We start from the raw sequence: 56730 nt of genomic DNA on the forward strand, positions 1-56730 counted from the left end.
AAGGCCGATGAGGTGTTGTCGGTGCTCGAGGAGCGTGGGGTGCCGTACGCGGTGGGGATCAACGAGTTCGACGGGGCGCGTAGTTACCCGCTGGAGGAGGTCCGCGACGCACTCGACCTCGCGCCGAACACCCCGCTGGTCCACCTCGACGCCCGGGATCGCGGCGCCTGCCTGCGCTCGCTGATCACCCTCGTCGAATTCCTGTTCCACCGTCTGGAGTTTCAGCAATGAGCCAACCCGCAGCGTGCCCGATCCCGCACGGATCGCCGTTCGACACCGAGGGTCCGCGGTATCCGCTCTGGTCCGATGAATTCGCCGCCGATCCGCACCGCGCCTACCAGGAGATGCGCGCGCGGTTCGGGCCGCTGGTACCGGTGGAGCTCTCGCCCGGTGTCGCCGCCACGCTGGTGATCGGGTACCGCACCGCGGTCCGGATCCTCAACGACCCCGAGCACTTCCCGGCCGACCCGCGGATCTGGCAGCGCGATGCCCCGAGCGACTGCCCGGTACTGCCCATGCTGGAGTGGCGGCCGAACGCGCTGCGCAGCGCGGGCGCCGAGCACGCCAGGTACCGGGCCGCCAGCGTCGCCGCGCTCGCCGACGTGGACATGCACGGCGCGCAGCGCGCCGTCGAGCGCATCGCCACCCCCCTCATCAACGGCTTCTGCGAGACCGGCTCCGCCGACCTGATCAGCCAGTACGCCTTCCCGCTGATCTTCCAGGTGGTGAACGAGCTGGTCGGCTGCCCGCCGGAGATCGGGCAGACCATCGCCGAGGGGATGGCGCTGGTCTTCGACGTGGAGCACGCCGACAAGGGTGCGGCCATGTTCACCGCGGGGTTGCACGAGCTCGTGCTGCTCAAGCGCCGGGAACCCGGCCCCGACATGGCGTCCCGGGTGGTGCAGCACCCGGCCGGGTTCGACGACAACGAGGCCATCCAGCAGCTGCTGACGCTCTACGGCGCCGGTATCGAGCCGATGATGAACCTGATCGTGAACACGGTGCGGCTCATGCTCACCGACGAGCGGTTCGGCGGCAAGATGCTCGGCGGCAGCCTCTCCACCAGGGACGCGCTGGACGAGGTGCTCTTCACCGACCCGCCGCTGGCCAACTTCTGCATGACCTACCCGCGGCAGCCGATCCTGATCGACGACGTCTGGCTGCCCGCCAACCAGCCGGTGCTGATCAGCATGGCCGGCTGCAACAACGACCCGGCCATCGACGCGGGCCGCTACACCGACAACCGCTCGCACCTGGCCTGGAGCGCGGGCCCGCACGCCTGCCCGGCCCGCTCGGTGGCGTACCTGATCGTGCAGGACGCCATCGACCTGCTGCTGGACGCGCTGCCCGAGCTCTCGCTCGGCGTGCGCCCCGAGGAACTGGCCTGGCGGCCGGGGCCGTTCCACCGGGCGCTGGCCGCGCTCCCGGTCACCTTCCCGCCCTCCCCACCGCTGCAGAGTTTCTGAGGAGCCCGACATGGCACAGCCACCCCTCGTTCTCGATCCGACCGGCGCCGATATCCAGGGTGAGGGCGCGCGGATCCGCGCGCTCGGCCCGGTGACCAGGGTGGAGCTGCCCGGTGGGATCGCCGCCTGGTCGGTCACCGACGCGGCGCTGCTGAAGAGCCTGCTCATCGATCCGCGGGTCTCCAAGGACGCGCGGCAGCACTGGCCGCCGTTCATCGCGGGCGAGATCCCGGCGGACTGGCCGCTGCTGCCGTGGGTCGCGGTGACCAACATGCTCAGCGCCTACGGCAAGGAGCACCACCGGCTGCGCAAGCTGGTGGCGCCCGCCTTCACGCACCGCCGCACCGCCGCGCTGCGGCCGCGGATCCAGGCCATCGCCGACGAGCTGCTGGACGAGCTGGCGGCGGCGGGCGGGGTGGTCGACCTGCGCGAAGGGTACGCCTACCCGCTCCCCATCCGGGTGATCAGCACCCTGATGGGGGTGCCGGAGCAGCTGCACGCCGGGCTGCGGGCCTGCGTCGACGGCTTCTTCGACACCTCGCTCCCGCCGGCGGCGGCGCAGGCCAACTACGCCGAGATGTACCGGCTGCTCGGCGAGCTGGTGGAGATCCGGCGCGCCGAGCCCGGCGACGACATGACCAGCCTCCTCATCACGTACCGGGACTCCGAGGACGGCGGCAGGCTGAACGAGCAGGAGCTGCTCGACACCCTGCTGCTGGTGATCGGCGCGGGGCACGAGACCACCGTCAACCTGCTCGACCAGGCCATGTACGCGCTGCTCACCCGCCCCGCCGAGCTGGAGCGGCTGCGCTCGGGTGCGGTGCCGTGGAGTGATCTCATCGAGGAGTCGCTGCGGTACGAGGCTCCGCTGGCGCATCTGCCGCTGCGGTTCGCGGTGGCGGAGCTCGAGGTCGGCGGGGTGCGGATCGCCGCGGGTGACGCGATTCTCGCCGGCTACGCGGCGGCGAATCGGGATCCCGGGTGGCACGGGGACAACGCGGACGAGTTCGACCTCGGCCGGGCGGGCAAGGAGCACCTGGCCTTCGGGTACGGGACGCACCACTGCCTCGGTGCGCCGCTGGCCCGGCTGGAGGCGGAGATCGCGCTGCCCGCTGTCTTCGCCCGGTTCCCTGCTCTGCGGCTCGCGGAGGGGGAGCTGGGGCGGGTGCCGAGCTTCATCTCCAACGGGCACAAGCGGTTGCCCGCGTTCCTGGGCTGATCGTCAGCCCACGTCCAGGTGGCGGAGGCGGGGCCAGAGTTCCGGCCAGGGGGTGCGGAGTCCGGTGCAGTGCCAGACGGCCAGGTCCTCCTGGACCGGGCGGAGTTCCCGGCATTCGGTGACGTGCGGGCGTAGCTCGTCCGGGGTCCTGCCCACGTAGAGCACGTCGCGGGCGGAGTCCGGGGGCGGGGGAAAGTAGCCGTAGCTGCGGTTCGTGCTGTACGCGGGGGCCAGGTGCGGAGCGTAGAGGTCGATGTACGCGGCGACTATGTACGACTCGCCGAATACCGCGGTCCGGTCCTGCTCCGGCAGGGTGTCGTAGGAGGTGACCAGCTCGCGCGCGATGGTCCGCGGTACATCGGGTTCGGCGGCGACCACCGAGACGGCGAGCATGCCGAGCGCCGCGGCGGTGGCGAGGACGTAGGCGGGCCAGGCCACCCAGCCGAAGCGGCCACCGGCGAGCCTGCGCTGCTGTAGTCCGAGCGCGCCCGCGGCGAAGAGGGCGCCGTACAGGCCGTTCAGGTAGTACGGGCGGCCGACGGTGACCACGAAGAAGAGGTAGAGCACCACCGCGGTGACGCCGAGGAAGCGCAGCTCCGGCGTGCGCAGCAGGCGCCAGGTTCCGTAGAGGGCGAGGACCGTTCCGGCGATTCCGGCCATGATGACGAGCGTGACCGCGACGCCGGGGCGGCCACCGTACAGGGCGTCCGCCTCGCTCGCCACGATCTCGCCCATGCGCAGCTGCGGCCAGCCGTTGCTCGCCTGCCACCGGAAAGTCGGCAGGGCGAGGAGCAGGGCGATGACGGCGCCCGCCCAGAGCAGGGGGCGGCGCAGCAGTTCGCGGGGGCCGCAGAGCAGGATGCTCGCCGCGAGGACCGCGCATAGCAGGACCACCTGGAACTTGGTCTGCACGGCGAGCCCGGCCACGACGCCGAGCGCGAGCAGCAGCCGGTCGTCTCTGAGGCGGAGCCAGCGGGTCAGCAGCCAGATGATCAGGAGCCACTGGACCGGTTCCAGCGTGTACGGGGTGAGCCAGTGCCCGGCCAGGGTGATCCACAGCGTGGTCGCCTGGGCCAGTGCGGTGAGGAGCTGGGTGCGGCGGTCACCGCCGAGTTCGCGGGCGATGAGCGCGGCGACCACCACGGCCGCCGCGGTCGCGAGGATCGCGGGGATGCGCAGGACCGGAATGACATCGGGGGCCAGCCGATCCAGCGCCGCGGCGAGTGCGGGGGCCATGGGTGGCTGGTCCGCGGAGCCCCAGTCCAGGTGCTCGCGGCCGATGGCAAGCATGTACGCCTCGTCGAACCAGTAGCCGCCGCCGATGCTCGCCGTCACCAGGTGCGCCACCCCGACGATGGCCGCCACCAGCAGTACCGGCCGAGTTGCGAATTCCGTTCCCCGTTCGGTCGCCCTCATGAATTCGATTCTGCGGACGGGGTGGGGGCGGGCGCATCGCTCCGAGGAGGGGGTGCGGTCATCCTCGAGGATGAGCGTGACAAACCGATCATTCCCGGCGAAAGTGAAGCGGGTGAACGACGACGAACTCGCCGCCGCCCTCGCCGCCGAGGCCGGCGAACTCCTGCTCGATATCCGGGATCAGGGCGGGGCCGCGGGCGACCGGCAATCCAACGCGCTGCTGCTGGAGCTGCTGCGCGCGGTCCGGCCGGACGACGCGGTGCTCTCCGAGGAGGCGCCGGACGACGCGGCCCGGCTGCGGCACGAGCGGGTCTGGATCGTGGATCCGCTCGACGGCACCAGGGAGTACAGCGAGCGGGGCCGGGACGACTGGGCGGTGCACGTCGCGCTCGCGGTGAACGGGGTGGCGGCGATCGGGGCGGTGGCGCTGCCCGCGGCGGGGATCGTGCTGCACACCGGGGAGCCGCCGGTGCTCGCGCCCGCGGTGCCGGGGCCGATCCGGGTCGCGGTCTCCCGGAGCAGGCCGTCGGCCCGGGTGACCGCGCTGATCGGCGCGGTCCGCGGGCGGGCGGTGCCGATGGGGTCGGCCGGAGCGAAGGCGATGGCGGTGGTGCGCGGCGCCGCCGACGTGTACGCCCACTCCGGCGGGCAGTACGAATGGGATTCCTGCGCCCCGGTCGCGGTGGCCGCGGCGGCGGGGTTGCACGTCTCCCGGCTCGACGGCAGCCCACTCCGCTACAACCGCCCCGACCCCTACCTCCCCGACCTGGTCATCTGCCGTCCGGAGCTGGCCGACCAGGTGCTCACCGCCCTCGGCGCCCGCCGGGCGGGGTGAGCGGGCCTCGGCCCAAGCAGCGCGGGCTGACGACGAGCCGGCCGCGCGGGCGGGCGAGGCGACCGGCACGTGGGCAGGCGCGTCTGCCGCGGGCGGATCCGGCGCTCACCCGGCCCGCGCCGGGCGACTAGGCACTCGCCTCGACCGGCAGAGCCACCGCGCTGAACGGCGCAACCGGACTGAGCCGCAACACATTCGGCATCCGCCGGGTCATCGCACTCGACCCGGCGAACCCCACCCGCCCGGTACGGACCGCATGCCCGATCGGCATCCGCCCCAACCACACCTGGTAGAGCCCGGCCACATCCGCGGTAATGGTCACATCCACCTCGAACCCGGGGTCGGTGGTGCACACCGACGGCGCCCCGCGATCGACCACGATCCAGAACCGCCGCGCGTCGTCGGTGAACCGCACCGCGAACACCTGCCGGAACCCGGGCAGCCCCGCGGTGTCCAGCCGGGTGTGCATCCACCAGACCAGCAGATCGGCATCGAGCTCGCCTTCCTCCGGCTCGCCGAAGGTGTGCTTGGCCCCCCACGCCCCGAGCCCGAAGAGCACCGGCTCCAGATCGGCCCCCGCCTCGGTGAGCAGGTACCGCACCCCGGCCTTCTCCACCAGCCCCGCCTTCTCGAACTGCCGCAGCCGCTTGGCCAGCAGGCTCCGGGAGAGCCCGGGCAGCCCGCGCGCCAGGTCGTTGAAGCGGGTGCTGCCGAGCAGCAGATCGCGCAGGATGAGCAGCGACCAGCGCTCGCCGAGCAGCTCCAGCGCACGGGAGATCGGGCAGTACTGGCCGTAGCCCGCGGTCGGGTCGGACATGGGTGGCACCTCGCGGAGGGGTCTGTTTCGTGTACCGGACGGGTCCATTTCCTGGACTATCCGGTTATCGCGAGGCTTTCTACCTTCATAAACATGACCACCATCGAAACCACCACCGTGAACTGGATCGACCGCGCGAAGGCGGTCGGCGAGACCCTGCTCCCCGGCGTCGCCGAGCGCGACCGCACCGGCGCGATCGTCCCCGCGGACACCCTGCGCGACCTGGTCGCCGCAGGCGTCCCCGCCGAGTTCGGCGGCGGCGGCGCCACGCACGCCGAGGTCGGCGCGCTGCTGCGCGAACTCGGCAGGCACGACCCGTCGACCGCGGTCGCCTTCGCCATGCACTGCCACCTCGTCGCCACCCAGGTGTGGCGGCACAACCACGGCGCCGACGCCTCCGGCGTGCTCACCAAGGTCGCGAACGGCGCGATCCTGGTGAGCACCGGCGCCTCGGACTGGGTGGAGTCGAGCGGTACCGCCGAGCGGGTCGACGGCGGCTACCTGGTCTCCGCGCGCAAGGCGCCCGCCAGCGGCTGCGAGATCGGCACCGTCCTGGTGACCAGCATCCGCTGGGACACCGGGCCGGAGGGGCCGCGCGTGCTGCACTGCGCGGTACCCCTGAGCGCGCCCGGCGTCCGGATCGAGCAGACCTGGGACACCATCGGGCTGCGCGCCACCGGCTCGCACACGGTGGTGCTGGAGGAGGTCTTCGTCCCGGACGCCGCGGTCTCGCTGATCCGCCCGGCCGGCGCCTGGCCGCCACTGCTGAACACCGTGATCGGCGCCGCCATGCCGCTGATCACCGCCGCCTACCTCGGCATCGCCGACGGCGCGGTGGAGACGGCGCTGCGGATGGTCGCGGGCCGCACCGACCAGCACATCCTGCAGCTCGCCGGTGAGCTGGTGAACGCCCACACCACCGCCGACGACCTGGTCACCGCCATGTTCGCGGGCTCGGACGACCTGCACTTCGACAATACCGACGCCTACGCCGCGCGCACGCTGAGCCGCAAGACGGTCGCGGCGGACCAGCTCATCGCCACGGTGCGGCTGGCCATGGAGACGGTCGGCGGGGCCGGGTACTCGCGCGGCTGCGATATCGAGCGGCGCTACCGCGATGTGCACGGCATCCTCTTCCACCCGCTGCCGAGGGCCAAGCAGCTGCTCTTCAGCGGCCGGGTGGCGCTCGGGTACGGCCCGCTCGGCTGAGGCCGCGGCGTTCACTCCCGATTGAGCCTGCGGGTCGGCTGTCTCGGCACCGCGCCCGGGTCGGGTGCGTTGTAGGCGGCGCCGAGCAGCAGCGCGAAATGGGTGATCCACACCCACACCAGCAGCATCACGGCCGCCGCCAGCGAACCGTACAGCCGGCTGTAGGAGCCGAAATGCTCCACGTAGAGGGTGAATGCGGCGGAGGCCGTGAGCCATACGGTGAGCGCGAGCAGGCTGCCGCGGGCCAGCCGCCGGTACCGGGTGCCGTGGCCGTGCAGCACCAGCCGGTACAGCAGCACCACCAGGAAGGTCATCACCGCGAGCAGCAGCGGCCACTTCAGGATCGGCCAGGCGGCCGCGACCTCCTCGCCGAGCCCGAACCGCCGCCCGATCCCGCTCGCCATCTCCCCGGTGGTCACCACCGCGACCAGGCAGCAGGCCGGCAGCGGGAACGCCACCGCCGCCAGCAGCGCGCGCAGCAGGATCGTGCGCGGGCCCGGGTGATCGCCGACGATCCCGTACATGGCCTGGATGGCCTGCACCAGCGCGCCCAGGTACCGGGTCAGGATCCACAGCGTCACCGGCAGCCCGACCAGGATGAGCGGCGCCGAGAGCGCCGAGCCGCGCAGCTCGCCGAGCGTGTCGACGAGCAGCTGGGCGCCGGGGCCGGGGCCGAGCGTACGGACCTCGTCCAGCAGCGGGTCGGTGATCGCCGGGTTCAGCGCGCCCACGATCGCCAGCATGGTGGTGAGCACCGGCAGCGCCGCCAGCACCGCGTAGAAGGTGAGCGTGGCGGCGTGGTCGGCGAGGGTGTCCTCGAAGACGAGGTCGAAGAGGTACCTGGCCAGCTGTCCGCGCGAGCGCCGCGCCGGCGTCGCGACGCCTTCGAGCGGTGGGGCGAGCGGTGCTCGCGGAGCGACGGTCACGGAATCCCCCTTGTCCGCCCCGGGATTACCCGGGAGGGCGCCGGTCAACCGGTCAGCGATGGGTCCATTCCGGCTGGGCGAAGTGCGCCACCCTGGACTCGGCGGGGGTGCGCCCGAGCAGCACCACCTCGCGGAATTGGAAAAGCAGTGCGCCGGTGGGGGCGTGGATGTTCATGCCGGGGCCGAACCGCATCTGCAGCAGCCGGATTCCGCCCGCCGGAGCGGGGACGGTGGGCGGACGGCCGCCGGGGACGGCTTCGGCGGGCGAGACCCAGTGCGGCACGTCGGGCTCGGCCAGCCTGCGCAGCCCGACCCGATGCACCGAGTGCACCTCGTCCGGGGCCGGGCGCAGCTCGGTGAGGTCGCGCAGCGCGACCACGAACGGGGTGATGGCGAAGCCGGAGGCGGCGGGGAAATCGTCGAGCGCGCCGATCACGTCGCTCTCCTCGGCGCGAATCCCGAGCTCCTCGTGCAGCTCGCGGAGCGCGGCGTCGCGCGCCGTCTCCGCCGGCTCCAGCCGCCCGCCCGGCAGGGCCCACTGCCCGGCATTGCGGCCCCGGTAGGCGCGCCGGATGAGCAGCACGGAGAGCGGCCCCTCCGGGTCGGCCGCGACGCAGAGCGCCACCGCGGCGCGGCGCAGCCCCGGCCCGTCCGGCACCGCCGCGCGCTCGAACCCGTCCAGGCGGGCGTGCGCGAGCGCGCGGAATTCGGTCGTGCTCGCCGGAACGGGTTCTGCGCTCATGCCCTCGATAGTGCCGTACCGGGCGCGGGGTCACTCGGTCGGTAGTCGACGAGGGGGCAGCCGCGCGACCGGGCGTCGGCCCGATCCCGCCACAGCCCGAGTATGTCCGAGCGGAACGGCCCGGCGGGCGCCGCGGGTCTACGCCCCGCCGCCACGTGCCCGGCCAGCGCGGCCAGCGTGCGCGCCGCACGCGGCGACCAGCCGTGCGCCAGGCTCCAGGCGTAGACCTGGTCCCCGGTCCCGCGGTGCCCGCCCTCGTGCGCGATGACCAGCAGTGCGACGGCATCGCGGCGCGCCTGCAACCCGGCCAGCGTGCCGTCCACCAGCCCGCGCAGCGTGGTGAGCGCCTCGGCGATCACCGGATCCAGCGGGGCAGGGCAGGCCGGCGCCGCCGCGCCGCCGAGCAGGTGCGGGTGCGCGGCCTCCGCCCACACCCCGGCCTCGGCGGTGTCGTCCGGCACCACCGAATCCTTTCCCGGCGCGGTGATGGCGACCGGATAGGAACACCGAATATCTTCATGCACCCGGGCATCCTCACACCGTTCGCGGCGTATGGCGCACCGCGTGGTCGGCATTGGCGAGAAACGCCACTCTCGATAGCGAGGCGAATGTGAAACACCTGCCGCCGGGGATTAGCTCGGCCATTCTGTCCGGGACAGTTCCAGGTAGGCGCGCGGAATCCGATATGCGGCTGGAATGTCCGTTCCGACGCTGCCGCCCAGCGGTGGGCCTGGGGCGCCGTGTGGCCGGTTACCACGGAGTAAGGCGGGATCGAGCGTGGATTTACGACTGGATGGAAGGTCTCGGAGGCGTTGCCTGATCGTGACTTTTCGTGACCTGTTCCTCTTTATCTCGATCGATCGCCGAGGCATTGCTACGCTGCTGTCGCGGAGACAAACCGTCTGGTCTCTTCCGCTCCAACTTGCTGCGCGACTACGAGTGGAAGGTATCGCTCCGCTCTTCGGATGGAATTACCTGAACGGCGGAGCGATTCAGGGTGCACGGTAGAAATGAGGCTCGAAGAATCTCTGCGTGACGGAATGGACGGTGTCATCGGCATCGCGCTTCCCGGTCAGCTCGACGCTGCTGCTCGTCGTCACCAGCACGCCGGGGGTGAGCCTCGGGCGCTGCAACGCGGCGGCCAAGCGGGTGCTCGGCATGCTGCTCGCTCCCACGCACTGAACGCGGGCGCGGATCCGCTCGCCCTCGGCGCCATTCGACTGAGCGCTACCCGAGCTCCCACAGCGCGCTGATCGGCATCGCGAGCAGCTTCGGCCCGAAGGGCAGCGTCTGCTGCCCGGTGTGCAGGACGATGCCGGTCCGGAAGTCGGCACCCAGCCGATCGGCCAGGTGGCGCAGGCCGCGGAAATCGTCGGCGCGGACGGTGGAGGCCGCCTTGACCTCGATCCCGACCGCCTCGCCACGCCGATTTTCCAGCACCGCGTCGACCTCGACCCGATCGCGGGTGCGGTAATGGAAGAGCTCGGCGTCCTCCGTCGCCCGGGTGAGCTGTCGGGCCAGCTCGGACAGCACGAAACCCGCCAGCAGTGGGCCGAACTGTCCGGTGGGGCGGAGCAGATTCCTGACGTCGGCGCCTATCTGGTGCGCCGCGATCCCGGAGTCCACGAACGCGAGCTTGGGCGTCGTGGTCGCGCGGCTGCTGACGTTCCGGGATCAGGCGGGAATCCGCTTGATCACGAAAACCTCCTCCAGCAGCGCGAGATACCGCTTGATAGTGGACACGCCCAAGCCGAGTTCATTGCTCAGCGTCGCGATCGACAGCAGTCCGCCGGAGCGCGCGACAAGCAGGCGGACGAGGGTACGCATCTCGGCGCTGCGCCAGATCTCGGCCAGCTGCTGGATGTCGCGGGCGATGAGATCGCCGAGGTAGGAGTCGAAGAAGGCGCGGCGACGCCGATCGTTCGTGCGCGCCACCGCCTCGGGGAACCCGCCACGCACCACCCGCTCCGCGTAGCCGGCGCGGGTGACCGACGAATGGTGCCGCACCCGGTCGCCCTCGGCGAAGACGGTGTCGATGAAACCCTCCGGAGTGCCGTCGATCTCGCCCTGCGAGAAGGGCCAGAGCTCGATCGTTTCCGTGCGCCCGACCAGCGTGTCCGGCAGCGTGCGCAGACCGAGCACGCGGGCGGAGCCGGACAGCAGATACCGGCCCGGCCGCGGGTCGGCGTCGACGCGTGCCTTGATGGACAGCAGCAACTCGGGGTTGCGCTGGATCTCGTCGATCACCATCAGCTCCGGAAAGTCGACGAAGCCGTCGGGGTCGGCCAGCGCGGCCTGCCGGGTGAGGGCCGTGTCGAGATCACGCCACTCGGCCGCGCTGTCCTTGACGAGCAGCCGCAGCAGGGTGCTCTTGCCACACTGCCGCGCGCCGTTCACCAGGACGACCCTGGTGTCGCCGAGTGCCGCGCGAACGACTGCCTCCGCGCGACGCGGAAGCGCAGGTCCGAGGCGGGTCTGCATCCGAATAGCTCCTCGGGAAGTCGGTCTGCTGGTCGATCTGCCGCTGAGTTACTGAACGATCTGACGCTACGTCGCCGACCGATTCGCCGCCCTTCCCTACCGCTTGCATCGCAGGCACGGAAAGCGGGCACGGGAGTTTCCCGGCGTGCGGCAGAATGCGGACGTGTTCGAACTCCTCGCCGAGCCGCGCCCGGTCGACGGGCATGATCGTCTGCTCGACGCCGCGCCCGGGTACGACGGAACGCTGGTGACCCTGTGGACGACGGACGCGGGGGCGGCGCTGCTCACCGCGCGCACGGAATCGCCGGGCGGGGCGTCGTTCCCGCTCACCAGGGCGGCGGAGCCGGTGTCGGCGCGGGTGGTGCGCTTCGGGCCGGAGCTGCGCGAGGTGGTGCCGATCCACGATCTGACGATCGCCTTTCCCTCGGTGCGGCTGCTGCCGGACGGCGCCGTGCTGGTGGTCGGCCACCGGTGCCGGTGGTCGGCGAGCGGGCCGGAGCACAATGCGATGGTCGTGCTCCCGGACGGAACGGTGGAGCGCACGGGGGTGCTCGGCGACGGCATCGAGGACGTGGCGGTCTCGCCATCGGGCGACATCTGGGTGAGCTTCTTCGACGAGGGCGTCTTCGGCAACTTCGGCTGGGGCGGCGCAGGGCCGGAGCCGATCGGGCACCCCGGCATCGTCCGCTTCGACCGCGCGCTGCGCCCCACCTGGACCTTCGACGGGCCGGGCATGGCCGACTGCTACGCCCTCACCCTGGCCGGCGACACCGCGTGGGCCTGCTACTACACCGACTTCCCGATCGCCAGGATCGCCGACGGCCACACCACGCTCTGGCGCAACGAGGAGATCGCGGGCGCCAAGGCGCTCGCCGTCGACGGCGAGCGGGTGGCGCTGTACGGCGGTTACTCGGGCGAGCGGGAGCGGCTCGCGATCGGGCGGCTGACCGCCGACCGGTACCTGGTCGAGCGGATCGAGCGGGTGCCGCTGCCCGGCTCCGGTCGGCTGGCGCTGTTCGGGCTGGGCGCGGAGCTGCACGTCGTCGTCGGCGGCTCCTGGTACGTGGCCAGGCCTTTCGGCTGACCGAGACGACCGCCGAGGTGTACGCTCGCCCGACCTCTGGACAACCGTCCAGCTGAACCCCGGGGGTCGTTCATGACGGGAAACCGCCACCTGCCGTCGGTGGCGGCCGCGTACGGTGCACAGGGCTTCGGCTATGCCGCCATCGTCACGGTCCTCCCGGAATTCAAGGACCGGCTGGGGATCTCGGACATCGTGGTCTCGCTGCTGCTGCTCGGCACCTGCCTCGCGGCGGCGCTCGGCTCGGTGGCGGCGGAGGCGATCGCGGTGCGCTGGGGGAGCGGCCGGGCGCTCACGGCGGCGCTCGGCGCGCAGGCGGTGGCGCTGGTCGGCGCTGCCACGCTCGGGAACCTGCCGCTCTTCGCGGTGGCGCTGACGCTGTACGGAATCGGTCTCGGCGGGGTCGACGCCGCCTCGAACATGCAGGGCGTGCTGGTGCAGCGGAAGGCGGGGCGGCAGTTGCTCGGCCGCTTCTACGCCGGGTACACGGCGGCCGCCATCGCGGGTGCGCTGCTGGTCGCCGGGTTGCTCGCGCTCGAGCTGCCCGCGGTCATCGCGCTGTTCGCCGCGGCGGCGGTGCACAGCGGGGTGGCGTTGCTCGGGTTCGACCCCGAGGGGACCGTGCGGCAGCGCGATACCGGCGGCTCGCTGCCGTGGCCAGCCATCCGCATCGTCGGCGCGCTCGTCTTCGCGGCCTTCGTCGTCGACTCGGCGGTCGCCACCTGGAGCACCGTGTACCTGGCCGACGGGCTCGGCGCGGTCGCGGCGGTGACCCCGCTCGGCTACGCCGCCTACCAGGCCGCGGTGCTCGGCGCCCGGCTCACGGTGGACGCGGCGGTCGCGCGGTCCGGCCGGACGCCGGTGGCGCTCGGCGCGGTGGCGGCCGGGCTGGCCGGGTGTGCGCTGGTGGCGGCGCTGCCGCTGGTGCCGGGGGCGATCGTGGGGTTCGCTGCGGCCGGGCTCTGCGCGGGCGCGCTGGTGCCGATCGCCTTCAGCGCGGCGGGTGCGGTGCGGCCGGAGCGCTCGGACGAGATCATCGCGACCGTCAACCTGTTCAACTACGCGGGGGCGCTGGCCGGGGCGGTGCTGCCCGGCCTGATCTCGGCCGGGCCCGCGCTGCGCGCGGCCTTCCTGCTGCCCGCGGTCTGCCTGCTGCTGGTCCTGCCGCTGGTGCGCCGGGTGGATCGGCTCACCGGGGCGCAGGGCCGCTGACGCCGCGACAGCGGTGCTCAGCTCCGCCGGATCTCCGCGGCAGGGTGCTCAGCTCCGCCGGATCTCCGCGACCCAGGCGGCCGCCTCCACCAGCCCCGCCGGTGAAACCGCGAGCCCGGCGACATTGTCCGCGACCATCGGCGTGATGCGGCCCAGGTAGCGGGCCGGTTCCAGGGAGACCAGCCGCCAGCCGTCGGCGAAGGCGCCGCGCACGATCTCCGCGCCGATCCGCGGCCCGAAGCCGGGCTCGGCATCGGAGAGCGCGAGCAGCCGCAGCACCCCGCCCGGCCGCAGCACACCGTGCAGGGAGCGCACGTAGCGCGCCCGCACCTCCGGCTCGGTCCCCCAGATGTGGAAGAGCGCGCTGTCGAGCACCGTGTCGTAGGCGCCGGTGAAGTGCGGGTCGGTGCCGAGCGCGAGCGCGTCCGCCACCGCGAACCGCGCCTCGGGCACCCCCTTCGACTCGGCATTCCCGCGGGCGACATCGATGGCGCGCGGCGAGAAGTCGACGCCGAGGACGTCGTGCCCGCGCTCGGTCAGCAGGATGGTGTGCTCGCCCGCGCCGCAGCCGATATCGAGCACGCGCCCGGTGAAGGCGCCCGCGCGCTCCAGTTCGGCAATGGCCGGTTGCGGGCGGCCGATCACCCACGGCGCGGTGTCGTCGTCGTATACGGAGTCCCAGCGTTCGGTGGTCTCAGGCATGGCTCCACCGTGCAACCCGAACCGCGCTCGAGGTCAAGGGGCTGTGCTATGACTAGAAGTGTCGCCGGTGAATCCGCCCGAACATCGGCGCTGCCGAAATGGCATTCTCGCCGTTTCACAATGCGAACCGCTGTTTACTTGTTGCCTTCGCGATGGCTAGTCTCGATGCCACGGCCGGTGTGCGGCCGGAGCAGAAAGGAACTCCCATGCAGATCGACAGCAACCTCGTCGCGCTGGTCACCGGCGGCGCTTCCGGCCTCGGGCTGGCGACCGTCAAGGAGCTGCACGCGCAGGGTGCGAAGGTCGTCATCGTCGACCTGCCCGCCTCGTCCGGCGAGACCGTCGCCAAGGAACTCGGCGACGGCGTCGTCTTCGCCGCGGCCGACGTGACCGACGAGGAGCAGGTGACCGCCGCGCTCGACGCCGCCGCCGAGCTCGGCCCGCTGCGGATCGCGGTGAACTGCGCCGGGATCGGCAATGCCGTCAAGACCGTCGGCAAGCAGGGCGCGTTCCCGCTCGCGGACTTCACGAAGGTGATCAATGTCAACCTGATCGGCACCTTCAATGTGATCCGGCTGGCCGCCGAGCGCATCGCCGCCACCGAGCCGGTGGGCGAGGAGCGCGGCGTCATCATCAACACCGCCTCGGTCGCGGCCTTCGACGGGCAGATCGGGCAGGCGGCGTACTCCGCCTCCAAGGGCGGCATCGTCGGGCTGACGCTGCCGGTCGCGCGCGACCTCGCGAGCCTGAAGATCCGGGTACTCACCATCGCGCCCGGCCTCTTCCGCACCCCGCTCTTCGCCACCCTGCCGGACGAGGCCATCGACTCGCTCGGCGCGCAGGTGCCGCACCCCTCGCGGCTCGGCGACCCGGTCGAGTACGGCGCGCTGGCCAGGCACATCGTGGAGAACCCGATGCTGAACGGCGAGACCATCCGGCTCGACGGCGCCATCCGCATGGCTCCGCGCTGATCCTTTCCATGACCGCGGCCGGTGCCTTCCGGCCGCGGTCGTCGGCCGTTCCCGGAATGCAACATTGCAATGTTTTATGTTGCGATGTACGTTCCCCGGTGTGACCCGAACTACCGATCACCCCCGCTTCGACACCCTGGTCGCCGCCTTCCAGCACACCGCGACCCGCGCGCCGGACGACATCGCGCTGCGCACCCCCGGCGACACCACGACGCTCACCTGGCGCGGCTACGCCGCCGAGGTGCGCGGCGTCGCCGCCGGGCTGGCCGCGCTCGGCGTGCGCAGGGGCGACACCGTCGCGCTCATGATGGGCAACCGGGTGGAGTTCTATCCGCTGGAGGTGGGGGCGCAGCACCTCGGCGCCACCTCGTTCTCCGTCTACAACACGCTCGCGCCCGAGCAGCTGGCGCACGTGCTCGGCAATTCCGGTGCGCGCGTGGTGATCTGCGAGCCGCAGTACGTGCCGCGGCTGCGTGCCAGCGGCGCCGCGCTCGACCACATCGTCTGCGTGGACGAGGCGCCGGAGGGCACTGTCGGGATGGCCGAGTTGATCGCGGGCGGCGACCCGGAGTTCGACTTCGCCGCCGCCTGGCACGCGGTCCGGCCGGACGACGTCGCCACCCTCATCTACACCTCGGGCACCACCGGCAACCCCAAGGGCGTGGAGACCACGCACGCCGCGCTGCTCTTCGAGGCCTACGCGGTCGAGGAGGTGCTCGGCATCCGGTTCGGCGACACCATCACCTCCTACATGCCGACCGCGCACATTGCCGACCGGCTCACCGCGCTCTACTTCCAGCAGGTCTTCGGCACCCAGGTCACCTGCGTCGCCGACCCGGCCTGCATCGCCCCCGCGCTCGCCGAGCTGCGCCCCACCATCTGGGGCGCGGTGCCGAGGGTCTGGGAAAAGCTGCGCGCCGCCGTCGAATTCGCGGTCGCGGCCGAGCCGGACGAGCGGAAGCGCACCGGGCTGCGCTGGGCGCTCGACGTCGCCGCGCGGCGCAGCGCCAGGCAGCTGGCGGGCGCGTCGGTGCCCGAGGAGCTGGCCGTCGAGTGGCAGCGCGCCGACGCGCTGGTACTCGGCCCGCTGCGCGCCGAGCTCGGGCTGGACCGGGTGCGCTGGGCCATGTCCGGCGCCGCACCCATCCCGCCGGAGACGCTCGGCTTCTTCGCCGGGCTGGGTATTCCCATCGCGGAGATCTGGGGCATGTCCGAGCTGGCCTGCATCTGCAGCGTCAGCCATCCCGAGGATGCCAAGCTCGGGAGCGTCGGCACGCTGCTGCCCGGGATGGAGGCTCGGGTCGCCGCCGACGGGGAGCTGCTGGTACGCGGGCCGCTGGTGATGAAGGGGTATCGCGGGGAGCCCGCCAAGACCGCCGAGGCGATCGATGCCGACGGGTGGTTGCACACCGGTGACGTGGTGACCATCGATGACGAGGGGTTCCTGCGGGTGGTCGTCCGGAAGAAGGAGCTGATCATCAATGCCTCCGGGAAGAACATGTCGCCCACCGCGATCGAGAGCGCGCTCCAGGCGGCGACGCCGCTGATCGGGGTGGTGGCGGCGATCGGGGACGGGCGGCCGTACAACACCGCTCTCGTGGTGCTCGATGCCGAGACGGCGCCGCGCTACGCCCAGCAGCACGGGCTCGCGGATGCCTCCGCTTCGGCGCTCGCGGCTGATCCCGGGGTGCGCGCGGCGATCGCGGCAGGGATTGCCGCGGGGAACGCAAAACTCGCTCGGGTGGAGCAGGTTCGGCGGTTCCGGGTGTTGCCGGTGTTCTGGGAGGGAGGTGGGGACGAGCTCACGCTCACCTTGAAGTTGAAGCGGCGGGTGATCGCGGAGAAGTACGCCGCGGAGATCGAAGGGTTGTACGCGGCGGCGCCGTCGGGTGAGGTGCTGGAGCCGGAGGGGGTTCCGGAGCCGGTGTGACGCTCAGTCGGAGCGGGTGCCGCGCAGGCGGTTGCCGAGGCGCTGACCGGCGGCTTTCGCCTGGCGGGCGCGTTCCGACGTCGCGAAGTCGGTCGCGATACGTTTGCCGGTCGCGGCGGCCTGCCTGGCGTGGTCGTTGTCCTCGACCCGGCGGGTCATGTCGGCGGCGATTCGCCGCGAGGTCGCCTTGGCCTGCTGGGCCGGTTGGGAGTCGGCGACCCGGCGGGCGGCGTCCCTCGCCTGATCGACGCGTTCGGACGAGGCGATGCGGCGGCCCGCGTCCTTCATCTGCTCGGCGCGTTCGGAGGCGAGGCGGCGCCCCGCTTCTTTCACCTGCTCAGCCTGCTCCGAGCCGGCGATGCGGCGTCCGGCTGCGACAGCCTGTTGCGTGCTCTCGACACCTGCGCGACGCAGGCGGGCGCTCTGCTCGAGGGCGCGGCGGTAGAGGCGGGCGCGGGTCGGGGCGGTGCCGCTGAGGCGGTCGCAGAGGCTGCGGCCGCCAGGGCGGAGCGCGGGCACCGCGTCGGCGATCAGGACCGCGACCGCGAGCACCCAGAGCAGCACCGAGAGCGCGAAGGCGCCCTGCACGAGGGCGATGCACGCGGCCGAGTACAACCCGACGTCCTTCAGCGTCGTGCTGATGGCGTGCCGAGCCGCCCGGCCGCGCGAGAGCCGCGGGTCGACCCCGTGCGCGGCGATCCGCACCTCGGCGAGCGCACCGCCCGCGCTGTGGCCGGTCCACGCGAGCATGGCGAAGCGCACTAGCGCGGTGAGCGCGATCAACGCCAGGAACCCCTGCGTGACCAGCGAGAGCAGCTCGCCCACCACACCGGAGCCGACCTCGGCCCCCGCCGCTTTGACGTCGCCCTCCGACCCCATGAGTTCCCACGCGCTGCTCGCACCGAGTGCGGGCCAGTCGGAGAGGTAGTCGCCGATCCGGTACTGGGTGACCCAGCCGAGCGCGGCGGTCAGCAGCACCACCACGCCGAAGTCCAGCGTCCAGGCGGCCATGCGCCTGCCCGGGGTGACGATCGCAGACTGCTCCATGCCGTCCGATGGTGCTGGTTGCGGCGGGTTCACGGTGTCGTTCGATCGGACGACAGTGTCCGTACCCTGGGGTTATGGGCGCAGACGGGAGCGCGGGCCGGTGACGGAGCGGAAACCGGCGCGGCAGAGCTTCGAATCCTGGGTGGACAAGCAGGTCAGGGCGGCGGAGGAGCGCGGGGAGTTCCGGAACCTGCGCGGTTTCGGGAAGCCGATTCCGGGTGCGGGGGCGCCGGTGCAGGAGGATGCCTGGCTGCGTAGCTACCTCCAGCGCGAGGGCGCCGATACCGGGCTCATGCTGCCCACCCCGCTGCTGCTGCGCCGGGATGCCGAGCGGATCGGGGTCACGGTGCGCGACTGTTCCACGGAGGAGCAGGTGCGCGCCGAGGTCGCGGCGCTGAACCGGCGGATCGTGGAGTATCTGCGGATTCCGTCCGGGCCGGTGGTGCCGGTGTCCACCGTGGAGGTCGAGGTGGTGGTCGCGGAGTGGCGGCGGGAGCGCGAGGAGCAGCGCCGCGCAGCGGCGAAACCGGTAGCGCCGGCGTTGCCGGAAGCGAGGCGCGGTCGGTGGTGGCGAAGGGGGTCAGCGCGGACTTCATAGGGGGGCAGCCATGGGCCGGATCGAGTACTACTGACCCGCAGGAGCCGGGCCGAATTCGCTCGTGGTGGCGTGCACTCGGACGCCTACGACTTCCACCCGCGCATGCGTCGGCAGATCGGCGACGACCTGTCTGGCACGTACCGTTCCTCGGCTGAGCCGACGCCGCCGAATCAGCGCCCTGGGGCGTCACCGTAGACGGTGAGCCAGATCCCGCGCCCGAGCGCCTCGGCCAGCGCTTCGTCCCCCACCCCGGTGGGCGCCCCGAACGTAACGGTGATCGACCGCTCGACCATCGAGGTCAGCACGATCGCCGTGGCCGCCGGATCAATCGCGGCACTGATCCGCCCCGCGGCCCGGTCCGCCTCCAACCGCGTCCGAACCATCTCCATGAACAGCGCCAGCCGTGTGTGCCAGTACTCCCGGACATCCCGGTCGTAAGCAGCGAGTTCGTTCAGCGCGAGCAGCAAATAACGATGTTGGCGAAAACCGGTAATCATCGCGCGCATGGCGCGGATAACGCCGGCCTGCTTATCGGTGTGCGCCGAACCCCACCACTGCTCGGCGGCGGCGAAGAGATCAGCGGTGGCCAACTCCGCCATCCGGATGAGCAGGCTGCTCTTGTCCGGGAAGTAGCGGTAGAACGTGGAGCGCGCCGAGCCGGAGGCGGTGGCGATCCGCTGCACCGCGATCTCGGTGAACGGCGTGCCATCGGCCAGTAGCTCCTCCACCGCGGCCAGGACCCGCTGTTCGAATTCCGCGCGGCGATCGTCGGTACCCTTCCTGGCGGTGCGGGGAACGCGGGTCAGCGAGGGCACGCCGGGCTCGTCATCCGTGGGTTCGATTCGCGCATGTGTTCCATTCTGCCTCGCCGCGCACGGGCGTTGACTTTTCCCGGCCGGGACCGCACTCTTGTCGGACACAGTGTCCGAGACTCGGTGACTGACTCCGAAAAGCGTCGTCGACCGGGCGATCTCAGCGTCGAGGCGGTCCCATGCCTGCACCATCCGTGACGACCATCGACCGCGCGGAGGTGGTGGTCGTCGGGGCCCGCTGCGCGGGCAGCGCCGCCGCGCTGGCGCTGGCGAAAGCGGGCCGCCGAGTGGTGGCCATCGATGCCGCCCGCCTCCCCTCCGACACGCTCTCCACGCACCTGCTCTGGCCCTCCGGGCTGGCCGAGATCGAGCGCCTCGGCGCGCTGGACGCCGTCGCCGCGATCGGCGCGCCCGAGCTCACGCACGCCATGGCGGCCATCGCCGGGTACAAGGTGGCCTCGCGCTTCCCCGCCGTCGGGGAGATCGACTACGCCATGTGCGTGCGGCGCACGGGGCTGGACGACGCGCTGCTCAGGACCGCCGTCGCCGCCGGGGTGCAGCTGCGCGCGCGCTGCCGGGTCACCGAGCTGCTCTGGGAGGGCGGGCGCTGCGCGGGGGTCAGGTACACCGACCCGGACGGCGCCGAGGTGGAGCTGCGCGCCGCGCTGGTGCTCGGCGCCGACGGCAGGCGCAGCACGGTGGCCCGGCTGGTCGGCGCCGAGGAGCCGTTCGCGCACAGACCGAGTGGACGCGACTGCTACTACGCCTACTGGAAGGACAGCAGGCCGGACTGGCGGCACATCGCCGCCCAGTGGCGCGCCGGCAGCGACCTCGGCACCGCCTTCCCGTGCGACGACGGCCTGCTGCTCTGCCTGGTGCAGCCCGCCGCCACCGGGGAGCGCGGCGGCGTCGGTGCGGCCGAGGCCCGCTACACCGCGGCCATCGAGAACATCCCGGAGCTGGTGGAGCGGCTGCGCGGCTGCACCCGGGTGGGCCGGGTGCGCTCGGCCACCGACATCGCCTCCTACTTCCGCCACTCCAGCGGCCCCGGCTGGGCGCTGCCGGGCGACGCCGGGCACTTCAAGGATCCCGTGACCGCCCAGGGCATCCGGGACGCGCTGCGCTACGGCAGGTTGCTCGGCGAGGCCGCCGCCCCGGTCCTCGACCACCCGGAGCGGCTGGACCGCGCGCTGCGCGACTGGGAGCAGACCCGGGTGCGCGACTGCGTCGACATCTACCAGTGGACCAACAGGCTCGCCCGCGGCGAGACCATCAGCCCGCTGGAGCACGCGCTCTACCGCGCCGCCGACACCGACCCGGCCATCTCCGAGGCCGTCATCGGGATCTTCTCCCGCACCGTCGACCCCAGCTCCTTCCACACCCCGATGCGTGCGGGAATGCTTGCCCTGCGGGCACTCTGGAACGCGCGCACCGACCCGCTCCCGGTCCTCGCCGATCTCGCCCGCACCGCGCGCGACACCGTCGCCGAGCGCGTCGAAGCCGTGGAAATCCGCCGCCGATCGCACCGCCGGGTGCCGCCGATGTCCCGTCCCGCCGAATCCTCGCTCACCACGTCCTCTCCAGGAGACGACCATGCCTGACCAGCCCGCGACAGCGCCGTTGCCGGAGCCACGCTGCACCACCGTCCCCCGCCGCGACGTCCTCCGCGGCGCGCTGGCCGCGAGCGCCGTGCTCGCCGCCGGCGCCGCCGCGGCCCCCGCCCAGGCGAGCCCGGCCCGCCGCAGCCCCGCGCTGCACACCGGTGGCCGCAGCGTCGCCGTCTTCGGCGGCGGCATGGCCGGGCTGTCGGCCGCGCACGAACTCGTCGAGCGCGGTTATCGGGTGACCGTGTACGAACCCGCTTACCTGGGCGGCAAGGCACGCAGCATGGGCGTCCCCGGCACCGGGCGGGGCGGGCGGATGGATCTGCCCGGCGAGCACGGATTCCGCTTCTTCCCCGGCTGCTACCAGAACGTGCCGGACACCATGGCGCGCATCCCGTTCCCCGGCAATCCGAACGGCGTGCGGGACAACCTGATCCGGGTCGAGGGCACGGTCGCCGGGTTCCGCGGCAGGCCGCCGCTCTTCGCCCCGATCGAGATCGGCTCGCTGGATCAGCTCACCCCGGAGTTGCTGGCCAACACCATGATCGGCGCGTTCAGCTTCCTGCCCGAGCTGCCGCCGCACGAACTCGCCTTCTTCGGCAAGCAGATGACCATGTGGTTCAGCTCCTGCGAGGAGCGCCGGTTCGGGCAGTGGGAATACGTCACCTGGGCGCAGATCATGCGGGCCGCGGGGAAATCGCACGCGTATCAGGAGTACCTGGTGAGCGCGCTGACCCGGATCACCGTCGCGGCCAAGCCGCACCTGAGTTCGGCGCGCACCATCGGCACCATCGGCGAGGCGCTGGTCCTGGCCGCCACCGGGTTGATTCCGCAGTTCTCCGGCGGGGTGGACCGGATTCTGAACCGGCCCACCAACGAGGCGTGGATCGATCCGTGGGTCGCCTACCTCATGTCGCGTGGGGTGCAATTCGTGCTGGGATCCGAATTGACCCGGTTGAACCTGGGCAATGGCGTGATCAGCTCGGCCACCGTCGGCGGCACGACGGTCGAAGCCGATTATTACGTGTGCGCGATTCCGGTGGAGCGCGCCGTTCCGCTGCTCACCGGGGACATTCTGGATGCCGACCCGCACCTGGGCGGGATGGGCCGGCTGCTCACCGACTGGATGGTCGGCATCCAGTACTTCCTGCTCCGCACCACCGGCATGCCGGAGGGGCACATTGCCGCGCTCGGCTCGCCGTGGGCACTCACCGCGCTGCGGCAGGCGCCCATGTGGGTGGGCGATTTCCCCGCCCGCTACGGCGACGGGACGGCCGTCGAGTGTCTCTCGGTGGATATCTCGGACTGGGATTCGCCCGGCATCATGTTCGGGCGCACCGCGAAACAGTGCTCGGCCGAGGAGATCTCGATCGAGGTGTGGGCGCAGTTGAAGGAGTGGCTGAATACCAATACCGGGTGGCTGCGGGACGAGGATATTCACTCGTGGCACCTCGATCCGGGGGTGCGCTGGTCCGGTGGGGTCGCGTACAACGAGACGCCGCTGCTGGTGAACACCATCGGCTCGTACGACAATCGACCCAACGCGCACTGCGCGATTCCGAATCTGTTCTTCGGCGGGGATCACGTGCGGAGCCATATCGATCTGGCGACCATGGAGGGGGCGAACGAGTCGGGGCGGATGGTGGCGAACGCCGTCATGGACGCGGCCGACGATCCGCAGCCGCGGGCCGCCGTTTTCCCCCTGGTCGCGCTGCCCGCTTTCGAGGGGGCGAAGGCGGTGGATCGCGATCGGTATCGAGCAGGGTTGCCGCACATTCTGGATTTCTGAAGAGTTCGGCGGGCAGCGCGAGGGGCTGCCCGCCGGGGCTCTCGGGAGAGGGCCTGGAACAACGCGACTGTTCGTGCTGAGACTACGGATGGAATCGTGACGACCGCGGTCAGACCAACAGGGGGCGGCGGTCCGCGTCGGCGCTGGACACGGGATGAGATCCAGTGGGCGCGGCCGGTCGGACCGGCAGGCTGGTCAAGCCGTGGATCAGGAGGCTTTTTCGCCAGGTCAGAGCGCTGAATTCCCCGTCGAGCGATATCTCCGGGAACTTGGCCAGCAGTCGCGCGATCGCGGTGGTGGCCTCGACGCGGGCCAGGGTGGCGCCGAGACAGTGATGGATGCCGTGTCCGAAGGCGATGTGCCGGCTTTCGGGCCTGTCGAGGTCGATCCGGTCCGGGTCGGCGAATCGCGCCGGGTCGCGATTGGCGGCGGCGAGCGAGATCAGGATGAATTCGCCCGCGTCGATATCCGTGCCGCCCAGTGTGATCGGGGCGGTGGTGTAGCGAGCTGTCGCGATGTGCAGCGACCCGTGACAGCGCAGGATCTCCTCGACATAGGCGGGGATCGCTTCGGGGTGGGTGCGCAAGCGCGCGGCCGTCGCCGGATCGCGCAGGAGCTCCAGTACCGAATTGCCGATGAGATTGACGGTGGTCTCGTGCCCGGCTATCAACAGCAGGAGCAGCATGGCGATGAGTTCGTGCTCGTCCAGGCGGTCTTCGTGGTCTTTCGCGATGATCAGCTGGGAGAGGATGTCGTCGCGGGGGTCGTCGGTGCGTTCGGCGATCAACTTCGTCAGGTAGGTCAGGTAGCTGATCCCGGCGGCGGTGCGTTCCTCGAGCGTGGCCGAGTCGTCGACGACGACGGCGGTCCACGCGCGGAACTCTTTCTTGTCGGCGTCGGGGACGCCGAGCAGTTCGCAGATCACCGCGGTCGGCAACTGGAATGCGTAGCTGTCGATGAGGTCGACGGTCGTTCGCGCGCTGATGTCGTCGAGCAGGGTGTCGGCGATCGCGGTGATTCTCGGCTGGAGATCGCGGATGGCGGGACCGGCGAAGGCCCTGGCCACGAGACGGCGCAGCCGGGTGTGCTGTGGCGGGTCGGCGAACAACATGTTGTCGCTGATGGCGGTGTTGAACAACTCGGCCGCGCCGTTCTTGGCCAGCACGGCCCGGCCCTCGGGCGACCCGATGCGTTTACTGATGGTCGGCTCCGCGAAGGCCTGTTTGGCTACCTCGTGATCGACGATCAACCAGCCGAGTACACCGTCCAATCGAATTCGGTGCAGGGGACCGCGCTCACGCAGCGCCCGGTAGGTCGCGTGCGGATCCTGGTAGAAGTCGTCGGTCAGTTCGAGGATCTCCCTCGCGCCGGTCACCACGGACCGCCGGGTGAGCAGGCGGCCGGGCTCGAGTCGATGTAGTGCACAGTCCCTCAGTCCTTTCGGCGAACTATCTGACGTGCGCGCGATGCCGCGAGAGGTCGAGCAGTGTCGATCAGGTGAACCAGGAAGCCCCGTGCAGGCTGGCCGTGGCCGCTGTTCACAAACCTTCGACCATGTGACGCGGTCGGATGCGAGAGGGAACGGAGCGCGACGAGCCGTCACGGATGCTAGGTGCCGTCGGTGTGGGGGTCAAGGTTCCCGGCAGTACGGGGGCGCGATTCTTCTCGACAGCTCAGGGCGCGACCAGACGCCGCACGGCGAGCACGACGGCCGAACGCTGACGCTCGACGGCGCCCTCCGCTCTCCGCGCCTGAACAGCGTGCGTGGCGGCGGTGCGAGTGAGATCGGTGAGCATGCGCAACAGCGCGACCGGCGTGAAATCAGCGGTGATCAACCCGTCCCGCTGCCCCCTCCGCACCTCCTCCACCTTGGGCGTGATAGCCCGCCGCAACACCGCGTCCACCCGCGGATCCAGTGCCTCCAGATCCGCCCACGCCTGCAACCGCGCGTCATCGGGGTGCGCGACGAAGTGATCGAACAACCGCCCCGCGTACCCCGGCAGATCCTCGGCGCGCAGCGCGGTGCTGGTGGTGGTCTCGGTGGCCCACTGCTCGGTGACCGCCGCATACAGCTCGGTCTTGCCGGGGAAGTAGGCGTAGAGCCGGTCCTTGCTGGCGTTCGCGTCGGCGGCGATCCGATTGATCCGCGCACCCGCGACGCCGTGCCGCGCAAATTCCGCGCGTGCGGCGGTGAGAATGCGTTCCCGGGTGGCGTGGCCTGCTGCGCGCATCCCGAGATCCTATCTTGCCGAACCATCCGGTTCGGCTTTACGCTGTTTCCCGAACCAATCGGTTCTGAACAGAGGAGCGGGCGCATGGGCGAAGCACGGTGGCAGCAGTTGCGGGCGGAGAGCGGCGGGGTCGCCCCGGCGGAGCTGGACGAGCTCTGGGCCCGGCTGAAACCCGCTCGCGCGGAGGAGATCCTCGGAGAGTGGAAGGGGGATGCCTTCCAGACCGGGCATCCGCTGTGCCGGGCACTGGCGAAGAGCCGCTGGTACGGGAAGACCTTCACCGCGCTGAACGATGCCAAGCCGCTCATCTGCCGGGCCGAGGACGGGTCGCTCTTCTCCAACGTGGAGCTCGGCGGCGGCGAGGCAACGCTGTGGAATATCGAGTTCCGCGGCGAGACGACGGCCACCATGGTCTACGACGGCCGCGCGGTCTTCGACCACCTCAAGTGGCTGGACGACACGACCCTCATGGGCATCATGAACGGCCGCCCGGAGCTGGTGCTCGCCGACGGGCAGTTCTTCTACTTCCTGCTGGAGCGGGTGTGAGGACGAGCGCGCTGCTCTCCCGCGACCCCGGCGCGCCGTTCGAGCCGGCCGAGGTAGAGGTCGATGAACCGCTGGGCACCGAGATCCTGGTGCGGATCACCGCCTCCGGCGTGTGCCACACCGACCTGATCTCGCGCGCGGCAGGCGCGGCCGACCGGCCGGTGCTGCTCGGCCACGAGGGCGCGGGCATCGTCGAGGCGGTGGGCCGAGGAGTGACCGACGTGCACCCGGGCGACCACGTGGTGCTCACCTTCCGGCACTGCGGCCGCTGCCCGAACTGCCTCGCCGACCGTCCGGCCTACTGCCGGAAGGCGACCGCGCTGAACAACTTCGGCCGCCGCGCCGAGGGCGGGCCGCGGGTGACGCTGGACGGCGCGCCGGTGCTGGACGGGTTCTTCGGACAGTCCAGCCTGGCGGGTTACGCGCTGGCCACGGAGGACAACACCGTCGTCGTCGAGCCGGATACCGACCTCGCGCTGGCCGCCCCGCTCGGCTGCGGCTTCCAGACCGGCGCGGGTGCGGTGCTGAACGTGCTGGCCCCCGCACCGGGCGCGCAGCTGGTGATCTACGGCGCGGGCGCGGTCGGCATGGCCGCGCTGCTGGCCGCGAAAGCGCTGGACGACGTCGCGATCACGGTCGTGGAGACCTCGGCGGCCCGGCGCGCGCTGGCGCTGCAGCTCGGCGCGCAGGCGGCGCTCGACCCCGCCGAGACCGAGATCCCGCCCGCGATCCGCGAGCTCACCGGCGGCGGCGCCACGCACGCGCTGGAGACCACCGGCGTCCCGGCCGTGCTCGGCGGTGCCGTGGCGGCGCTGGCGACCGGCGCCACGGTGGTCGCGGTCGGGCTCGGGCAGGGCGTGCCGCCGGTGGACCTGGGTGACCTGGTGCTGAACGGCAAGTCGATCCGCGGCTGCCTGGCGGGCGACTCCATTCCGCAGGTCTTCATTCCGCGGCTGCTGCGCCGGCACCGGGAGGGACGTTTGCCGCTGGAACGGCTGGTTACCACCTACCCGTACGCCGAGATCGAGGCGGCGCTGGCGGCGCAGCGCGCTGGTGACGTGGTGAAACCGGTGCTCCTCTGGTGAGCAAGTTGTTACGTTGCTTAACAGTTAATTTTCTGAAATAGTGGCGCCGTGCGTTTCTGGGACCGGTACGCGGCCGTGGTTTCCGCGAAGAAGTCATGGCTGCTGCTGGTGGCGCTGCTGCTGGCGGGCATTGCCGCCATCGGGCTGATCGGCTCGAACGACTCGGCGGGGCAGGCGCCGAACTCGCTGCCGGACAGCGCCGAGTCGGCACGGGCCGCCGCCGCGCTCGACGAGTTCCCCGGCGCCGATGTGGCCGCGGCCATCGCGGTGGTCACCCGGACCAATGACGGGGAGCTCACCGAAGCCGACCTGGCCGCGGCGGGCGCGGCGCTGGACCGGATGCGCGGGACGAGCGCGGCCCGTCCCGATGGCCCACCGACGCCGATCATCCCGGCCCCGGACGGGAGAGCGGCGCTCGGCCAGGTGCCGGTGGACGCCGCGCTCAACGGCTTCGCGCTCACCGACGCGGTCGCCGAGCTGCGCACCGCGGCCGGGGAGGGGCTACCCGCGGAGCTGATTGTGCAGGTCACCGGCGGTCCCGCCTTCGGCGCCGATATCGCCGACTCCTTCTCCGGCGCCAATGTCACGCTGCTCGCGGTGACCGCGCTCGTGGTCGCGGTCCTGCTCATCGTGACCTACCGCTCGCCGGTGCTCTGGCTGGTGCCGCTGCTGGTGGTCGGGCTGGCCGACCGGGTGGCGACCTCCGTCGGCACGGGGCTGGCGGAACTCACCGGGCTCAGCTTCGACGGCTCCACCTCCGGCATCACCAGCGTGCTGGTCTTCGGCGCGGGCACGAATTACGCGCTGCTGCTGGTCTCCCGCTACCGGGACGAGCTGCACCGGCACGCCGACCACAGGGAGGCGCTGCGCCGGGCCGTGCGCCGCGCGGGCCCGGCCATCCTGGCCAGCAATGCCACGGTGGTGCTCGCGCTGCTGGTGCTGCTGCTCGCGGTGCTGCCGAACACCCGCAGCCTCGGCGCGCTCGCCGCCGCCGGGCTGGTGGTGGCGGCGGTCTTCGTGCTCGGCGCGCTGCCCCCGGCGCTCGCGCTCTGCGGGCGGAAGGTGTTCTGGCCCTTCGTGCCGCAGGTCGACGAGCGGGACAGCGCTACCGAGGGGATCTGGCACCGGGTGGCCGCCGGGGTGGTGCGCAAGCCGGTGCTGGTGGCGGGGACCGCGATCACCGCGCTGGTGCTCTGCGCGCTGGCGCTGCTCGGCGCGCAGGTCGGGCTCTCGCAGACCGAGCAGTTCCGGGTCAGCGCGGAGTCGGTGGACGGGTTCGACGCGCTCGCCGAGCACTTCCCCTCCGGCGCGGCCGACCCGACCACCGTGGTCGCCAGGGCCGAGGCAGCCGATGCGGTGCAGCGTGCGCTGGAAGGTGTCGACGGGGTGGATCGGGTGACCGCCGCCGGGGACTCCGATACCGGGCTGCGGCGATGGAGCGTGGTGCTGGAAGCCGCGCCCGCCTCGGACGAGGCCTTCGCGACGGTGGAGCGGCTGCGGACAGCGGTCGCTGAAATCCCGGATGCCGAACCGCTCGTCGGCGGCAGCGACGCCGAGGCGCTCGACGTCCGCGATGCCGCGCAGCGCGATCAGAAGGTGGTCATCCCGCTGATCCTGGCGGTGGTCTTCCTGGTGCTGCTCGCGCTGCTGCGCGCGGTGCCCGCGGCGGTGCTGCTGGTGGCGGTGACGGTGCTCAGCGCGCTGGCCGCGCTCGGCGTGGGCAGCCTGCTCAGCATCCACGTCTTCGGCTTCCCGGCCTTCGACACCAATACCCCGCTCTTCGCCCTGCTCTTCCTGGTGGCGCTCGGCGTGGACTACACCATCTTCCTGGTGACCCGCGCGCAGGAGGAGACGCCGGAGCACGGCACCACCGACGGCATGGTGCGTGCGGTGGCCGCCACCGGCGCGGTGATCACCAGCGCGGGCGTGGTGCTCGCCGCGGTGTTCTGCGTGCTCGGGGTGCTGCCGCTGATCACGCTGACCCAGCTCGGGATCGTGGTCGGCATCGGCATCCTGCTCGACACCTTCCTGGTGCGCACGGTGGTGATCCCGGCGCTCTTCGCGATCACCGGGCGCCGCGTCTGGTGGCCGAACGCGCTGTCGCGCAGTACTGCCCGGCCGGAGCCGGTGGGCGGCTCCTGACCGCCGTGCGGTGGCGCGCAGCCGGGCAGCCGCGCTCAGCCCGGCGGCCGGCCGACCCCGTGCCAGCGCAGCAGCTCCAGCGCCACCGCCACGTGCACGGAGTTCGAGGCGAGCGGCCGGGGGAGCAGCTCGTCGGCGCGGGCGAGCCTGCGCAGCAGGGTGTTCCGGTGCGTGTAGAGCCGGGTCGCCGCGCGCGAGGCATTGCACTGCTCCTGCACGAAGGTGAGCACCGAATCGCGCAGCTCCCGGCTGGCGTCGGCGAAGCCACCGAGCGTCTGCTGCACGAACCGCGCCGCCTGGTCGGTGTTCTCCGCGAGTAAGGCGGTGAGCTGCACGGCGGCGAAATCGGCGAGCCTGCGGTCCGGCAGCCGGGCCAGCACCCGCTGGGTGGCGAGCGCGTCCTGGTGCCCGAGCCGGAACCCCGCCAGCCCGAAAGCCCGTGAGCCGATGGCGATCCGCACCCCGGGCAGCTCGTCCAGCGCCGCGCCGAGAATGGCGGGATCGGGCACCGAGGGGCCGGGCACCCAGAGCCACAGCGTGGCCGCGGAGTGCGGCACCGCGAGCACCTCCGGCGCGCCGACCGAGCGGGCGAAGGCCTGGGCCACGGCGGCGGCGGGCAGTTCGGCGCCGTCGGTCCAGGCGATGGCGGCGGTGTGGTGCCGGTCCAGTTGGTAGCCGAGCCGGCTGCCTGCGTCGGCGATATCGGCCTGGTCGCCGTTGAGCAGCCGGGTGACGAGCTCGCGGCGCGCGGGGTCGATGCCCTGGTCCAGCGCGGCGCGCTCGACGGTCACCACGGTCACCAGCGCCTCGATGATGCCGTCGATGTAGCGGGCGATGGAGGCCGCGGTCACCTCCAGCACCTCCTGGAGTTCCTGTGGGTTCGAGGTGATGTCGAAGACGATGGCCATCCAGCGCTGCCAGGCGACGGTCTGTCCGGCCCGGTACGCCTCCAGCGCCGATTCGTTCAGTCCGAGCCGGGCGGCGCCGCGGGCCAGGTCGAGCTGCTCCTGGTCCAGCGCCACCGGGACCGGGGCGCCGGGATCACGGATATTGGCGGTGGCCCAGTGCAGCATGTTCGCCCGGTTCACCCGGCGCACCGCGGCCATGAGCAGCGGATCCTCGGCGTAGGGGCGGATGCCGTCGGCGGCGAGGGTCGCGGAGTGCAGCTCCTCCAGCCACTCCGGCGGCACGGTGAGCGCGAGTTCCGCGCCCTGCCGGATCAACTCCCGCGCCCGTGCCGAAGGTTGCCGTACACCCGAGCCGACCGCCGATCCCACCGGTGCATTGTGCACCATCGTGCGCCCGATGCGGTGCGGAATCGATCTTGGCTGCACCGGATGATCACGGAATGATAAATGGTCTTCGCGGGCGCGCGGGATTCCCGCCGGAGAGGACGGTATGACCATCGAACAGCACGTCGTCGAGCGCGATCTGGTGGTCTCCGGCCGCCCCGCCTCCACCCATCTCGGCGATGTCCGCAGCATGTCGCGGCAGGTGGTCCGGCACTTCGTCAGCACCATGGTGACCTGCGGCACGCTGCCGGGCGAGGCGATCAGCGGCGACGTCACCGCCGTCACCCGGGTGTGCCTGGAACTCGCCGCGCAGATGCTGGACGGCGACTCCTCGCCGGAGAAGTCCGACCGGCTGCGCGCGGCCGCCACCGAGTGGGCGCGCGAGGGCATCCCGATCGACACCATCCACCACGCGGTGCACGAGGGGCTGAAGATGGCCTTCGACCGGATCAGCGCGCAGGCCACCGCCCGCGACTACCAGTCCATGGTGGATATCGCCCGCCGCTTCCTCGATATCGTGGACAGCATCACCTCCACCGTTTCGCTGGCCTACGTGCGGGAGCTGCGCAGCGTGGTGAACGAGCACCACACGGCGGTGCACACGCTCACCTCCGCGCTGCTCGGCGGGAACAGCACCTCGACCATGGCGCGCGAATGCGGGATCGCGGTGGCGGATTCGTACCACGTGCTCGCGCTCGCCGTGCCGCCGCACCGCGACGAGTCCGACCCGGCGCTGGACAGCGCCGTCGTGGCCCGCCGCAAGCTGCGCCGGGTACAGGCGGAGCTGGCGCGCCGCTGCGGCGACCACGCGCTCGCGCTGCTCAGCGTGGACGGCGGCACCGTGCTCATCCCGGAGGAGCACTTCGACCCGGAGCGCGGCGGCGAGTTCGTCGAGCAGCTCTCGGCCGCGGCCCAGGTGCCGATCCGGGCGACCCTGGTGCCGAGCGCCACCGACGACATTCCGCAGTCCGCGGACCGGGCGCACGAGCTGCTCGACATCGTGCAGCGGCTGGACCTGGTCGGCGGGCTCTACCGGTTCGGCGATCTGGCGCTCGAGTACCAGCTCACCCGGCCGGGCCCGGCCAGGGCCAGCCTCGGCGCGGTGCTCGACCCGCTGGACGACAGCCCCGAGCTGCTGGAGACGCTGCGCGTGCACATCAGCAACAACCTGAACCGGCAGCGCACCGCGCGGGTGCTCTACGTGCACGCCAACACCATCGACCACCGCTTCAAACGCATCGGCCAGCTCACCGGCTTCGATCCGGGAGAGGTGAAGGGCCTCTGGTACCTGCGGTCGGCGCTGGTGGCGCGGAGCTACCGGACGGGTGCGGGCGGCGAACCGGCCCGCACCCGCTGAAGCCGGGCGCTCGGAGACACCGCGCTCAGGGGCGCTGCTGCCCGGTCTCGATCGTCGGCAGCACCGCCGTCGCCTCCGGGTCCACGCCCGGCTCCTCGGCGTCGCCGCGGCCGCGGAAGCGCTTGACCATCTCCCAGATGATCGGCAGCACCGAGAGCAGCACGATGAGCAGGAAGATCAGGTCGACGTGCTCGCGGATGAAGGCGATCTGCCCGAGCAGGTAGCCGAGCAGCGTCACGCCGGAGCCCCAGAGCACGCCGCCGATCACGTTGTAGGTCAGGAAGACCGGGTAGTTCATCCGCGCGGCGCCCGCGACCAGCGGCGCGAAGGTGCGCACGAAGGGCACGAAGCGGGCGAGCACGATGGTGATCGGGCCGTGCTTGTCGAAGAACGCCGACGCCTCGACGATGTACTTCTTCTTGAAGATCCTGGCGTCGTCGCTCTTGAACAGCTTGAGGCCGCCGCCCCGGCCGATCGAGTACCCCACCTGATCGCCAAGGATGGCGGCGATCGGGATGAGGACCAGCAGCAGCCAGATCGGCGCGAACGGCTCGATATCGGCGGACTTGCCCGCGACGATCAGCCCCGCGGTGAAGAGCAGCGAGTCGCCCGGCAGCAGTGGGAAGAGCAGCCCGGACTCGATGAACACCACCACGAGCAGCCCGATCAGCATCCAGGTGCCGAACGAGTTGAGCAGGTTCACCGGGTCGAGGAACCCGGGCAGCAGCGCCAGATTCGTCACATCGGCGGCCAGAACGGTTTCGGGGATCGAAAGCACGAGGCCACCGTACCGAATACCGGAACGATCGATCCGCCCCGATCGGGCCCGAGGTTCGCCCCGAGGCTGCCCCTGGCCTGGCTGCGGACACTCCGCTCGGCGTCGCGCACCCGGGACGACTGGGCGATATGCCCTATTCTGGTGGCGTTGCCGCCTGGCGGCACTCCCCGCAGATTCTCGAGCGAAAGCAGGTCATGAAGCGCCGTACGCGCCGTCGAAAACCCGTTCCGCCCCGGCTCCGGCCCGAATCCGGAGCACGCCGATGCTGACCGCCGCGACCATCGCGCTCGGCATCGTGGTCGTGCTGGCCATCACCGCACTGACCGGCTACTTCGTCGCCCAGGAATTCGCCTACATGGCCGTGGATCGCTCCCGGCTGACGGCGCGGGCGGCAGGCGGGGACACCAGCGCGGAGCGCGCGCTCACCGTCACCCGCCGCACCTCCTTCATGCTCTCCGGCGCCCAGCTCGGCATCACCGTCACCGGCCTGCTGGTCGGTTACGTCGCGGAGCCGCTCATCGGCCGCGGGATCGGCGAGCTGTTCGGCGGGGCCGCGATCGCGGTCGGCGTCGGCGCGGTCGCCGCGGTGGCCTTCTCCACCGTCGTGCAGATGGTCTTCGGCGAGCTCTTCCCCAAGAACCTGGCCATCGCGAAGCCGGAGCCGGTGGCGCGCGCGCTGGCGCTCTCCACCACCTGGTACCTGCGGCTCTTCGGCTGGCTGATCACGCTCTTCGACGCCGCCTCCAACCTGCTGCTGCGGCTGCTCCGGATCGAGCCGGTGCACGACGTCGAGCACTCGGCCACCACCCGCGACCTGGCGCACATCGTCGCCGAGTCGCGGGACGCCGGGGAGCTGCCGCCGCGGCTCTCGGTGCTGCTCGACCGGATGCTCGACTTCCCGACCCGCACCGCCGAGCACGCCATGGTGCCGCGGCCACGGGTGGACACGGTGAACGCCGACGACCCGGTGCTGGAGGTGCGCGCGCTCATGGGCCGCGGCCACACCAGGTACCCGGTGATCGGGCCGACCAGCGACGACCTCATCGGCATCGTGCACCTGCCCGACCTGCTCGCCGACACCGTGGCGGGCACCGCGGGCGCCGTGGCGCGGCCCGCGGTGGTGGTCCCGGAGACGCTGCCGCTCACCGAGGTGCTCGACCGGCTGGTCGCCGCGGGCGAGCAGATGGCGCTGGTGGTGGACGAGTACGGCGGCTTCGCCGGGCTGGTCACCGTCGAGGACATGGCCGAGGAGCTGGTCGGCGAGCTCTCCGACGAGCACGACCCCGCGGTCGACCCGGCCACCGTGCGCCGGGTGGACGGCGGCTGGGCGCTGCCCGGTGACATCCACCTGGACGAGGCCGAGCGGGTGCTGGAGCGGCCGCTCCCGGCGGGCGACTACGAGACGCTGGCCGGGCTGGTCATCACCGCGCACGGCGGGCTGCCCGCGGTGGGCGAGACCATCGAGGTGCCGCTGCCCGCCGAACACGACCCGCTGCGCCCCGATCCCGAGCGGGCGCTGCTGCGGGCCGAGGTGGTCGCCATCGGCAAGCATGTGCCCTCGGCGCTCTTCGTGAAGGTGGTGGCCTCCGATGGATGACCCGCTGCTCGTCGCGCTCGTCACCACGGGGCTGATCGCCGCGAGCGCGTTCTTCGTGGCGGTGGAGTTCGCGCTGATCGCGGCGCGGCGCAACCGGCTGGAGGACGCCGCGGCGCACAGCCGCGCGGCCCGCGCCGCGCTGCGCAGCGCCACCGAGCTGTCGGTCCTGCTGGCCGGGTCGCAGCTCGGCATCACGGTCTGCACGCTGGCGCTCGGCGCCATCACCAAGCCGGCGGTGCACCACTGGATCACCCCGGGGCTGGAGGCGATCGGCGCGCCGTCGGGGCTCGCCGACGCGGGCGGCTTCGTGCTGGCGCTCTTCATCGTCACCTTCCTGCACCTGGTGATCGGCGAGATGGCGCCGAAGTCGTGGGCCATCGCGCACCCGGAGCGCTCGGCGATCCTGCTGGCGATTCCCATGCGCGGCTTCATGTGGTTCACCCGGCCGCTGATCGCGGCGCTGAACCGGCTGGCCAACCGCTGCCTGCGGCTGGTCGGGGTGCAGCCGGTGGACGAGGTCGCGGCCGGGCAGGACCCGGAGGCGCTGCGGCACCTGCTCGAGCACTCCGCCACGGTCGGCGCGCTCGACCCGCACGACCACCGCAGGCTCGCCGCCGCGCTGGAGCTGGAGGACCGGACCGTCGGTGACATGGTCGACGCCGGGGCCGAGCTGAGCTCGGTCCCCGCGGACGCCGAGCCGGCCCGGATCCGCGACCGGGCGCGCGCCGCCGGGCACCTGCGGCTGCTGGTCACCGAGGACGGCGCGATCACCGGCGTGGTCCACGCCAGGGACACGCTCTGTGCCCCGGACGGCGCCCGCGCCCGCGATCTCATGCGGCCGGTGCCGGTGCTCACCGCGCAGACCCCGGCCTACCAGGTGCTGCAGACGCTGCAGGATTCGCGCAACCACCTCGCCCTCGTCTACCGGGACGAGCGGCTGCTCGGCGTGATCACGCTGACCGACATCCTGCGCGAGCTCATGCCGACCAGGGCGGCCTGACAGCGAAAGCGGGCCGGGTTCTCTCGAACCCGGCCCGCTCCCTGTGTTCTCCGCGCGTCAGCAGGTCACCTGGGCGGCCGCACCGTCGAAGCGGGACTCGATGTAGTTCCACGCCTCGCCGAAGCCGGCCACCGCGGTGGTCATGTGCTCGGCGATGTCGTAGGGCGAGAACTTGAGCGGGGTACCCGCGGCGCACCAGCGGTTCGCCGTCCGCTCCAGCGGCTCGAAGGCGGTGAGCTGGTCGTACCGGCCCTGCCAGATCATGGTCGGCGCGGTCGGGGTGCCCGGGTAGTCCACCAGGCTGTTCTCGCGCAGCACCGCACGCGCCTCCGGCGAGTCCATGAGTGCCTTGCTCGCGGCCATCTGGTCGGCGCTCCGGTACGCGCCGTGGAAGAGCAGGAAGCGGCGGCAGGCGTCGTGCGTGAACTCGCGGAACCACAGGCCGTTCGGGTTCAGCTGGTCGCTGATCGGCAGCCGGTCCGGGTACTCGCGCTCCAGCCCCATGGCGGCGGCGAAGGCGAGGCCGAAGCCGATGTGCGGCTCGAAGCCGAGCGAGAGCGCCATCTGCTCCAGGTCGGCGGGGACACCGCCTGCGGCGACCGCGGCCAGCTCCAGCTCGGGGGCGTAGGTGGGCTGCATGGCGGCGGCCCACGCGGTGGCCATGCCGCCGCCGGAGTACCCGGCCAGCGCCACCTTGGAGTTGCCGAGCCCCAGCTCGGTGGCGCGCTGCACCGCGCGCACGCTGTCCAGCGTCATCTGCCCGCCCAGCTTGGCGGCGCCGTAGGCGACGTGCGGACCGAGGTAGTCCGGCATGTTGATGGCCCAGCCCCTGCCGATCGGCAGCATGGCACCCGGCGCGTCCTGCAGTTCACCGTTGAAGAGCGAGCGGGAGGGATTGCACTGCGTGCCGAGCGAGTTGATCAGCGCCTGGTAGGAGACGAGCGGCGGGTTCTGCACGCCGATCGGCAGCAGCACCGTCGTCATGCCCATGATCGGGTTCTCCGACGAGTCGGTGGAGCGGAACGCCACCTGGTGGATGTCGGTCCCGACGTACATGCCGGAGTCGACCTTCCTGGTGCGCACCACGTCGCCGGGGGCGTAGTCGGCCAGGTTCGCCGGGGCGGTGAAGAACGGATCGGGATCCGGGGTCGGAAACAGCGGCTGCGCCTGTGCGGGCGCCGCGATCGCACCGGCCGAGAACAGGCTCAGCAGGACGATCAGAACTCTGGTTCGAACTCTGGGCACGGTCTTCCTTCGATCTGCGGATGAAGCACGGTGAACGGGCGCACAGTATCGAACTTCGAGAATGATCTTCCACTCGCGGAAACGATGGCAGGAAGGTTCACAAACACGGTCGTTCGTGTCTTGTGTGTTCACACCGGGTGTCCGTCTTTCCGCCGGTCCGGCGCGGTCGGGTGCCCTCAGCTGCCCGTCGCGGTGATCCTCGGGAACGGCAGCTCGGCCTCCACGAGATAGGCCAGCTGCAGCAGCGTCCGCTCGGCGCCGCGCGCCCCGGCGAATTGGACGCCGAGCGGGACACCCGCCGGCGCGAGCCCGGCGGGGACCGAGATCGACGGGGTGCCGGTGATGTTGTTCAGCGGGGTGAACCCGACGTACACCCGCAGCCGGTCGAGCAGCTCGTCGAACGGGACGGTGGGGGCGAGGTGGCCGAGCGGCGGGGTGGTGTGCCCGAGGGTGGGGGTCAGCACCGCGTCGTAGCCGCCCAGCTCCGCCTCGTAGGCGCGGTGGGCGCGGGCCAGGGTGCGCAGCGCGCCGGGGGTGCGCCAGATCTCGCGGTAGAACTTGCCGCGCAGCCCCCTGGTCAGCCCGTCCAGCCGGGACCGGTCGAAGTGCCGGTCGGCCAGCTTGCCGGTATCCGAGACCACCGCCGCGAGCAGGGCCCAGTAGTGCAGGAACGCCGTCTCCACGGCCTCGGCGAAGGGCAGCGAGAGCTCATCGACGCGGTGGCCGTGCGCGCTCAGCAGCTCCGCGACCCGCCGCACCGACTCGCGCACCGCGGGGTCGGTGACCGGCCCGGCGGCCGACTCCAGCAGCACCCCGATCCGCAGCGGCCGCTCCGGCGGGCCGTCGACCGTGCCGACCGGCGGCAGCCCCCGGCTCGGGTGGCTGCGCTCGATGGCGGCGGTGAAGGCGGCGGTGTCCCGCACGGTCCTGGTGAGCACCCCCTCACTCACGATGTTCAGTGGGAGCAGCCGGGCCAGCTTGGAGTCGGCGTGCCTGCCCCGGCTCGGCTTGAGCCCGACCAGCCCGGTGCTCGCCGCCGGGATCCGGATCGAGCCGCCGCCGTCGTTGCCGTGCGCGAAGGGCACCACCCCCGCCGCCACCAGCGCGGCGGCGCCCCCGGAGGAGCCGCCCGCCGAGCGGTCCGGCTGCCACGGATTGCGGGTCGGCGCGGCGTGCTCCGGCTCGGCGCTGGCGTTGAAGCCGAACTCCGGCATCGCGCTCTTGCCGATGACCACGGCGCCGGTGCTCAGGAACTCGCGGACGTAGGCGTCGGTGCCGCGGGCGGGCCCGGCGGTGAAGGCCGTCGTCCCGTGGTTGCTCGGCATGCCGGTAATGTCGGAATTGTCCTTTATAAAGGTGGGCACGCCGGCGAAGACGCCGTCCGCCCGCACCGGGAGCACCGGATCGGCGAAGCTCGCGGTGGCCACCGCGTTGAGCTCCGCGACCGCCGCCGCGCGGCACGCGGCCGCCGCCGCGAGTTCGCCTGGGGATCGCTCGCCGCGGCGCACCAGCGCGGCGAGCGCGAGGGCATCGTGCTCGCCGAGCGCGTCGTCGGTGAAGGCGTGGAGGCGGGCGGCGGCGGGGGTGCGAGCGTCGGTGGTCACGTGACCAAATCTAGAAGACAGCGTCCCCCGGGAGGGAGAATCGGATTCGCGACCCGAGTCAGGAAAGGCTACCCTCTCCCGCGTTGTCCGACGGATCGAGGAAAAGCATGACTACCCGCCCGCAGGCGACGTTGCCGCTGTCATCGGCGCAACGCGAGGTGTGGTTCGCCCAGCAGCTGCTCGGCGACGTCCCCCTCACGATCACCCAGTACGTGGACGTGCGCGGCCCGCTCGATCGCGCGGCCTACGTGCGCGCGGCCAGGCACACCGCCCGGGAATTCGGCTCCTACCTGCGCTTCGGCCGCGATGCCGATGGCACGCCGTGGCAGCGCCTCGACTACGACCAGTACGACGAGGTCGATTTCCACGACTTCGCGGCCGAAGCCGACCCGTTCGCCGCCGCGCTCGCCTGGATGCGCGCCGATCAGCGCCGCCCGCTCGACATCACCGCCGCGGAGGCGTCCTGGTCGTCCATCCTGCGGCTCGGCCCGGAGCGGCACCTGGTCTACACCCGGGTGCACCACCTGGTGCTGGACGGCTTCGGCGCCATGACCGTCGCGCGCAGGCACGCCGAGCTCTACGGGCGGCTGGTGGCGGGGGAGACGCTGCCCGAGCCCGAGCTGGGCTCGCCGCAGGCGCTGCTCGACGCCGACCGGGCGTACCGGGAGTCCTCGCGGTTCCGGACCGATCGGGAGTATTGGACAGAACACGCCACCGGTTTGCCCGATCCGGTCAGTTTGTCGAATCGGCCCGGCGAGCTCGCGCCCTGGTCGGTGATCGCCGGCGCGGACCTCGGGCCGGACCGGGTCGCGGCGCTGGCGGCCGCGGGGGCGGGGGCGGGCTCGGCGGCCGTGCTGATCGGGGCGTTCGCCGGGTACCTGGGGCGGAACGCGGGCGCCGCGGAGGTGTCGCTGAGCTTGCCGGTCACCGCGCGCACCACGGCGGTGCTGCGCCGGGCGGCGGGGCTGGTGAGCAATGTGGTGCCGCTGCGCATCGCGGTGCCGGACACGGCGACCGCCGCCGACCTGGTGGCGGCGACCCGCGCCGAGGTGGGCGGGGCGCTGCGGCACCAGCGGTACCGCGGGGAGGACATCGAGCGGGATCGCGGCGGGGTCGGGGCCGGGTTCGGGCCCGCGGTCAACATCATGAACTTCCACTCCACGGTCGAGTTCGGCCCGGCGCGGGGCACGCTGCACCTGCTGACCACCGGGCCGGTGCCGGATCTCACGCTGAACATCTACCCGGGGTCGGAGTCCGGGCTGCGGGTGGAGTTCGAGGGGAATCCGAACCGGTACACCGAGGCCGAGCTGGCCGCGCACCACGCGCGGTTCCTGCGCTTGCTGGCGCACCTCACCGACGATGCAGCGGCCACACTGGGCGGGTTCGACCCGCTCGACCCGGCCGAGCGGCGCGCGCTGGTGCCTTGGCGCGGGCCGGACGCCGTGCAGGCGCGGCCGCTGGCGGAGATCATCGCGGCCGCGGTGGCGCGGGCGCCGGAGCACACCGCGGTGGTGCACGAGGAGCGGCGCTGGACCTACCGGGAGTTCGACGCGCGGACCGATCGGCTCGCCCGCGCGCTGATCGCGGCTGGGGTCGGGCCGGAGACCAGGGTGGTGACGCTGCTCGAGCGGTCCGCCGAGTCGGTGGCGGCGGTCTGGGCGGTGACCAAGGCGGGTGGCGCCTTCGTCCCGGTGGATCCGGGGTACCCGGAGGAGCGGATCGCCTACGTCCTGGACGACAGCCAGGCCGCGCTCGCGCTCACCACCGCGGAGTACGCGGACCGCCTGCCCGCGGAGATGCCGCGCATCCTGATCGACGACGCGCTGGCCGGGGCCGCGCCGGAGCAGCGGCCCGGCGCACTCGACGAGGAAAGCGCTCGCCCGGGGACGGACAAGCCGCGGGCGGTCGCCGCGACCGAACGGGATGCGCCCGGGCGAGGCCCGATCACCGACGCGGAGCGGGTCACGGCACTCCGCCCTGAGCACCCGGCGTACCTCATCTACACCTCGGGCTCGACCGGGCGCCCGAAGGGCGTCGTGGTCACCCACGGCGGGCTCGCCAACCTGGCCGCCGAACGCCACGACCGCTACGCCCTTCGCCCCGGCGCCATCACCCTGCACCACGCCTCGCCCGGCTTCGACATGGCGGTCGGCGAGCAGCTCTGCGCCCTGGCCGGCGGCGCCACCCTGGTGGTCGCCTCGCGCTTCACCGTGGCCGGCCCCGACCTGGCCGCGCTGCTGCGCCGCGAGCGGGTCAGCAACGCGATCATCACCCCGGCCGTCCTGGCCACCCTCGACCCCGCCGAGCTGCCCGACCTGAAGGTGCTCGGCGTCGGCGGCGAGGCCATCCGCGCCGACCTGGTGAACGCCTGGGCCCCCGGCCGCGCCATGCGCAATGGCTACGGCCCCACCGAGGCGACCGATATCGCCACCATCGGCGAGCTGCTCGCCGGCCGGCCGGTGACCATCGGCGCCCCGCTGCGCGGCTTCCACGCGCTGGTCCTCGACGCCGCGCTGCGCCCGGTGCCGCCCGGCGTGCTCGGCGAGCTGTACATCGGCGGCCCGGCGCTGGCCCGCGGCTACCACGGCCGCCCCGCGCTCACCGCCGGCCGCTTCGTGGCCGACCCGTACGGCCCGCCCGGCGGCCGCCTCTACCGCACGGGCGACCTGGTCACCGTCACCGACCTGGACGGCGAACCCGCACTCGACTACCGCGGCCGCAGCGATTTCCAGATCAAGGTGCGCGGGCACCGGATCGAGCCGGGCGAGGTGGAGACCGCGCTCACCGCGCTGCCCGGCATCGCCCGCGCCGCCGTCACCGCGCACACCGACCCGCGCACCGGCACCCACCTGGTGGCCTACCTGGTGCCGGGCGAGGGCGAGCGGATCGAGCTCGCCGCGGTGCGCGCCGAGCTGAGCCGCGCGCTCCCCGCCTACCTGCGCCCGGCCGCCTACGAGATCCTGGACACCCTGCCGCTCACCGCCAACGGCAAGCTCGACACTCGACGGCTGCCCGCCCCGACCTTCGGCCGCACCGAGTTCCGTGCCCCGGCGGGCCCCGCCGAGCAGCGGGTGGCCGAGGTCTTCGCCGAGGTCTTCGAGAGCTCCGGCCGGATCGGCGCGGACGACGACTTCTTCGCGCTCGGCGGCACCTCGCTCTCCGCCACCCGGGTCGCGGCCCGGCTCCGGGTGCCGGTCCGCGCGGTCTTCGACACCCCGACCGTGGCCGGGCTGGCGCCGCTGCTCGGCACCGACTCCGGCGGCCCGGAGCCGGTGGCGGGCGAGCGCCCCGAGGTGATCCCGCCCGCCCCGGCGCAGCTCCGGCTCTGGCTGCTGAACCAGCTGCTCCCGGACTCGGCGGCCTACCACCTCCCGGTCGCGGTCCGGCTGGACGGCCCGCTCGCGCTGCCCGCGCTGCACGCCGCGGTGAGCGCGGTGCTGGCCAGGCACGAGGTGCTGCGCACGGTCTACCCGGAGTCCGGCTCCGCGGCCAGGCAGCAGGTGCTCCCGGTCTCCGCCGTGCTCGCCGGGCTCGACCTCGAGCCCCGGGCCGCGGCCGACGACCTCCAGGCCGAGCTGCACGCGCTGGCCGCCGAGCCGTTCGATGTCGCGGTGGACCCGCCGGTTCGGCTCCGGCTGTTCCGGGTGGAACCCGAGCGGCACGTGCTCGCGCTGGTCGCGCACCATATCGCGGCCGACGGCTGGTCGCTCGGCCCGCTGGTGGCCGACCTCACCGCCGCCTACGCCGCGGCGCACGCGGGCGGCTCGGCCGAGCTGCCCGCACTGCCGCTGCAGTACGCGGACTACACGCTCTGGCAGCTGGAACGGCTGGGCGACCCGGCCGACCCGGAGTCCCGCGCCGCGCGGCAGCTGGCGTACTGGGGCGCGGCGCTGACCGACGTCCCGGACAGCCTGCCGCTGCCGACCCGGGTGGCCGAGGAGCGCGCGGGCGACGGCGCCGCGGTGGAGCTCCCGCTGGACGTCCCGGCAGGCGGCATCGCCGACGGCACCCCGTTCATGATCGCCTTCGCCGCCTACGCGGTGCTGCTGCACCGCCTCTCCGGGAAGGACGATCTGGTCATCGGCACCCCGGTGGCGGGCCGCGGCCACCCCGCGCTGGACGCCCTGGTCGGCATGTTCGTCAATACCGTCCCGCTGCGCACCAGAATCGACCCGGAGGCCACCTTCGGCGAGCTGGTCGCCGCCGTGCGGGCCACCGCGCTGGACGCCTTCGAGCACTCCGACGTTCCCTTCGACCGGATCGTGCAGGCCGTGCAGGCGCCCCGGCTGGACGGCGGCCACCCGCTGCTGCGCACCGTCTTCTCCTACGAGAACCTGCCCGCGCCGCCGCCGCTCACCCTGGCCGGGCTGCGGGTCGAGGTGCTGGAGGTGCCGCAGCCGACGGCGCAGTTCGACCTCACCCTCACGGTCAGGGAGAACCCGCCGCGCGCGGTCTTCCGGTACGACACCGCGGTGTTCGACCGGGAGAGCGTCGAGGGGTTCGCCGAGGGATACCGCGCGGTGCTCGCCGCCGCCCTGGTCGACCCGGCGGCCCCGGTCGGGGTACTGGCCGAGGCGGGCGGTGAGGCGGTGGCCGACCCGGCCGCCGCGCGCGGCGCGCACGCCGCCCGCGCGGTCCGCGAGATCGCGCCCATGACCGCCCGGGAGCAGGCCATCGCCGCGGTCTTCGCCGAGGTGCTCGACCTGCCCGAGGTGGGCCCCGAGGACGATTTCTTCGAGCTCGGCGGCACCTCGCTGCTGGTCTTCACGCTGCGTACCGCGCTGGCCGACCGGCTCGGGCTGCGGGTGGAGCCGCGCGCGCTCTTCGCCAGGGCCACCGTGCGGGCGCTGGCCGCGGCGAGTGAGGCCGACGACCCGGCCGCCTTCGCCGCCCGGCTGGCCGAGGACGCGGCGCTCGCCGACGATCTCGAGGTCGCCGGGCTGGAACCGGCGAACCCCGCCGGGCCGCTGCTGCTCACCGGCGCCACCGGCTTCCTCGGCAGCCACCTGCTGCGCGAGCTGCTCGACCACACCGACCGCCCGATCTACTGCCTGGTCCGGGCCGCCGATCCGGCCGACGGGCTGCGCAGGCTGCGCCGGGCGCTCGAGCACTACGAGCTGGCCACCGGCGACCTGGAGTCCAGGGTCACCGCGCTCCCCGGCGACCTGGCCCGGCCCCGGCTCGGGCTGGACGAGCCGGTCTTCGCGGCGCTGGCCGGGCAGCTCTCGGCGATCGTGCACAACGGCGCGCTCGTGAACCACCTGGCGACCTACGAGCAACTGCGCACCGCCAATGTCGGCGGCACCCGCGAGCTGCTGCGGCTGGCGAGCACCGCGCGGGCGGTGCCGGTGCATCTGGTGAGCACCCTTGACGCGGTGCTCGGCGCGGAGCGCAGCGGGGTGGTCACCGAGCGCAGCGAGCTGGCCGCAGACGAGGTGAACCGGCACGGCTACGTGGCGAGCAAGTGGGTGGCCGAGCAGCTGGTCCGGCGCGCGGGCGAGCGCGGCCTGCCGATCGCCGTCTACCGGCCCGGGCTGGTCGGCGCCTCGGCCCGCACCGGGCTGATCGCGGCCGACGACTCGCTCTGGACCATGGTCAGGGCCGCCGCGCTGCTCGGCATCGCGCCCGCGGTGCCGCCGGACGCCGCGGTCTCGCTCGCGCCGGTGGACTACGTGGCGCGCGCGCTCGCGGCGCTGGTCACCGGCGGTGCCCCGGCGGGGGAGCGGTACCACCTGGTGAACACCGAGCCGACCCCGGTCCGGGAGATCCTGCACGGCCTGGAGCGGCTCGGCTACGAGCTGCGCACGGTCACCCCGGACGAGGCGCAGCAGGTGCTCGCGGCCCGGCTGGCCGCGGGCGGGGCGCCCGGCGACGACCTGGCCAGGGCCGCGCTGCTGGTCGGCAATTACGCCGACCTGAACTCCGGGGTCGGCGACCTGGTACTCGACGACACCGCGACCCGGCGCGCGCTGGCGGGCACCGGCATCACCTGCCCGGCGGTGGACGCCGCGGTGATCGACCGGTGCCTGCGGCGGTTCCGCGAGGCCGGGCTGCTGCCGCAGCCGAGCTCGGCCGTCGGCTGAGCCGGGGTCAGCTCTCGGCCACCGGCTCGCCCGCCATCACATCGTCCCACCAGGAGGTGAGCGGGCTCGGGTCCGGCCAGACGACCGCGGTCGCCGACTCCTCGCCGTCGGGTATCTGCTGGTACTCGGGTAGCGGCGCGGGGCCGGGGCGGATCATGGCAGGTTTCCTCCGGAGTCTCGCCGGTGCGCCGGTGCCGGGCAGAACTCACGAGAGGCAGCCAGACGGTGGCGCACGCACGAATCGAAACTGGCAGTGATGCAATATTATTCGCTTTTCGGGTATCTGGCATGGCAATTGGGTAAAGATCACGTTGCGCACGGGGCCTTTTTCCGATCTTCCAAAGTATCTGCGCACCAGCAAATTCCGCTGCACATGCATCGGATTGAAGTCCACGGTGTTGCCACGAGGTTTCCGAGTCCGGTCGCCGAAGCCGGTTCTCGCTAGGCTTACCGTCATGGGGTTACACCGGGCCCGCCCGCTCGCGCGGCCGATGGGCATGGCGAGCAGTCTGGACGAGTGGCTGGTGGAGCGCAGCGCCGAGGTCAGGCCGAGCCCGGCCGACCGCGCGCTGCGGCTCCTCTCGACCAGCGCGAACTACAACCGGCTCTGGCTGGTGACCGGCACGCTCATGCTGCTCGCAGGCAATCGGCCGCTGCGCAGGGCAGGCGCCCGCGGGCTGCTCGCGGTGGTGCTGGCCAGCGGCACCGCCAACGGGGTGGCGAAGCCGCTGTTCCCGCGGCGCAGGCCGCCGGACGAGTCGGTGCCGTTCGTGCGCAGGCTGGTGAAGCCGCCGGTCTCGTCGTCGTTCCCGTCCGGGCACTCGGCCTCGGCGGCGGCCTTCACCGCCGGGGTCGCGCTGGAGTGCCCGCCCGCGGCGGCGGTCGTGGCGCCGGTGGCGGCGGCGGTGGCCTACTCCCGGGTCCACATCGGGGTGCACTGGCCCTCCGACGTGGTCGCGGGCGCGGCGCTCGGCGCCGGGCTGGCCTTGGCGACGCACCGCTGGTGGGCGGTGCGCGCCGACGAGCCCGCCATGCTCGGCCCGGCCGAGTACGTCGACCCGGTGCCCGGCGGCCGCGGGCTGCTGCTGGTGGTGAACCCGCACTCCGCCGGCGGCGCGGGTGCGGATTTCGGGGCCGAGCTGCGCGGGCGGCTGCCCGAGGCCACGGTGCTGGAGCTGGATCCGGAGCGCGACCTGATCGCCGACCTGGAGCGCGAGATCGCGGCGGGCGGGGTCACCGCGCTCGGGGTGAGCGGCGGCGACGGCACCGTCTCCTGCGTGGCCGGAGTCGCGGTGCACCACCGCCTCCCGCTCGCCGTCTTTCCCGGCGGCACGCTCAACCACTTCGCCAGGGACGCCGGGGTGGAGGATCCCGAACGCACGGTCGCCGCGCTGAACGCGGGCGAGGTGGTGCTCGCCGATACCGCGCGGGTCGACCTGGACGGCGCCGAGCACCGCGATTTCGTCAATACCGCCAGCCTGGGCGGGTACCCGGACTTCGTGCGCATCCGCGAGCAGTGGGAGCGCAGGCTCGGCAAGTGGCCTGCGGCCGCGCTCGCCATGATCCGGGTGCTGCTGCGCGCGCGGCCGGTGCACGCCGAGGTGGACGGCGAGTCCAGCGCGCTGTGGATGCTCTTCGTCGGCAACGGCCGCTACCACCCCGCGCACCAGGTGCCGATGTCGCGCCCCGAGATCTACCGCGGCACGCTCGACGTGCGCTATCTGCGCGCGGATGTGCCCTTCTCGCGGACCCGGCTGGTGTGGTCGACGCTCACCGGCACGCTGGAGCACTCGCCCACCTACGTGCGGCGCGAGGTGCACCGGATCGCGGTGCGGGTGATCGGCCCTCCGGTCTCGCTCGCCACCGACGGCGAGGTGGACAGCCGCGCGCGGGAATTCGTCTTCCGCAGCAACTCCGCGGCGCTGCCGCTCTTCCGCGCGGCCGGGGACGGGCCGGTGCTGAGCTGAGTCAGGCCGGGTAGCAGTGCATCTCCGTGGCCTTGACCGCGGCCCAGAGCCGGGCGCCGGGGCGGATGCGCAGCTCGGCCACGGCCGCCGCGGTGACGTCGGCGAGCACCGGGGGTGCGCCGTCCAGCCGCACCCGGGTGCTGTGCGCGTGCTGCTCGACGCCGGAGACCGTGACCGGCCAGGTATTGCGGGCGCTGCCCGCCGGGCGCGCGGGGTGCAGCGCGACCGCGCTCGGTGCGAAGGAGACGAAGACCGTGCCCCGCGCCGGTTCGGCGAGGGTGAAGGTGCCCTGCTCGCGGCGAGCGGCGGGTTCGTCGCCCGCCGAGACGGCGCTGCCGTCCGGGGTTCGCGCTGCCGGAGCGCTGCTGTCCGGGGTTCGCGCTGCCGGGGCGCTGCTGTCCGGGGTTTCCGCCGACGTGGCCCTGCCGCCGCGGGTTCCCGTGGCCGGGGCGCTGCCCGGCGGCGGGTCGCCGGGCTCGGCGACGCGCACCTCGGTGCCGGTCGCCACCCCGCGGTAGAGGTTCAGCCCGACGAGTTCGGCGACGTAGTCGGAGCGCGGGCGGCGGGCGACCTCGGCGGGCGCCCCCTCCTGGACCACCCGCCCGTTCTCCAGGATGACCAGCCGGTCGGCCAGCATCATGGCGTCCAGCGGGTCGTGCGTCACCAGCACGGTGTGCCCCCGGTACGCGCCGAGGTGTCCGGCCAGGTCGGCGCGGACCCGCACCCGGGTGCCCGCGTCGAGGGCGGCCAGCGGCTCGTCGAGCAGCAGTACCTCGGGGTCGGTGGCCAGCGCCCTGGCCAGCGCCACCCGCTGCGCCTGCCCGCCGGAGAGCGCCCGCACCCGGCTCCCGGCCTGCTCGGCCAGCCCGACCGCTTCCAGCCGCGCCGCGGCCCTCGCCCTGGCCTCGGCCCGCCGCACGCCGCGCGCCCGCGGCCCGAAGGCCACGTTCTCCAGCGCGCTGAGGTGCGCGAAGAGCAGGTAGTCCTGGAAGACCACGCCCACCGCGCGGTGCTCGGGCGGCACGAACACCGCGGGCGGCACGTCCCACTCCCGCGCACCGAGCCGGACCGCGCCGGAGTCGAGCGGGGTGAGCCCGGCCAGCGCGCGCAGTGCCGTCGTCTTGCCCGCGCCGTTCGGCCCGAGCAGCGCTACCACCTCGCCGGGGGCGACCTCGAGCGCCACGTCCAGATGGAACGTCCCGCGACCCACGCCGAGCCGCGCGTGCAGCGTCATACCGCCTCCGTTCGCCGCTTGGCGCGCCCGGCGGCGCCGGGCTCCGCCGCTCGGCGCCGGCAGTTCCGCGGTGTCGCGGCGGTGCGATCGGCCATCGAGCGGACACCGGCGCGGTGCGCGTCCCGCGCGCTCACAGCGCGCCCCTGAGCCAGCGCTCGCGCAGCGCGACCAGCACCGTGACCGAGACCGCGAGCAGCACCAGGCTGAGCACGATGGCGGCCGCCGGATCGGTCTCCAGCGCCAGGTACACGGCGAGCGGCATGGTCGTGGTGGTGCCGGGGAAGTTGCCTGCGAAGGTGATGGTCGCGCCGAACTCGCCGAGCGCCCGCGCCCAGCAGAGCACCGACCCGGCGATCACGCCGGGCAGCACCGAAGGCAGCGTCACCCGGCGGAAGGTGTACCAGCGCGAGGCGCCGAGCGTGGCGGCCGCCTCCTCGTACCTGGGGTCGGCCGAGCGCAGCGCCCCCTCCACCGCGATCACCAGGAACGGCAGCGCCACGAAGGCCTCGGCCAGCACCACGGCCGCGGTGGTGAAGGGCAGGCTCACGTCGAACCACTCGTCCAGGTACCGCCCGATCAGCCCGCGCCTGCCGAGCACCAGCAGCAGCGCCACGCCGCCGACCACCGGCGGCAGCACCAGCGGCACCGTGACCAGCGCACGCAGCAGCCCGCGCCCCGGCAGCTCGCCGCGGGCGAGCAGCCAGGCCAGCGGCACCCCGAGCACCAGGCAGATCCCGGTCGCGAGCGTCGCGCTGACCAGCGAGAGCCGCAGCGCCGTCGCCACCTCCGGGCTCGCCAGCCGGGCGGGCAGCTCCCGCCACGGCGCCCGCACCAGCAGCCCCGCCACCGGGACCAGCAGGAAGACCAGCCCGCCGAGGCCCGGAATCAGCAGCAGCAGCGGCCGCCGGGCGGGAACCCGGCGGCTCACCGCTCCGGAACCTCGACCACCACGTGCGTCGACTTCACCGAGGCCACCGCCACCGTGCCGACCTCGAGGCCGAGGTCGTCCACCGACTCCGCGCTCAGCAGCGAGACCACGCGGAACGGCCCGGCCTGCAGCTCCACCTGCGCCATCACCGTGTCCTTGACGATCTTCGTCACGATCCCGCGGAAGCGGTTGCGGGCGGAGGCGGCGACCGTGACGCCCGGCTCCGGCGCCTCGGCGGTGGCGCGCAGGAACTCGGCCAGCTCCCTGCCCCCGACCCCCTTGCGGCCGTTCGGCAGCTGGATCGCGGTCAACCGGCCCTGCTCGATCCAGCGGCGCACGGTGTCGTCGCTGACACCGAGCAGCTCGGCCGCCTCACTGATCCGCAGATTCGACACGGATCGCATGCTACCGCCGCGGGTGCGTGCCTGCGCGCGGTCGCTACTGTGGTGGGCGGGGTTCGTGCACGGGGTCACGGGCCGGAACGGAAAGAGGGTCGGCCCGGTGGCCATCGTGTTCGTCGTCGTCGGGCTGCTGGTGCTCGCGCTCTTCGTGGTCCTGCACCGGTATCTCTGGATCCGCCTGGTGCGCGACACCACCGGGCCCGGCTCGGTGCTGCGCCGCCTCGGCACGGCGCTCTTCGTGGCGGGGCCGCTGCTCACCCTCGCCACCTTCGTCGGTGCCCGCGCCGGGCTGCCGATCGGGCTGGTCCGGGTGATCGCCTGGCCCGGTTACCTCTGGGCCGTCCTCTTCCTCTACCTGCTGCTCGCCGTCCTGGCCGGCGAAGTCCTGCGCCCGCTCCTGCTCCGCCTCGCGGCCCGGCGGGGTGCGCCGGGTGCGGCGGCCGGTGCCGAGCCCGCCGCCACCCTCGCGGCAGGCGCCGAGCCGGCCACTGGCCTCGCGGCAGGCGCCGCCCTGCCCACGGCCGAGAGCCGGAGCGCTGTCGCCCCGGACGGGGAGCGGGAGCGCGGCGTGACCATCGCGCCCGAGTCCGCCGCGACCGAACTGACTCGCCGCAGGCTGATCGCCCAGGCACTGGCGGGCGCAGGCGTCGCCGCGGCGGTGGCGACCGTCGGCGTCGGCACCTACGGCGTGCTGCGCGGCCCGCGCGTCCTCGAGGTCGAGGTCGCGCTGGCGAAACTCCCGCCGGAGGCCGCCGGCTTCCGCCTCGCGGTCGTCAGCGACACCCACATCGGCCCGGCCCTGGCCAGGGGCTTCACCCAGACCGTGGTGGACACGGTGAACGGCACCGCCCCGGACGCCATCGTGGTGGTCGGCGACCTGGTCGACGGCGATGTCGACGACCTGCGCCCTGACGTCGCCCCCTTCGCCGAGCTGCGCGCCCGGCACGGCGTCTTCTTCGTCACCGGCAACCACGAGTACATCTCCGGCGCCCAGCAGTGGGTCGACTACCTGCCGCAGCTCGGCATGCGGGTGCTGCAGAACGAGCGCGTCGCCCTGCCCGGCTTCGACCTGGCCGGGGTGAACGACCTCGCGGGCGAGGACGAGGGCACCGGCCCCGACCTGGACACGGCCCTCGCCGGCCGCGACCCCGCCCGTCCGGTGGTGCTCCTCGCACACCAGCCCGCCTTCGTCGACGAGGCCCGGACGCACGGCGTCGACCTGCAGATCTCCGGCCACACCCACGGCGGCCAGGTCTTCCCCGGCAACCTGCTGGCCCGCCTGGCCAACCCCACCCTGGCCGGGCTGGATCGCTTCGGCGACACCCAGCTCTACGTCACCCGCGGCGCGGGCGCCTGGGGCCCGCCGGTCCGGGTCGCCGCCCCCTCGGACGTCACCGTCCTCACCCTGACCCGCGGCTAGAGCGGCACGCAGAGCGTGTGCAGCGGCGGCCGCCCCGCCGCCAGCCACAGCCCCTCGCACTCGGTGAGCAGGTGCCCGAGCACCGTCCCGTCCCGCTCGCCCGCGGGCCCGGCGACCGGCTCCCCGGCGAGCAGGTCGTGCACCCGCCCGTCCCGGACGTCGACGCCGAGCAGCGCGATCCCGGCGAGTGCGAAGGGCACCGTCGGCACCCGGCTGATCCGGGCCCGCGGGGCCCGCTTGCGCCCGTCGCCCGCGGCGGAGTGCTGCGCGACCAGCGCGCTCTCCCTGATCTCCGGCACCGAGAGCACCTGCCCGCCGGGGTAGCGCAGCCCGTCCGCGGCGAGCAGCACGGCCCGGTGCTCCGGCCGCAGCGAGACCCCGAGCGCGCGCTCCAGCCGGTTCAGCCGCTCCGCGGTGGCCGGCGGCCCTGCCTGCACCGGCGCCTCCGGGTCGGCGATCCGGCCGAGCGCGGTCATGACCGCGATGATGCGGTCCACCGGCGGCGGGTCCAGGTGCACGTCGTGGCCCCATGGCCCGTGCTCCGGGCCCCACATGAGCCGGTCCACCCGCTCGGTGTACTCGCGCAGCCGGTGCCGGAGCAGCGCGTCGAGGCCGGGGTGCAGCAGCGGGCGGCGAGCGCGCAGTTCGAAGGCGGCGCCGTCGGGGGTGAGGTAGAGGTGCCCGTTGTAGCCGTCCTCCGCGCTGTCCCCGACCGGGGTGTGCACGGCGGGGTCCGGGTCGATGCCGAGCGCGGCGGGGTAGCGACCTTCGCTCTCGGCGAAGAAGTCGGCGAGCACCGCGGCGGCGTCGTCGTGCCGCGGCCCCGCGCCGAGCTCGGCGGTACCGAGCAGTGCGGCGCCATCGGCGAAGCGGTCCCAGCCGTCCGCGGTGGCGAGCAACGCGCGGTGCGCGGGGTCGAGTGCCCTGCCGAGGCGCTGTTCGGCGGCGGCCAGCTCGGCGGGGGTGGCGCCGGGGTGCGGCGGCGAGCCGGGCGCGGGCGCGCCGTCGATCGCGGCGCGGCGCCGCGCCTGCTCGGTGAAGGCGTCCAGCAGCGCCTGCCAGGTGTTCGGTTCCGCCATCGCGACGACCCTCCAGCTCGGTCCACGGTGTCGAAACACCACGTACCCGATGGTAGCTGAATAATTGCTATCGACCGAGACTTCGGGTGGCTCCACAGTGATCACGGAGTGTCGAGCGCCGCTCTGGGTATCCGACGCTCGACGTACTGTGATCCAGTTCACGCTTCCGGCGATGGGCAGGTCACCGAGGTGAAGCGGAGTTCGCGATGCTCCGCCGCTGTTTGATCGTCATCCAACAGGGGTATCGGCTTTTCTCGTCGGGACCTCCGAATTCGTTCGTGCGGAGGGCGGGACGAAAGCGAGGCCCGAGCCGCGGGCTGGGAAGGACACGATTGTGACCGACAGCAATCCACAGGCAACGGGGACGGCGGATCAGGGATCGCTGAAGCGCTCCGTCGCGGCCTCGGCCATGGGCAATGCCACCGAGTGGTTCGACTACGGCGTCTACGCCGCCACCGCCACCTACCTCACCGACGCGTTCTTCCCCGGCGAGCTCGGGACGCTCGGCACCATGCTCGGCTTCGCCATCTCCTTCGTGCTGCGCCCGCTCGGCGGCATGGTCTGGGGCCCGCTCGGCGACCGGATCGGCCGCAAGGCGGTGCTCGCCACCACCATCCTGCTGATGGCGGCCGCGACCGGCGCCATCGGCATCCTGCCGACGCACGGCCAGGTCGGCGTGCTCGCGCCGATCCTGCTCATCCTGCTCCGCGTGGTGCAGGGCTTCTCCACCGGCGGCGAGTACGGCGGCGCCGCCACCTACATGGCCGAGTGCGCCGGCGACCGCAAGCGCGGCTTCCTCGGCAGCTTCCTCGAGTTCGGCACGCTCGGCGGCTTCGTCGGCGGCTCCGCGGTGGTGCTGGCCTGCCAGCTCGCCCTCGGTACCGACGCCATGCACGACGGGGGCTGGCGCATCCCGTTCCTGATCGCGCTCCCGCTCGGCTTCATCGGCTGGTACCTGCGCTCCCGGCTGGACGAATCGCCGGTCTTCGCGGAGGTCGCCGCGTCGAAGGCGAAGCGGCCGCCGACCGGGCTGCGCGAGGTGCTCGTCACCTACCGCCGCGAAACCCTCACGCTGATCGGCCTGGTCGTCGCGCTGAACGTGGTCAACTACACGCTGCTCACCTACCAGCCGACCTACCTGCAGAACACCGTCGGCGTCTCCGAGTCGACCACCACCGCCATGATGCTGATCGGCCAGCTGGTCATGATGGTGACCATCCCGTTCTTCGGCGCGCTCTCCGACCGGGTCGGGCGGCGGCCCATGTGGCTGGTCTCGCTGCTCGGGCTGATCGTCTTCGCGCTGCCGATGTACTGGCTCATGGGGCAGGGGATCGGCTGGGCCGTGCTCGGCTTCGTCGTGCTCGGGCTGCTCTACCTGCCGCAGCTGGCCACCATCAGCTCGACCTTCCCGGCGATCTTCCCGACGCACGTGCGCTACGCCGGCTTCGCCTTCGGCTACAACATCTCGACCGCGCTCTTCGGCGGCACCGCGCCGCTGGTGAACGAGGCCGTGATCGACGGCACCGGCTGGTCGCTCTTCCCGGCCGGCTACATGATGGGCGCCAGCGTGATCGGGCTGATCGCCTGGTTCTTCCTGCGCGAGACGGCGGGCACCTCGCTGCGCGGCACCGAGGTGCCGGACGCCACCACCGACGAGAACCTCGTGGTGGCGAAGGTCTAACCCGCCGAGCCGGTCCGTGGCGGCGCCGGGATCAGCCGCCACGGGCCGCAGTTCACCGTGAGGAAGGCGACGTCGGTCGCCTTGATCTGCGCGCGCACCGGGGTCTTCCTGGTGAAGTCGTTGCCGATGACGTGGTTCATGTCGAAGAGATCGCCCTCGGTGGTCCAGAGCCGGCGCCAGTCGCAGCCGTACCGCTGGTCCTGGGTGCCCGGCGCCTCGTACCAGCCGGGCACGATCTCCTGGTTGACCAGGTACAGCCCGTCGACCGGGATGACGGTCACCGGCTGGGCGGCCGCGGTTCCCGCGCCGACCAGGCTCGCGACGGACAGGAGGGCTCCGGCGACGAGCGCCGCTGTGGTGCGCATACCCGTCAGATCTACCAGAGCGCTCGGGCATGAAACGCTGTTTTCGAGATTCAGGCCACACTGGATAGGGTTGGTCACGGTTCGATAACTTGCCTTGTTCGGCTGGGGCGGATGTTGTGACAGTGGCGTGTGGGTTTGGTGTGACCAATGGGAAGGGAGGGGCGTCCCGGTTCGGGGCGCCGACCGCACATGAAGCCGAGCATTCTGCGAATCACGACCCGCGTCGTCCTGGCGCCGCTCCTCACCGCGTCGGCGTTCGCGCTGGCCCCCGCCGTGCAGGCGCAGCCGAGCGCGGAGCTGGCCGGGCGCACCGTGTTCCTCGACCCCGGCCACGCCGGTACCGAGCACGACGAGGATCTCTCCCGGCCCGTCGACAACGGCCGCGGCGGTACCAAGCCCTGCCAGACCACCGGCATGACCACCCGCAACGGGGTGCCGGAGCACACCGTCAACTGGGCGGTCACACAGCTGGTCAAGTCCTCGCTGGAGAGCCTCGGCGCGCGGGTGGTGCTCAGCCGCGCCGACGACACCGGCTGGGGTGGCTGCGTGGACGAGCGCGCCGCGGCGGCGAACCGCTCCGGCGCCGCCATCGCGGTGAGCATCCACGCCGACAGCGCCCCCGCCGACCAGCGCGGATTCCACCTCATCGTGCCGCAGCTGCCGATTCCCGACCCGGAGGCCGACCGGGTGCAGTCCGGCGCGGGGCGCGCCGCCAGCACCACCATGCGCGATGCCTATGTGCGCGCGGGGTTCTCGCCCGCCACCTACGGCGGCGCCATGGAGGGCATTCAGACCAGGGCCGATATTGCGGGCCCCGCGCTCACGCACGTCCCGGCGGTCTTCGTCGAGATGGGCAACGGGGCGAATCCCGAGGACGCCGCCGTGCTGGAGAGCCCCGAGGGGCAGTTGCAGCACGCCATCGCCATCACCACCGGCATCGCCGGGTACCTGCTCGGGCTCTCGCCGAGCAATGGTCAGCCCACCGAGCCCGCTCGCGCCGGGGCCACCCCCGCCCCCGGCACCGCGCCGGATACCGGCGCGCCCGGCGGCGCCACCTCGACCGCCCCGGCGGCTCCCGGGGCCGGGTTGCGGCCCATGGCCCCCGCTACCACGCCGAATGCCGCGCCCGGCGGCACCGCCCCGGGCGACGCTCCCGGCACCGCGCCTGGTCCGGCGCTCGGCACCGCGCCGGGCGGCACCGCCCTGGGTTCCGCGCCCGGCGGCGCCCCGCAGACGGGGACCACCACCCCGGCCACGACGGGGGCGCCGACCGGGACGGCCAGAACCCCGTCCCTCCCGCGCGCCCGCGGCGTCGACCCATGGGCCTCCGCACCCCCCGGCCCGGCCAACGGCGCGATCGCCCAGGTCCTGGAGCTACTGCGCCCGCTGGCCCAGGCGCTCGGCCTGGACGAGCGCGACATCACCACCGGGCTCATCGATCTCGCCTACCGGCTCGCGGGCGTCCTCACCAAGCCCGCGGGCTGAGCCCGCGCCGCCGCGTTCACTAGGGTGGACCGAATGGCGGAGCGGATTCCCGTGCTGATCGTGGCCGGCTTCCTCGGATCGGGGAAGACCACCCTGCTGAACCACCTGCTGCGCCGCGAGCCGGGTGCGATGTTCGTCGCGGATGCCGAGCTGGCGGGCGGTGCGCAGCCGCTCGGCCTCGCGCGAGTCACCGACGACGAATGACCGGCTCGGCTGCATGGCGCCGCGCTCCCAGCGCCTGCCGTGTACAGCCTTCTGGCCCGGCGTGCGGTCGATGACGGATTGGCCTGGAACGCGGCACATCGTCCTGTCCTCGGCCCGGCCGGGCGCTCGCGCGCCAGTACGCTCCGAGGTGGCACGGCCGGGTGCCGCGAGGCCCCGGCCGCGCTGATCGGTAAACCGGCCGTGCCGTCGCGGTGAACCCCGGATCGCTCACGCGGACGGGATCCCCACCCGCCGCGGCAGCACCGCTACCACGCGGACACCGACGGCCCGGTCAGAACGGTCAGCGGCAGAGCTGGGGGTAGAGCCCGAAGCTGACTCCAGCGAAGGGCTCGGGGTAGGGGAGGTCGTAGTTGTCGGTGAAGACCAGCTGGATGCAGCCGGTCGCCGGTTCGGCCGCGAGCTGGGCGAAGGATGCCGGGCGCCAGGTCGCGACGCCGGGCACGGTGACGCGGAAGGCGGGGTCCATGTTCGCGGTCATGGCGGCTACGGCGTCGGTCTGGGCGGTGTCGAGGGTGATCGCCAGATCGCCGGGGTCGGCCAGGATTTTGTTGTCCTGGTTGTAGATGGTGCCGTTGAGCGGTTGGACCAGCGCTGCTCCGCCACCGGGCAGGTCGCCGGGATGGGAGTGGTAGGTGAGGTCGGCGGCGGCAGGGGCAGCGCCGAAGGTCAGGGCGAGAGCGGCGAAGCCGGTGAGTGCGGCGAGGCGGGGGATGGTGACCACGAGGTACTTCTTCCAGGGGGACGGTGACCGGGGGACCCGGCCTGTTTCACCGGGCGGGCGAGCCATCCCGCGCGGTTCCGCGATCTGCGCCGGTCGTGCCCTTGCGGCCTTCGACCGACCACGGTCTGTGCCCCGACCAGCCCTCCTCGCCCCGGCCATCGACGAGCACCCGGGGCGAGGACTACAGCCACACCGTCCGATGAGCCTACGAGCGCCGCCCAGGCATCGTTACGACGGTGCACTCGCCGGGCCGCCACTGCGCGGGGCCGGTCCTCGCTGGTCAACGCGCCCGTGTCCGGCCTTGGGCGGCCGCGAAGCGGGAGATCCACTGACCTCAGCAGCACCCGCACCCCGGCGCCATGCGCTCGCGCAGCGCGTCCAGCCTCGGCGTCGGGCCGTTGGCGATCCGGTGCCCGCTGCGCTGTTCACGGCGTGGTCAGCAGACCTTCCTGCCTGTCGTAAAGCTGAGCTGGGGTGATCGTGGTTCTCGTGGTAGTCTCATTGCACCGTCGGGTAGTCTCGCAAGGTGGCTATCAAGCTCTACTACGCGCTGGCCCAGATGATGGCGACGGCCGGGACCGAACTGACTCCCGAGCAGGTCGTGGCACTGATGCGGCGGTGGCTGGCCGGAGAGGTGCGCGCATGGGGCGAACCCGCCTACGACGCCGCCACCGGATGGCAGATGTTCCAGCTGTGGATGCGCACCGACACCGGTCAGGCCGTGCAGGTCACCGGCCGGATCGCGCCGCCCGACTTCACCGTCGTCGATGTCCGGTCGCTGACGGCCACCGAGACCGCCGAATTCACTCAGTGGGAGAACTCCGATGATTGACAACACCACCCCCACCGATGACGTGACCCCCGAACAGATGGCCCGGATCGTAGCCCGCGCCCAGCGCGGGAGCGCGGTGCAGGCCGAGCCGGCTGCTGACACCGAGTCCGACGCCAGGCTCAAGCCGCGCTCAGTGAAGATGTCCGACGAGCTGGACCTGCGCGTCGGAATCCGTGCCGGCGAACTCGGGATGAGCAAGAGCGCCTACTTCCGCTGGCTCGCCCAGCGCGACCTCGAGGCCGCCTACGGCGAGGAGCCGGAGATGGTGCCGCTGGCCGATGCGCTCGAGATCGCCACCCGCGCGGTGACCGAGGCGCTGGGCCAGTTGTCGCACCGGTCCGGCCACGCAGCGTGATCCCCTCGCCCGCACGGTTGCGCTCGTCGGCGCCGAAATCCCGCCGGCCGCAGCGGTACGCCGAGTGAATCGTCAGCCGCTCACCGACTCGCCCGCCCTTGAGCCTCCACTGCAACGCCCCAGGGTCGACGGTGCGGCCCTCCCACTCGGAACTGGTGGGCCTGCGACCGGGCGGTGGAATTGCGTTGGCTCCAGAACGGATAGTTCGTCAGCGTGATCG

48 protein-coding genes and 2 pseudogenes are annotated in these 56730 nt (G+C 72.7%); 27 read left to right on the forward strand and 23 right to left on the reverse strand.

What is annotated here, in order from left to right:
• From NH2_RS23085 to NH2_RS23095, 3 genes and pseudogenes are all read left to right on the forward strand, one after another.
• Positions 1-231 (forward strand): annotated as a pseudogene (locus tag NH2_RS23085) (ATP-binding protein); the annotation flags it as partial.
• Complete coding sequence (locus NH2_RS23090) at positions 228-1466, forward strand: cytochrome P450 (RefSeq protein ID WP_067658250.1); 1239 nt, start codon at positions 228-230, stop codon at positions 1464-1466. The pseudogene NH2_RS23085 and the gene NH2_RS23090, both read left to right, overlap by 4 nt.
• Before the next feature lie 10 nt (positions 1467-1476).
• Complete coding sequence (locus NH2_RS23095; RefSeq protein ID WP_067658253.1) at positions 1477-2685, forward strand: cytochrome P450 family protein; 1209 nt, start codon at positions 1477-1479, stop codon at positions 2683-2685.
• Positions 2686-2688: 3 nt separating this feature from the next.
• On the opposite strand, the gene NH2_RS23100 is transcribed toward NH2_RS23095, so the two are convergent.
• Positions 2689-4101, reverse strand: coding sequence for a glycosyltransferase family 39 protein (locus tag NH2_RS23100; protein WP_084505808.1), 1413 nt, complete (start codon positions 4099-4101; stop codon positions 2689-2691).
• Positions 4102-4213: 112 nt separating this feature from the next.
• Here NH2_RS23100 and NH2_RS23105 point away from each other — a divergent pair, with 112 nt between their 5' ends.
• Positions 4214-4936 (forward strand): 3'(2'),5'-bisphosphate nucleotidase CysQ, encoded by a 723-nt coding sequence (locus tag NH2_RS23105; protein WP_281202054.1) that lies wholly within the window; start codon positions 4214-4216, stop codon positions 4934-4936.
• A 127-nt stretch (positions 4937-5063) separates the two neighbouring features.
• On the opposite strand, the gene NH2_RS23110 is transcribed toward NH2_RS23105, so the two are convergent.
• On the reverse strand, positions 5064-5753 hold the full coding sequence (locus tag NH2_RS23110) for a winged helix-turn-helix transcriptional regulator (RefSeq protein WP_067658260.1): 690 nt from the start codon (positions 5751-5753) through the stop codon (positions 5064-5066).
• 93 nt (positions 5754-5846) lie between these two features.
• Here NH2_RS23110 and NH2_RS23115 point away from each other — a divergent pair, with 93 nt between their 5' ends.
• A complete protein-coding gene (locus NH2_RS23115; RefSeq protein WP_067658263.1) occupies positions 5847-6962 on the forward strand; it encodes an acyl-CoA dehydrogenase family protein in 1116 nt (371 codons plus the stop codon).
• 11 nt (positions 6963-6973) lie between these two features.
• Here NH2_RS23115 and NH2_RS23120 read toward each other — a convergent pair whose 3' ends face one another.
• The 3 genes from NH2_RS23120 to NH2_RS23130 are packed head-to-tail and all read right to left on the reverse strand — an operon-like array spanning position 6974 to position 9091.
• Positions 6974-7888, reverse strand: a complete 915-nt coding sequence (locus NH2_RS23120; protein ID WP_067658266.1) for a YihY/virulence factor BrkB family protein — start codon at positions 7886-7888, stop codon at positions 6974-6976.
• Between the two features lie 52 nt (positions 7889-7940).
• A complete protein-coding gene (locus NH2_RS23125) occupies positions 7941-8630 on the reverse strand; it encodes an NUDIX hydrolase (RefSeq protein ID WP_067658268.1) in 690 nt (229 codons plus the stop codon).
• Entirely contained in the window at positions 8627-9091 is a 465-nt protein-coding gene (locus NH2_RS23130) for a DUF1889 family protein (protein ID WP_157103933.1), read from the reverse strand. The genes NH2_RS23125 and NH2_RS23130 overlap by 4 nt, the downstream gene beginning before the upstream one ends.
• A gap of 571 nt (positions 9092-9662) precedes the next feature.
• Between NH2_RS23130 and NH2_RS29010 the strand changes: the two genes are divergently transcribed.
• The gene (locus tag NH2_RS29010; RefSeq protein WP_157103934.1) at positions 9663-9812 is read left to right on the forward strand and encodes a hypothetical protein; all 150 of its coding nucleotides are present in this window, start codon (positions 9663-9665) and stop codon (positions 9810-9812) included.
• Between the two features lie 45 nt (positions 9813-9857).
• Here NH2_RS29010 and NH2_RS30460 read toward each other — a convergent pair whose 3' ends face one another.
• A complete protein-coding gene (locus NH2_RS30460; RefSeq protein ID WP_218021742.1) occupies positions 9858-10256 on the reverse strand; it encodes a DUF4143 domain-containing protein in 399 nt (132 codons plus the stop codon).
• Positions 10257-10304: 48 nt separating this feature from the next.
• The gene (locus NH2_RS30465; protein ID WP_369690059.1) at positions 10305-11111 is read right to left on the reverse strand and encodes an ATP-binding protein; all 807 of its coding nucleotides are present in this window, start codon (positions 11109-11111) and stop codon (positions 10305-10307) included.
• A gap of 163 nt (positions 11112-11274) precedes the next feature.
• On the opposite strand from NH2_RS30465, the gene NH2_RS23140 reads away from it, so the two are divergent.
• Both NH2_RS23140 and NH2_RS23145 read left to right on the forward strand, forming a co-directional pair.
• A complete protein-coding gene (locus NH2_RS23140) occupies positions 11275-12195 on the forward strand; it encodes a hypothetical protein (protein WP_157103935.1) in 921 nt (306 codons plus the stop codon).
• Positions 12196-12267: 72 nt separating this feature from the next.
• Positions 12268-13404 carry an MFS transporter gene (locus tag NH2_RS23145; RefSeq protein ID WP_067658277.1) on the forward strand — a complete coding sequence of 379 codons (1137 nt, stop codon included), beginning with the start codon at positions 12268-12270 and terminating at the stop codon, positions 13402-13404.
• A 48-nt stretch (positions 13405-13452) separates the two neighbouring features.
• Here NH2_RS23145 and NH2_RS23150 read toward each other — a convergent pair whose 3' ends face one another.
• Positions 13453-14106 (reverse strand): class I SAM-dependent methyltransferase, encoded by a 654-nt coding sequence (locus NH2_RS23150; protein ID WP_067658280.1) that lies wholly within the window; start codon positions 14104-14106, stop codon positions 13453-13455.
• A 206-nt stretch (positions 14107-14312) separates the two neighbouring features.
• Here NH2_RS23150 and NH2_RS23155 point away from each other — a divergent pair, with 206 nt between their 5' ends.
• Positions 14313-15077: a 3-hydroxyacyl-CoA dehydrogenase gene (locus tag NH2_RS23155; protein ID WP_067658283.1), complete on the forward strand. Its 765-nt coding sequence runs from the start codon at positions 14313-14315 to the stop codon at positions 15075-15077.
• Between the two features lie 100 nt (positions 15078-15177).
• Complete coding sequence (gene fadD11 / locus NH2_RS23160; protein ID WP_439951778.1) at positions 15178-17007, forward strand: fatty acid--CoA ligase FadD11; 1830 nt, start codon at positions 15178-15180, stop codon at positions 17005-17007.
• Positions 17008-17010: 3 nt separating this feature from the next.
• Here fadD11 and NH2_RS23165 read toward each other — a convergent pair whose 3' ends face one another.
• Positions 17011-18054, reverse strand: coding sequence for an RDD family protein (locus NH2_RS23165; RefSeq protein ID WP_084505810.1), 1044 nt, complete (start codon positions 18052-18054; stop codon positions 17011-17013).
• Between the two features lie 100 nt (positions 18055-18154).
• On the opposite strand from NH2_RS23165, the gene NH2_RS23170 reads away from it, so the two are divergent.
• The gene (locus NH2_RS23170; protein ID WP_067658295.1) at positions 18155-18652 is read left to right on the forward strand and encodes a DnaJ family domain-containing protein; all 498 of its coding nucleotides are present in this window, start codon (positions 18155-18157) and stop codon (positions 18650-18652) included.
• A gap of 170 nt (positions 18653-18822) precedes the next feature.
• Here NH2_RS23170 and NH2_RS23175 read toward each other — a convergent pair whose 3' ends face one another.
• Positions 18823-19467: a TetR/AcrR family transcriptional regulator gene (locus tag NH2_RS23175; protein ID WP_067658298.1), complete on the reverse strand. Its 645-nt coding sequence runs from the start codon at positions 19465-19467 to the stop codon at positions 18823-18825.
• Between the two features lie 176 nt (positions 19468-19643).
• Between NH2_RS23175 and NH2_RS23180 the strand changes: the two genes are divergently transcribed.
• Both NH2_RS23180 and NH2_RS23185 read left to right on the forward strand, forming a co-directional pair.
• Entirely contained in the window at positions 19644-21065 is a 1422-nt protein-coding gene (locus NH2_RS23180) for an NAD(P)/FAD-dependent oxidoreductase (RefSeq protein WP_067658301.1), read from the forward strand.
• Positions 21058-22857, forward strand: coding sequence for a hydroxysqualene dehydroxylase (locus NH2_RS23185; RefSeq protein WP_067658304.1), 1800 nt, complete (start codon positions 21058-21060; stop codon positions 22855-22857). The genes NH2_RS23180 and NH2_RS23185 overlap by 8 nt, the downstream gene beginning before the upstream one ends.
• Positions 22858-22966: 109 nt before the next feature.
• On the opposite strand, the gene NH2_RS23190 is transcribed toward NH2_RS23185, so the two are convergent.
• Positions 22967-24235 (reverse strand): cytochrome P450 family protein, encoded by a 1269-nt coding sequence (locus NH2_RS23190; protein ID WP_067658307.1) that lies wholly within the window; start codon positions 24233-24235, stop codon positions 22967-22969.
• A gap of 295 nt (positions 24236-24530) precedes the next feature.
• Positions 24531-25088, reverse strand: a complete 558-nt coding sequence (locus NH2_RS23195) for a TetR family transcriptional regulator (RefSeq protein WP_067658311.1) — start codon at positions 25086-25088, stop codon at positions 24531-24533.
• An 84-nt stretch (positions 25089-25172) separates the two neighbouring features.
• Here NH2_RS23195 and NH2_RS23200 point away from each other — a divergent pair, with 84 nt between their 5' ends.
• Genes NH2_RS23200 through NH2_RS23210 form a run of 3 tightly spaced genes read left to right on the forward strand, consistent with a single transcriptional unit; the run spans position 25173 to position 28861 of the window.
• On the forward strand, positions 25173-25634 hold the full coding sequence (locus tag NH2_RS23200; protein WP_067658314.1) for a DUF4334 domain-containing protein: 462 nt from the start codon (positions 25173-25175) through the stop codon (positions 25632-25634).
• Positions 25631-26719 carry an NAD(P)-dependent alcohol dehydrogenase gene (locus tag NH2_RS23205; RefSeq protein WP_067658317.1) on the forward strand — a complete coding sequence of 363 codons (1089 nt, stop codon included), beginning with the start codon at positions 25631-25633 and terminating at the stop codon, positions 26717-26719. Before NH2_RS23200 ends, NH2_RS23205 begins: the two co-directional genes overlap by 4 nt.
• 48 nt (positions 26720-26767) lie before the next feature.
• Positions 26768-28861 carry an MMPL family transporter gene (locus NH2_RS23210; RefSeq protein ID WP_245650724.1) on the forward strand — a complete coding sequence of 698 codons (2094 nt, stop codon included), beginning with the start codon at positions 26768-26770 and terminating at the stop codon, positions 28859-28861.
• A gap of 35 nt (positions 28862-28896) precedes the next feature.
• Here NH2_RS23210 and NH2_RS23215 read toward each other — a convergent pair whose 3' ends face one another.
• Positions 28897-30138: a PucR family transcriptional regulator gene (locus NH2_RS23215; protein WP_245650725.1), complete on the reverse strand. Its 1242-nt coding sequence runs from the start codon at positions 30136-30138 to the stop codon at positions 28897-28899.
• Positions 30139-30259: 121 nt separating this feature from the next.
• Here NH2_RS23215 and NH2_RS23220 point away from each other — a divergent pair, with 121 nt between their 5' ends.
• A complete protein-coding gene (locus tag NH2_RS23220; RefSeq protein ID WP_067658323.1) occupies positions 30260-31510 on the forward strand; it encodes a PucR family transcriptional regulator in 1251 nt (416 codons plus the stop codon).
• 25 nt (positions 31511-31535) lie between these two features.
• On the opposite strand, the gene NH2_RS23225 is transcribed toward NH2_RS23220, so the two are convergent.
• Positions 31536-32288, reverse strand: coding sequence for a VTT domain-containing protein (locus NH2_RS23225; protein WP_245650726.1), 753 nt, complete (start codon positions 32286-32288; stop codon positions 31536-31538).
• A gap of 262 nt (positions 32289-32550) precedes the next feature.
• On the opposite strand from NH2_RS23225, the gene NH2_RS23230 reads away from it, so the two are divergent.
• A complete protein-coding gene (locus tag NH2_RS23230; protein WP_067658329.1) occupies positions 32551-33885 on the forward strand; it encodes a hemolysin family protein in 1335 nt (444 codons plus the stop codon).
• Positions 33878-34885, forward strand: a complete 1008-nt coding sequence (locus tag NH2_RS23235) for a hemolysin family protein (RefSeq protein ID WP_067658332.1) — start codon at positions 33878-33880, stop codon at positions 34883-34885. Before NH2_RS23230 ends, NH2_RS23235 begins: the two co-directional genes overlap by 8 nt.
• A gap of 57 nt (positions 34886-34942) precedes the next feature.
• Here NH2_RS23235 and NH2_RS23240 read toward each other — a convergent pair whose 3' ends face one another.
• Both NH2_RS23240 and NH2_RS23245 read right to left on the reverse strand, forming a co-directional pair.
• Entirely contained in the window at positions 34943-36130 is a 1188-nt protein-coding gene (locus NH2_RS23240) for a lipase family protein (RefSeq protein ID WP_439951779.1), read from the reverse strand.
• Positions 36131-36306: 176 nt separating this feature from the next.
• A complete protein-coding gene (locus NH2_RS23245) occupies positions 36307-37734 on the reverse strand; it encodes an amidase (RefSeq protein ID WP_067658335.1) in 1428 nt (475 codons plus the stop codon).
• Between the two features lie 107 nt (positions 37735-37841).
• Between NH2_RS23245 and NH2_RS23250 the strand changes: the two genes are divergently transcribed.
• The gene (locus NH2_RS23250; RefSeq protein ID WP_067658338.1) at positions 37842-43817 is read left to right on the forward strand and encodes a non-ribosomal peptide synthetase; all 5976 of its coding nucleotides are present in this window, start codon (positions 37842-37844) and stop codon (positions 43815-43817) included.
• A gap of 7 nt (positions 43818-43824) precedes the next feature.
• Here the strand turns inward: NH2_RS23250 and NH2_RS29015 are convergent, their stop codons facing one another.
• On the reverse strand, positions 43825-43974 hold the full coding sequence (locus NH2_RS29015) for a hypothetical protein (RefSeq protein WP_157103937.1): 150 nt from the start codon (positions 43972-43974) through the stop codon (positions 43825-43827).
• A 298-nt stretch (positions 43975-44272) separates the two neighbouring features.
• Here NH2_RS29015 and NH2_RS23255 point away from each other — a divergent pair, with 298 nt between their 5' ends.
• On the forward strand, positions 44273-45784 hold the full coding sequence (locus NH2_RS23255) for a bifunctional phosphatase PAP2/diacylglycerol kinase family protein (protein ID WP_084505811.1): 1512 nt from the start codon (positions 44273-44275) through the stop codon (positions 45782-45784).
• Position 45785: 1 nt separating this feature from the next.
• Here NH2_RS23255 and NH2_RS23260 read toward each other — a convergent pair whose 3' ends face one another.
• The 3 genes from NH2_RS23260 to NH2_RS23270 form a co-directional block, all read right to left on the reverse strand.
• Positions 45786-47018, reverse strand: a complete 1233-nt coding sequence (locus NH2_RS23260) for an ABC transporter ATP-binding protein (protein ID WP_067658341.1) — start codon at positions 47016-47018, stop codon at positions 45786-45788.
• Positions 47019-47148: 130 nt separating this feature from the next.
• The gene (gene modB, locus NH2_RS23265) at positions 47149-47946 is read right to left on the reverse strand and encodes a molybdate ABC transporter permease subunit (RefSeq protein WP_067658344.1); all 798 of its coding nucleotides are present in this window, start codon (positions 47944-47946) and stop codon (positions 47149-47151) included.
• On the reverse strand, positions 47943-48341 hold the full coding sequence (locus NH2_RS23270) for a TOBE domain-containing protein (RefSeq protein WP_067658347.1): 399 nt from the start codon (positions 48339-48341) through the stop codon (positions 47943-47945). The genes modB and NH2_RS23270 overlap by 4 nt, the downstream gene beginning before the upstream one ends.
• 106 nt (positions 48342-48447) lie before the next feature.
• Here NH2_RS23270 and NH2_RS23275 point away from each other — a divergent pair, with 106 nt between their 5' ends.
• Positions 48448-49767, forward strand: coding sequence for a metallophosphoesterase (locus tag NH2_RS23275; protein WP_067658350.1), 1320 nt, complete (start codon positions 48448-48450; stop codon positions 49765-49767).
• Here NH2_RS23275 and NH2_RS23280 read toward each other — a convergent pair.
• On the reverse strand, positions 49764-50846 hold the full coding sequence (locus NH2_RS23280; RefSeq protein ID WP_067658353.1) for an SMI1/KNR4 family protein: 1083 nt from the start codon (positions 50844-50846) through the stop codon (positions 49764-49766). The genes NH2_RS23275 and NH2_RS23280 overlap by 4 nt on opposite strands.
• Before the next feature lie 409 nt (positions 50847-51255).
• Between NH2_RS23280 and NH2_RS23285 the strand changes: the two genes are divergently transcribed.
• Positions 51256-52527, forward strand: a complete 1272-nt coding sequence (locus NH2_RS23285) for an MFS transporter (RefSeq protein WP_084505812.1) — start codon at positions 51256-51258, stop codon at positions 52525-52527.
• Here NH2_RS23285 and NH2_RS23290 read toward each other — a convergent pair.
• Positions 52524-52892 carry an Rv1352/Rv1906c domain-containing protein gene (locus NH2_RS23290; protein WP_067658359.1) on the reverse strand — a complete coding sequence of 123 codons (369 nt, stop codon included), beginning with the start codon at positions 52890-52892 and terminating at the stop codon, positions 52524-52526. The genes NH2_RS23285 and NH2_RS23290 overlap by 4 nt on opposite strands.
• Positions 52893-53081: 189 nt before the next feature.
• Here NH2_RS23290 and NH2_RS30350 point away from each other — a divergent pair, with 189 nt between their 5' ends.
• The gene (locus NH2_RS30350; RefSeq protein ID WP_067658362.1) at positions 53082-54377 is read left to right on the forward strand and encodes an N-acetylmuramoyl-L-alanine amidase; all 1296 of its coding nucleotides are present in this window, start codon (positions 53082-53084) and stop codon (positions 54375-54377) included.
• 33 nt (positions 54378-54410) lie between these two features.
• Positions 54411-54503, forward strand: a pseudogene (locus tag NH2_RS30410) (GTP-binding protein); the annotation flags it as partial.
• Positions 54504-54882: 379 nt separating this feature from the next.
• Here NH2_RS30410 and NH2_RS23300 read toward each other — a convergent pair.
• Positions 54883-55323 carry a hypothetical protein gene (locus NH2_RS23300; protein WP_067658365.1) on the reverse strand — a complete coding sequence of 147 codons (441 nt, stop codon included), beginning with the start codon at positions 55321-55323 and terminating at the stop codon, positions 54883-54885.
• Between the two features lie 526 nt (positions 55324-55849).
• Here NH2_RS23300 and NH2_RS23305 point away from each other — a divergent pair.
• Both NH2_RS23305 and NH2_RS23310 read left to right on the forward strand, forming a co-directional pair.
• The gene (locus NH2_RS23305; RefSeq protein WP_067658368.1) at positions 55850-56155 is read left to right on the forward strand and encodes a hypothetical protein; all 306 of its coding nucleotides are present in this window, start codon (positions 55850-55852) and stop codon (positions 56153-56155) included.
• Positions 56148-56510 carry a hypothetical protein gene (locus NH2_RS23310; RefSeq protein WP_067658371.1) on the forward strand — a complete coding sequence of 121 codons (363 nt, stop codon included), beginning with the start codon at positions 56148-56150 and terminating at the stop codon, positions 56508-56510. Before NH2_RS23305 ends, NH2_RS23310 begins: the two co-directional genes overlap by 8 nt.
• The last annotated feature ends 220 nt before the right edge of the window (positions 56511-56730 follow it).

Origin of the sequence: Nocardia harenae NBRC 108248, from assembly GCF_001612885.1 — a bacterium.
Lineage (GTDB): Bacteria > Actinomycetota > Actinomycetes > Mycobacteriales > Mycobacteriaceae > Nocardia > Nocardia harenae.

What these genes read in the sequence shown, in the direction of transcription:
- NH2_RS23090 (WP_067658250.1), top strand. Translation starts at nt 228, where the DNA reads ATGAGCCAACCCGCAGCGTGCCCGATCCCGCACGGATCGCCGTTCGAC.
- NH2_RS23095 (WP_067658253.1), top strand. Translation starts at nt 1,477, where the DNA reads ATGGCACAGCCACCCCTCGTTCTCGATCCGACCGGCGCCGATATCCAG.
- NH2_RS23100 (WP_084505808.1), bottom strand. Translation starts at nt 4,101, where the DNA reads ATGAGGGCGACCGAACGGGGAACGGAATTCGCAACTCGGCCGGTACTG.
- NH2_RS23110 (WP_067658260.1), bottom strand. Translation starts at nt 5,753, where the DNA reads ATGTCCGACCCGACCGCGGGCTACGGCCAGTACTGCCCGATCTCCCGT.
- NH2_RS23115 (WP_067658263.1), top strand. Translation starts at nt 5,847, where the DNA reads ATGACCACCATCGAAACCACCACCGTGAACTGGATCGACCGCGCGAAG.
- NH2_RS23125 (WP_067658268.1), bottom strand. Translation starts at nt 8,630, where the DNA reads ATGAGCGCAGAACCCGTTCCGGCGAGCACGACCGAATTCCGCGCGCTC.
- NH2_RS30465 (WP_369690059.1), bottom strand. Translation starts at nt 11,111, where the DNA reads ATGCAGACCCGCCTCGGACCTGCGCTTCCGCGTCGCGCGGAGGCAGTC.
- NH2_RS23145 (WP_067658277.1), top strand. Translation starts at nt 12,268, where the DNA reads ATGACGGGAAACCGCCACCTGCCGTCGGTGGCGGCCGCGTACGGTGCA.
- NH2_RS23150 (WP_067658280.1), bottom strand. Translation starts at nt 14,106, where the DNA reads ATGCCTGAGACCACCGAACGCTGGGACTCCGTATACGACGACGACACC.
- NH2_RS23155 (WP_067658283.1), top strand. Translation starts at nt 14,313, where the DNA reads ATGCAGATCGACAGCAACCTCGTCGCGCTGGTCACCGGCGGCGCTTCC.
- NH2_RS23165 (WP_084505810.1), bottom strand. Translation starts at nt 18,054, where the DNA reads ATGGAGCAGTCTGCGATCGTCACCCCGGGCAGGCGCATGGCCGCCTGG.
- NH2_RS23180 (WP_067658301.1), top strand. Translation starts at nt 19,644, where the DNA reads ATGCCTGCACCATCCGTGACGACCATCGACCGCGCGGAGGTGGTGGTC.
- NH2_RS23185 (WP_067658304.1), top strand. Translation starts at nt 21,058, where the DNA reads ATGCCTGACCAGCCCGCGACAGCGCCGTTGCCGGAGCCACGCTGCACC.
- NH2_RS23195 (WP_067658311.1), bottom strand. Translation starts at nt 25,088, where the DNA reads ATGCGCGCAGCAGGCCACGCCACCCGGGAACGCATTCTCACCGCCGCA.
- NH2_RS23200 (WP_067658314.1), top strand. Translation starts at nt 25,173, where the DNA reads ATGGGCGAAGCACGGTGGCAGCAGTTGCGGGCGGAGAGCGGCGGGGTC.
- NH2_RS23220 (WP_067658323.1), top strand. Translation starts at nt 30,260, where the DNA reads ATGACCATCGAACAGCACGTCGTCGAGCGCGATCTGGTGGTCTCCGGC.
- NH2_RS23230 (WP_067658329.1), top strand. Translation starts at nt 32,551, where the DNA reads ATGCTGACCGCCGCGACCATCGCGCTCGGCATCGTGGTCGTGCTGGCC.
- NH2_RS23235 (WP_067658332.1), top strand. Translation starts at nt 33,878, where the DNA reads ATGGATGACCCGCTGCTCGTCGCGCTCGTCACCACGGGGCTGATCGCC.
- NH2_RS23250 (WP_067658338.1), top strand. Translation starts at nt 37,842, where the DNA reads ATGACTACCCGCCCGCAGGCGACGTTGCCGCTGTCATCGGCGCAACGC.
- NH2_RS29015 (WP_157103937.1), bottom strand. Translation starts at nt 43,974, where the DNA reads ATGATCCGCCCCGGCCCCGCGCCGCTACCCGAGTACCAGCAGATACCC.
- NH2_RS23255 (WP_084505811.1), top strand. Translation starts at nt 44,273, where the DNA reads ATGGGGTTACACCGGGCCCGCCCGCTCGCGCGGCCGATGGGCATGGCG.
- NH2_RS23260 (WP_067658341.1), bottom strand. Translation starts at nt 47,018, where the DNA reads ATGACGCTGCACGCGCGGCTCGGCGTGGGTCGCGGGACGTTCCATCTG.
- NH2_RS23280 (WP_067658353.1), bottom strand. Translation starts at nt 50,846, where the DNA reads ATGGCGGAACCGAACACCTGGCAGGCGCTGCTGGACGCCTTCACCGAG.
- NH2_RS23285 (WP_084505812.1), top strand. Translation starts at nt 51,256, where the DNA reads ATGGGCAATGCCACCGAGTGGTTCGACTACGGCGTCTACGCCGCCACC.
- NH2_RS23290 (WP_067658359.1), bottom strand. Translation starts at nt 52,892, where the DNA reads ATGCGCACCACAGCGGCGCTCGTCGCCGGAGCCCTCCTGTCCGTCGCG.
- NH2_RS30350 (WP_067658362.1), top strand. Translation starts at nt 53,082, where the DNA reads ATGAAGCCGAGCATTCTGCGAATCACGACCCGCGTCGTCCTGGCGCCG.
- NH2_RS23310 (WP_067658371.1), top strand. Translation starts at nt 56,148, where the DNA reads ATGATTGACAACACCACCCCCACCGATGACGTGACCCCCGAACAGATG.